This is a genomic window from Lichenibacterium ramalinae (assembly GCF_004137085.1).
Lineage (GTDB): Bacteria > Pseudomonadota > Alphaproteobacteria > Rhizobiales > Beijerinckiaceae > Lichenihabitans > Lichenihabitans ramalinae.
This window is the reverse complement of the sequence record NZ_QYBC01000005.1, coordinates 1-47,860: the sequence shown is the minus strand read 5'-3', so window position 1 is coordinate 47,860 and position 47,860 is coordinate 1. Positions and strand designations below refer to the sequence as shown.

General features: G+C 71.8%; 40 protein-coding genes. 22 read left to right on the top strand and 18 right to left on the bottom strand.

The features are described 5' to 3' along the window. From D3272_RS07060 to D3272_RS07040, 5 genes are all read right to left on the bottom strand, one after another. Window positions 1–258 (bottom strand): flagellin N-terminal helical domain-containing protein (locus tag D3272_RS07060; RefSeq protein WP_487343525.1); only part of this gene is annotated, 258 nt, incomplete at its 3' end. Between the two features lie 188 nt (window positions 259–446). Next, window positions 447–1,271, bottom strand: coding sequence for a flagellar type III secretion system pore protein FliP (locus D3272_RS07055; RefSeq protein ID WP_245496438.1), 825 nt, complete (start codon window positions 1,269–1,271; stop codon window positions 447–449). Window positions 1,272–1,368: 97 nt separating this feature from the next. Continuing rightward, window positions 1,369–1,860 (bottom strand): flagellar basal body-associated FliL family protein, encoded by a 492-nt coding sequence (locus D3272_RS07050; RefSeq protein WP_129218459.1) that lies wholly within the window; start codon window positions 1,858–1,860, stop codon window positions 1,369–1,371. 18 nt (window positions 1,861–1,878) lie between these two features. Continuing rightward, window positions 1,879–2,607, bottom strand: a complete 729-nt coding sequence (gene flgH / locus D3272_RS07045; protein WP_129218458.1) for a flagellar basal body L-ring protein FlgH — start codon at window positions 2,605–2,607, stop codon at window positions 1,879–1,881. Next, window positions 2,604–3,167 carry a MotE family protein gene (locus D3272_RS07040; RefSeq protein ID WP_129218457.1) on the bottom strand — a complete coding sequence of 188 codons (564 nt, stop codon included), beginning with the start codon at window positions 3,165–3,167 and terminating at the stop codon, window positions 2,604–2,606. The genes flgH and D3272_RS07040 overlap by 4 nt, the downstream gene beginning before the upstream one ends. A gap of 233 nt (window positions 3,168–3,400) precedes the next feature. Here D3272_RS07040 and D3272_RS07035 point away from each other — a divergent pair, with 233 nt between their 5' ends. The 6 genes from D3272_RS07035 (at window position 3,401) to D3272_RS07010 (ending at window position 14,525) form a co-directional block, all read left to right on the top strand. Next, a complete protein-coding gene (locus tag D3272_RS07035) occupies window positions 3,401–5,116 on the top strand; it encodes an AMP-binding protein (RefSeq protein WP_129218456.1) in 1,716 nt (571 codons plus the stop codon). A 184-nt stretch (window positions 5,117–5,300) separates the two neighbouring features. Continuing rightward, on the top strand, window positions 5,301–7,802 hold the full coding sequence (locus tag D3272_RS07030) for a glycogen/starch/alpha-glucan phosphorylase (RefSeq protein WP_129218455.1): 2,502 nt from the start codon (window positions 5,301–5,303) through the stop codon (window positions 7,800–7,802). Between the two features lie 11 nt (window positions 7,803–7,813). After that, complete coding sequence (gene glgB / locus D3272_RS07025) at window positions 7,814–10,018, top strand: 1,4-alpha-glucan branching protein GlgB (protein WP_129218454.1); 2,205 nt, start codon at window positions 7,814–7,816, stop codon at window positions 10,016–10,018. Between the two features lie 54 nt (window positions 10,019–10,072). Beyond that, complete coding sequence (gene glgC, locus D3272_RS07020) at window positions 10,073–11,341, top strand: glucose-1-phosphate adenylyltransferase (RefSeq protein ID WP_129218453.1); 1,269 nt, start codon at window positions 10,073–10,075, stop codon at window positions 11,339–11,341. A gap of 8 nt (window positions 11,342–11,349) precedes the next feature. Then, a complete protein-coding gene (gene glgA / locus D3272_RS07015) occupies window positions 11,350–12,909 on the top strand; it encodes a glycogen synthase GlgA (protein WP_245496430.1) in 1,560 nt (519 codons plus the stop codon). Beyond that, a complete protein-coding gene (locus D3272_RS07010) occupies window positions 12,906–14,525 on the top strand; it encodes an alpha-D-glucose phosphate-specific phosphoglucomutase (protein WP_129218452.1) in 1,620 nt (539 codons plus the stop codon). Before glgA ends, D3272_RS07010 begins: the two co-directional genes overlap by 4 nt. A gap of 166 nt (window positions 14,526–14,691) precedes the next feature. Here D3272_RS07010 and D3272_RS07005 read toward each other — a convergent pair whose 3' ends face one another. The 4 genes from D3272_RS07005 to D3272_RS06990 form a co-directional block, all read right to left on the bottom strand. After that, window positions 14,692–15,240, bottom strand: coding sequence for a PepSY domain-containing protein (locus D3272_RS07005; protein ID WP_129218451.1), 549 nt, complete (start codon window positions 15,238–15,240; stop codon window positions 14,692–14,694). A gap of 137 nt (window positions 15,241–15,377) precedes the next feature. Further along, entirely contained in the window at window positions 15,378–15,695 is a 318-nt protein-coding gene (locus D3272_RS07000) for a hypothetical protein (RefSeq protein WP_129218450.1), read from the bottom strand. Window positions 15,696–15,807: 112 nt separating this feature from the next. Then, window positions 15,808–16,176, bottom strand: a complete 369-nt coding sequence (locus tag D3272_RS06995) for a helix-turn-helix domain-containing protein (RefSeq protein WP_129218449.1) — start codon at window positions 16,174–16,176, stop codon at window positions 15,808–15,810. An 18-nt stretch (window positions 16,177–16,194) separates the two neighbouring features. Beyond that, the gene (locus D3272_RS06990; protein WP_207210153.1) at window positions 16,195–16,503 is read right to left on the bottom strand and encodes a type II toxin-antitoxin system HigB family toxin; all 309 of its coding nucleotides are present in this window, start codon (window positions 16,501–16,503) and stop codon (window positions 16,195–16,197) included. A 154-nt stretch (window positions 16,504–16,657) separates the two neighbouring features. Here D3272_RS06990 and glgX point away from each other — a divergent pair, with 154 nt between their 5' ends. Then, window positions 16,658–20,917, top strand: coding sequence for a glycogen debranching protein GlgX (gene glgX / locus D3272_RS06985; protein WP_129218448.1), 4,260 nt, complete (start codon window positions 16,658–16,660; stop codon window positions 20,915–20,917). A 116-nt stretch (window positions 20,918–21,033) separates the two neighbouring features. On the opposite strand, the gene D3272_RS06980 is transcribed toward glgX, so the two are convergent. Continuing rightward, window positions 21,034–22,275, bottom strand: a complete 1,242-nt coding sequence (locus D3272_RS06980; protein WP_129218447.1) for an aromatic ring-hydroxylating oxygenase subunit alpha — start codon at window positions 22,273–22,275, stop codon at window positions 21,034–21,036. A 178-nt stretch (window positions 22,276–22,453) separates the two neighbouring features. Between D3272_RS06980 and D3272_RS06975 the strand changes: the two genes are divergently transcribed. Next, complete coding sequence (locus tag D3272_RS06975) at window positions 22,454–22,957, top strand: GNAT family N-acetyltransferase (RefSeq protein WP_245496429.1); 504 nt, start codon at window positions 22,454–22,456, stop codon at window positions 22,955–22,957. Window positions 22,958–23,047: 90 nt separating this feature from the next. On the opposite strand, the gene D3272_RS06970 is transcribed toward D3272_RS06975, so the two are convergent. Genes D3272_RS06970 through D3272_RS06960 form a run of 3 tightly spaced genes read right to left on the bottom strand, consistent with a single transcriptional unit; the run spans window position 23,048 to window position 26,652 of the window. Beyond that, window positions 23,048–24,307, bottom strand: coding sequence for a cation:proton antiporter (locus D3272_RS06970; RefSeq protein WP_129218446.1), 1,260 nt, complete (start codon window positions 24,305–24,307; stop codon window positions 23,048–23,050). Between the two features lie 51 nt (window positions 24,308–24,358). Continuing rightward, window positions 24,359–25,630 (bottom strand): DUF2254 domain-containing protein, encoded by a 1,272-nt coding sequence (locus D3272_RS06965; protein WP_129218445.1) that lies wholly within the window; start codon window positions 25,628–25,630, stop codon window positions 24,359–24,361. Beyond that, window positions 25,627–26,652 (bottom strand): mechanosensitive ion channel family protein, encoded by a 1,026-nt coding sequence (locus D3272_RS06960; RefSeq protein ID WP_129218444.1) that lies wholly within the window; start codon window positions 26,650–26,652, stop codon window positions 25,627–25,629. Before D3272_RS06960 ends, D3272_RS06965 begins: the two co-directional genes overlap by 4 nt. A gap of 259 nt (window positions 26,653–26,911) precedes the next feature. Here D3272_RS06960 and D3272_RS06955 point away from each other — a divergent pair, with 259 nt between their 5' ends. After that, complete coding sequence (locus tag D3272_RS06955) at window positions 26,912–27,913, top strand: adenosine kinase (RefSeq protein WP_129218443.1); 1,002 nt, start codon at window positions 26,912–26,914, stop codon at window positions 27,911–27,913. 128 nt (window positions 27,914–28,041) lie between these two features. On the opposite strand, the gene D3272_RS06950 is transcribed toward D3272_RS06955, so the two are convergent. Then, window positions 28,042–28,425: a response regulator gene (locus D3272_RS06950; protein WP_129218442.1), complete on the bottom strand. Its 384-nt coding sequence runs from the start codon at window positions 28,423–28,425 to the stop codon at window positions 28,042–28,044. A gap of 178 nt (window positions 28,426–28,603) precedes the next feature. On the opposite strand from D3272_RS06950, the gene D3272_RS06945 reads away from it, so the two are divergent. The 10 genes from D3272_RS06945 to D3272_RS06900 all read left to right on the top strand — a co-directional run bounded on the left by D3272_RS06945 (window position 28,604) and on the right by D3272_RS06900 (window position 39,529). Beyond that, window positions 28,604–29,044 carry a dihydroneopterin aldolase gene (locus D3272_RS06945; protein ID WP_165361262.1) on the top strand — a complete coding sequence of 147 codons (441 nt, stop codon included), beginning with the start codon at window positions 28,604–28,606 and terminating at the stop codon, window positions 29,042–29,044. 293 nt (window positions 29,045–29,337) lie between these two features. Next, window positions 29,338–30,147 (top strand): EAL domain-containing protein, encoded by an 810-nt coding sequence (locus tag D3272_RS06940; protein ID WP_129218440.1) that lies wholly within the window; start codon window positions 29,338–29,340, stop codon window positions 30,145–30,147. Between the two features lie 16 nt (window positions 30,148–30,163). Next, window positions 30,164–30,535 carry a PAS domain-containing protein gene (locus D3272_RS06935; RefSeq protein ID WP_207210152.1) on the top strand — a complete coding sequence of 124 codons (372 nt, stop codon included), beginning with the start codon at window positions 30,164–30,166 and terminating at the stop codon, window positions 30,533–30,535. An 11-nt stretch (window positions 30,536–30,546) separates the two neighbouring features. Then, window positions 30,547–31,830 carry a sensor domain-containing diguanylate cyclase gene (locus D3272_RS06930; protein ID WP_129218438.1) on the top strand — a complete coding sequence of 428 codons (1,284 nt, stop codon included), beginning with the start codon at window positions 30,547–30,549 and terminating at the stop codon, window positions 31,828–31,830. A 17-nt stretch (window positions 31,831–31,847) separates the two neighbouring features. Then, window positions 31,848–33,053 (top strand): AMP-binding protein, encoded by a 1,206-nt coding sequence (locus D3272_RS06925; protein ID WP_165361261.1) that lies wholly within the window; start codon window positions 31,848–31,850, stop codon window positions 33,051–33,053. Between the two features lie 289 nt (window positions 33,054–33,342). After that, the gene (locus D3272_RS06920; protein ID WP_129218436.1) at window positions 33,343–34,281 is read left to right on the top strand and encodes a putative bifunctional diguanylate cyclase/phosphodiesterase; all 939 of its coding nucleotides are present in this window, start codon (window positions 33,343–33,345) and stop codon (window positions 34,279–34,281) included. Next, window positions 34,278–35,525 carry a GGDEF domain-containing protein gene (locus tag D3272_RS06915; protein ID WP_129218435.1) on the top strand — a complete coding sequence of 416 codons (1,248 nt, stop codon included), beginning with the start codon at window positions 34,278–34,280 and terminating at the stop codon, window positions 35,523–35,525. The genes D3272_RS06920 and D3272_RS06915 overlap by 4 nt, the downstream gene beginning before the upstream one ends. A 163-nt stretch (window positions 35,526–35,688) precedes the next feature. After that, on the top strand, window positions 35,689–36,429 hold the full coding sequence (locus D3272_RS06910) for an OmpW/AlkL family protein (protein WP_129218434.1): 741 nt from the start codon (window positions 35,689–35,691) through the stop codon (window positions 36,427–36,429). A 399-nt stretch (window positions 36,430–36,828) separates the two neighbouring features. Continuing rightward, window positions 36,829–38,298 carry an MFS transporter gene (locus D3272_RS06905; protein ID WP_129218433.1) on the top strand — a complete coding sequence of 490 codons (1,470 nt, stop codon included), beginning with the start codon at window positions 36,829–36,831 and terminating at the stop codon, window positions 38,296–38,298. A 7-nt stretch (window positions 38,299–38,305) separates the two neighbouring features. Next, on the top strand, window positions 38,306–39,529 hold the full coding sequence (locus D3272_RS06900) for a cytochrome P450 (RefSeq protein ID WP_129218432.1): 1,224 nt from the start codon (window positions 38,306–38,308) through the stop codon (window positions 39,527–39,529). A gap of 50 nt (window positions 39,530–39,579) precedes the next feature. Here D3272_RS06900 and D3272_RS06895 read toward each other — a convergent pair whose 3' ends face one another. The 4 genes from D3272_RS06895 to D3272_RS06880 all read right to left on the bottom strand — a co-directional run bounded on the left by D3272_RS06895 (window position 39,580) and on the right by D3272_RS06880 (window position 43,512). Beyond that, complete coding sequence (locus tag D3272_RS06895) at window positions 39,580–40,350, bottom strand: L-iditol 2-dehydrogenase (RefSeq protein WP_129218431.1); 771 nt, start codon at window positions 40,348–40,350, stop codon at window positions 39,580–39,582. A gap of 142 nt (window positions 40,351–40,492) precedes the next feature. Continuing rightward, entirely contained in the window at window positions 40,493–41,596 is a 1,104-nt protein-coding gene (locus D3272_RS06890) for a catalase family protein (protein WP_129218430.1), read from the bottom strand. A 34-nt stretch (window positions 41,597–41,630) separates the two neighbouring features. After that, a complete protein-coding gene (locus D3272_RS06885; protein ID WP_129218429.1) occupies window positions 41,631–42,698 on the bottom strand; it encodes a lysozyme inhibitor LprI family protein in 1,068 nt (355 codons plus the stop codon). Window positions 42,699–42,705: 7 nt separating this feature from the next. After that, complete coding sequence (locus tag D3272_RS06880; RefSeq protein ID WP_129218428.1) at window positions 42,706–43,512, bottom strand: FadR/GntR family transcriptional regulator; 807 nt, start codon at window positions 43,510–43,512, stop codon at window positions 42,706–42,708. 150 nt (window positions 43,513–43,662) lie between these two features. On the opposite strand from D3272_RS06880, the gene D3272_RS06875 reads away from it, so the two are divergent. The 3 genes from D3272_RS06875 to D3272_RS06865 all read left to right on the top strand — a co-directional run bounded on the left by D3272_RS06875 (window position 43,663) and on the right by D3272_RS06865 (window position 47,621). Then, entirely contained in the window at window positions 43,663–44,751 is a 1,089-nt protein-coding gene (locus tag D3272_RS06875) for an HD domain-containing protein (RefSeq protein WP_165361260.1), read from the top strand. After that, the gene (locus tag D3272_RS06870) at window positions 44,711–45,646 is read left to right on the top strand and encodes a DUF294 nucleotidyltransferase-like domain-containing protein (protein WP_165361259.1); all 936 of its coding nucleotides are present in this window, start codon (window positions 44,711–44,713) and stop codon (window positions 45,644–45,646) included. The genes D3272_RS06875 and D3272_RS06870 overlap by 41 nt, the downstream gene beginning before the upstream one ends. Before the next feature lie 151 nt (window positions 45,647–45,797). Beyond that, window positions 45,798–47,621, top strand: coding sequence for a methyl-accepting chemotaxis protein (locus tag D3272_RS06865; RefSeq protein ID WP_207210151.1), 1,824 nt, complete (start codon window positions 45,798–45,800; stop codon window positions 47,619–47,621). Window positions 47,622–47,860 lie beyond the last annotated feature (239 nt).

Here is a 47,860-nt window from a genome sequence, read left to right as displayed (position 1 = left end):
GGTCTCGACGCTGTTCATCGCCGAAGTGGCGGTGTTGAGCACCGAAGCGCCGAGGTTCAGCGCGTTCGACACGGCGCCGAGCGCGCTCACGTCGGACTTCATGCTGGTGGAGATCGACCAGTAGGCGGCGTTGTCCGACGCCTGGGCGACGGCGAGGCCGGACGAGATCTGCGCCTGCGTCTTGCCCAGGTCCTTCTGGGTCATCGACAGGTTCTGCAGCGCCGTCATGGCGGAATTGTTGGTCAGCAGGCTCGACATGGCAAAGGTTCCGGCGGGTCAATGGATCGGGGTGGACATCCCGGTTTCGACCGGACACGGGCGCGGCTTCATGCCTTCGAGGGGTGAGGTGCCCGGCACCGCCCTCGATCTCGTGTGACTTCAAGCTAGCCGTTCACCCTTGCGGCAAGGTTAACGCCGGGCGCTCCGTCAACCTTAATTCTCCACCTTCACGAATAGGAGCGGATCAGGCTTCCCACCAGCATGTTCCAGCCGTCGATCAGCACGAAGAACAGCACCTTCAACGGCAGCGAGATGACCGAGGGCGACAGCATCATCATGCCCATCGACATGGTGATGGTCGACACCACGAGGTCGATGACGAGGAACGGCAGGGCGATGAGGAAGCCGATCTCGAAGCCGCGGCGGATCTCCGAGATCATGAAGGCCGGGATCAGCACGCGCAGGTCCACGGCCGCACGGTCACCGGCGGCGGGTGCCCCGGCAGGGGGTGCAGCGGCGGGCGGCGTCGCGCCGGGCGCGGCTGGGGCGGGGCTGGCGGCGCCGGGCGCCGCCGGGGCGGGGGTGGCGGTGCCGGCCGCCGCCGCGTTGTTGGCCCGGATGCTCGGCGGGGCGAGGTCGTCGAAGAGCTTCAGGTCCTTGTCGCGCACCTGGCCGAGCATGAACTCCCGGAAGGGCCCGGTGATGCGCGTATAGGCCTCGCCCTCGGCGATCTTGCCGTCGAGCAGCGGGCGCAGCCCCGTGTCGTAGGCGCGGTCGAAGGTCGGCGCCATGACGTAGAAGGTCATGAACAGCGACAGGCTGACCAGGATGATGTTGGCGGGCGTCGTCTGCAGCCCGAGGCCGGAGCGCAGGAACGAGAAGGCGATGGCGAAGCGGGTGAAGCTCGTCACCATGACGAGCAGCCCGGGCGCGATGGACAGCACCGTCAGCAGCCCAACGAGCTGCACGATGCGGCCGCTCGCGGTGCCGCCGGCCTGCGGCAGCACGTTGCCGAGGTCGATCGACTGGGCGGCGGCCGGCCCCGCCGCCATAGCTGCCAGGATCAGGACCGAGGCCAGGGCCAGGCCGAGGGTCGCGGCGCGGCGCGTCGCCCGGTTCAGCATGGGGCCGAACGCCTGCGGGCCCGTCTCATCGCACCACCAGCATCTCGATCAGGAGCTCCCGCACCTTGCCGTCGGACCGGAGCTGGGCCCGCTCGTTGAGGTCGTCCCGCAGGGCTTCGAGGCCGCTCGCGCCCTGGATCTGCTCCAGTGTCAGCGTGCGGACGAAGGCCAGGATGTCCTCGCCAACCTTCCTGCCGACGAGCTCCATCGCGGGCGCGTCGTTCTTGTCGTAGACGATGGCGGTTTGCAAGCGGATCCACGAGCCGTCCGGCGCCGCGAGGTTGGTGACGACGGGGGCGAGTTCCTTCAGCACGCGCTCGCCCCCCGCCGCCCCCGCGGCGGCCGCGGCGGGCTTGGCGGCCTCGGGGGGGGCCGCGGTCTTGTCGGCGGCGGCGCGCGTCATGGCGACGATCTGCTTGCCGATCAGCGCGCCGCCGCCGCCGGCCGCCAGGGTCAGCACCAGGATCGGCACCAGCGCGCCGATCTTGGAGGGCTTCTTGGGGGCGTCGTCCGCCATGGCGCGTCGGTCCCCGGCTCAGAAGGGTTTCATGGCGTCGTAGAGCTGGTGGCCCCAGCCCGGCTGCTGCACCTCGCTCATGCGCCCGCGCCCGCCGTAGGAGATGCGCGCCTCGGCGATCTTGTCGTACGCGATGGTGTTCTCCTTGGTGATGTCGCGCGGCCGCACCACCCCCGCCACGTTGATGACGCGCAACTCGTCGTTGACCCGCATTTCCTGCGAGCCCGAGATCAGCATGTTGCCGTCCGGCAGCACGCCCGTCACCACCACCGCCACCGCGAAGGTGATCTTCTCCGAGCGGTCGACGTTGCCCACGCCCGACGCCGCCGAGGTCGAGTTGATGTCGAGCTGGGGCGCGATCTTGAAGGGCGTCGAGCCGAGGCCGGGCGTCACGTCGAAGCCGTTGCCGATCTTGGCCGTGGTGGTGCGGTCCGACGAATTGCCGAGCTTGGCCTTGTCGTCCATGGCGATGTTCACCGTCAGCACGTCGCCGACCCGCGCGGCGCGCACGTCGCGGAACAGGTTCGCGCGGTCGTCGTCCCACAGCGATTGCGGGCTCGAGCGCGGCGGCGCCGGAAAGCCGTAGGCGGCGAAGGGCGTCACGTCGGACTGGAGCCCGTGGCCCACGGCGGACATTTCGGGCGCCCGGCCGATGTCGGCCGGCGGTGTCGAGCAGGCGGCGAGCACGGCGCACAGGGGCAGCAGCGCCAGGGGAGCGCGCGACGCGCGGAAGGCGGTCCGCGTCATGATCTCGGCTCCTCGGCAGGCGGTGGTGGCGGCGGCTGCGGTTTGTCGGGCGGCGGCACGAGCCCCGCGATGGTGTTGACGAGCTTCACGGCCCGTTCGGCCGGGATCTCGTTCAGGATGGCGGAGGCCTGCCGGGCGTTGAGGCCGCGCAGCACGGCCGCCGCCGTGGCGTCGTCGAGGGCCGCCACCTGCTGGGCGGCGGCATCGGGGCGCATCTTGCCGTAGATGGCGACGAGCGAGTCCTCGGCGTGCTTGCGGGCCTCCTCGTGCGCCGCCAGCACCGCTTTCACCTCGACCTCCTTGGCTTCGAGCGCGGCGACGCGCTCGGCGATGCCGGCCTGCAGCTCGTTCAGCTTGCGGGTCTGCAGGGCGAAGCGGGCGTCGGCCGCCGCCGCCGCCACGTTCTGGCAGAAGCGCTGCGCGTCGGTCGGGGCCGGCAAGGCGGCGGGCAAGGCGGCCGGCACGGCCGGGCCGGGCGCCGGCCCCGCCGCATGGGCCGCCACGGGGCAGAGGCCGAGCAGCGCGGCGATGAGGCCATGTCGGGCGAAGCTGGGGCGCATGGCGGAGGGTTCGGCCTCGGTGGCGGGATTGCGTGGCCAACCCTGCCGCCCCGAACTTGCCTCGGGCTGTTCCGCGCCGAATCCGCTTCCCAGCCCCCCGCGGCCTTCTGCTATCGTGGCGCGAGGCGCAGGGCGCAGGGCGCAGGGCGCGAGGCGCGAGGCGCGAGGCGCGCGGACCGGCAGCGTCCGGCGCGGCACCGGGACAACCCGGGCCGCGATCACGGGAGGTGTTCATGACGAGCTTCGCCGAGGCCCGGGCCTTCCTGCTCCGCCACCGGGAGGACTACGAGGCCGCCGTGGCGGGCTTCCGCTGGCCCGATGCGACGGACTTCAACTGGGCGCTCGACTGGTTCGACGCCGTGCTCGCCACGGAGCCCGACAGCCGCGACCGGCCGGCCCTGCGCATCGTCGACCTCGCGGCCGGCACCGACCGGTCGATCGGCTTCGCCGACCTGTCGCGCCGCTCGAACCGGGTGGCGAACCTCCTGGCGGGGCGCGGCATCGCCAAGGGCGACCGCGTGGTGCTGCTGGCCGGCAGCGTGCAGCCGCTCTGGGAAGCGATGCTGGCCGCCATGAAGCTCGGCGCCGTGGTGATCCCGGCGACCACGGCCCTCACGGCCTCCGAACTGGGCGACCGGCTGGAGCGCGGCCGCGCCCGCGCCGTTGTGGCGGCGCCCGACCAGGCGGCGAAATGCGAGGCCGTCGCGTCGCCGGGGACGCTGCGCTTCGTCACCGAAGGGCCGGCGGCGCCGGGCTGGACCAGCCTCGACGAGGCCGAGGGCCTGCCCGACGGCTTCGCCCCGGCGCAGCGCGCGTCCGGCGAGGACCCGCTGCTGCTGTATTTCACCTCTGGCACCACCGCCCTGCCGAAGCTCGTGCGCCACAGCCACGCCAGCTACCCCGTCGGGGCGCTCTCGACCCTCTATTGGCTCGGGCTGAAGCCCGGGGACCTCCACCTCAACGTGTCCTCGCCGGGCTGGGCCAAACATGCCTGGAGCTCGGTCTTCGCGCCCTGGGCGGCCGGCGCCACCGTGGTGGCGATCAACCAGCCGCGGTTCGAGGCGGCGCCGCTGCTCGCCGCCATCGCGCGCTGCGGCGTCACCACGCTGTGCGCGCCGCCCACCGCCTGGCGCCTCTTCGTGCAGGAGGACCTCGCGGCCGTGCGGACCAGCCTGCGCGAAGTCTGCGGGGCCGGCGAGCCGCTGAACCCGGAGGTGATCGAGACGGTGCGCCGCGCCTGGGGCCTCACCATCCGGGACGGCTACGGCCAGACCGAGACCACCGCCCAGGTCGGCAATTCCCCCGGCCAGCCCGTCAAGCCCGGCGCCATGGGGCGCCCGCTGCCCGGCTACGTCGTCGACCTCCTCGACCCGGACGGGCGGCCCGCCGCGGAGGGCGAGGTCTGCCTGCGGCTCGGCGCATCGCGGCCCCTCGGCCTCATGCAGGGATACGAGGGCGAGGGCGGGACGGTCGGGGGCGCCGACGGCGCGCTGTTCCGCACGGGCGACGTGGCCTTCCGCGACGCCGACCGCTACCTCACCTTCGTGGGCCGGGCCGACGACGTGTTCAAATCGTCGGACTACCGCATCAGCCCCTTCGAGCTCGAAAGCGTGCTGGTCGAGCATCCGGCCGTGATCGAGGCCGCCGTGGTGCCGAGGCCGGACCCGCTGCGCCTCGCCGTGCCGGTGGCCTACGTGATCCCGGCGGCCGGGGCGGCGCCCGACCGCGCCACGGCGCTGTCGATCTTCCGCCTGCTCGGGGCGCGGCTCGCCCCCTTCAAGCGGGTGCGCCACATCGTCTTCGTGGACGCGCTGCCCAAGACAATCTCGGGCAAGATCCGCCGCGTCGAGCTGCGCCGCCGCGAAAGCGCCGCTCCGGAGGCGGCGCCCTCGACCGGGGCGGCGGTCTTCGACCTCGCCGGCTTCACGGCGGACGACCTCGCGCCCTGAAGCGGCACCGTGGTGGGAATCGTGCAACACTGGCGCGCGGTCGCGCACCGGCGCCGGTGCCGGGACCCGTCGACGCCTTTGCAAATTCTCCCCGGGATGGGAGACGTGGTGCCGGACGCGGACAAGCCGTCGCGGCGCCGGCCTGCCGGGGCGGGATCCGACACAGAATTCCAGGGGGAACACCATGACGACCGAACAGCGTGACGCGGCCGGCCCTGGCACCGCCCTGCCGGAAGATCACCTGCGCTCGGGGAGCAGCGTCGACGACCTGCGCGGCGCCGTGCTGGCGAAGCTCGCCTACGCGGTCGGCAAGACGCAACCCGACGCCAGCCAGCGGGACTGGTTCCTGGCGACCGCCCTCGCGGTGCGCGACCGCATCGTCCAGGGCTGGCAGAACTCCTACCGCGCCACCAACGCGGGCGGAACCAAGCGCGTCTACTACATGTCGCTGGAGTTCCTGATCGGCCGCCTCATGTTCGATGCGCTGACCAACCTCGGCCTCACCGATGCCATGCGCGAAGCGCTGTCCGGCCTCGGCGTCGACCTCGACACCCTGCGCGAGGTCGAGCCCGACGCGGCGCTCGGCAACGGCGGCCTCGGCCGCCTCGCCGCCTGCTTCATGGAAAGCATGGCGACCCTGGCGGTGCCGGCCTACGGCTACGGCATCCGCTACGAGAACGGGCTGTTCCGCCAGGTCGTCAAGGACGGCTGGCAGCAGGAATATCCCGAGAACTGGCTGTCCTTCGGCAACCCGTGGGAATTCGCCCGCCCCGAGATCGCCTACGACATCGGCTTCGGCGGCCACGTCGAGACGCTGCCGACCGAGGCCGGCCCGCCGCGCTACGAGTGGTTCCCCTCCGAGACCGTCGAGGCCGTCGCCTACGACACGCCAGTGGTGGGCTGGCGCGGCCAGCACGTGAACACGCTGCGGCTGTGGTCGGCCCGGGCCGGCGATCCCCTGCGGCTCGACGCCTTCAACCAGGGCGACCATGTCGGCGCCATGGCGGACCGGGTGCGGGCCGAGGCCATCTCGAAGGTGCTCTACCCGTCGGACGCGACGCCCGCCGGACAGGAACTGCGCCTGCGCCAGGAATATTTCTTCGCCGCCGCCTCGCTGCAGGACCTGGTGCGCCGGCACCTGAAGAAATACCCGACGCTGCACAACCTGCCCGACAAGGCCGCCATCCAGCTCAACGACACCCATCCGGCCATCGCCGTGGTGGAGTTGATGCGCATCCTCGTCGACCTGCAGACCATGCCCTGGGCCGAAGCCTGGGAGATCACCCAGGCGACCTTCGGCTACACCAACCACACCCTGCTGCCCGAAGCCCTCGAGACCTGGCCGGTGCCGCTGATGGAGCGGCTGCTGCCGCGCCACATGCAGATCATCTACCTCGTCAACGCCCTCCACCTCGACAAGCTGCGCGCCGCCGGCCAGAGCGACGTCGAGGTGCTGCGCTCCGTGTCGATCATCGCGGAAGGCTGGGGCCAGCAGCGCGTGAAGATGGGGACGCTGGCCTTCATCGGCTCGCACCGCATCAACGGCGTGTCGGCGCTCCACACCGACCTCATGCGCCAGACGGTGTTCCGCGACCTCAACGCCCTCTACCCCGACCGCATCAACAACAAGACCAACGGCATCACCTTCCGCCGCTGGCTCATCGAGGCCAACCCGGCGCTCACCGCCATCCTGGTCGACGTGCTCGGCCCGGCCGTGCTGGACGACCCGTCCCGCCTGGAGGGGCTCGCCGCCCATGCCGGCGACCCGGCCCTGCAGGCCCGCATCCGGGCCGCCAAGCGCGACAACAAGCTGGCGCTCGGCCGCATCATCGCGGCGCGCACCGGCGTCCAGGTCGACCCCGACGCGCTGTTCGACATCCAGATCAAGCGCATCCACGAATACAAGCGCCAGCACCTCAACCTGCTGGAAACGGTGGCGCTCTACAACGCCATCCGGGCCGAGCCCTGGCGCGACTGGGCGCCGCGGGTGAAGATCTTCGCCGGCAAGGCGGCGGCGAGCTACCACACGGCCAAACTCATCATCAAGCTCGCCAACGACGTCGCCCGCACCATCAACGACGACCCGACCGTGCGGGGCCGGCTGAAGGTGGTGTTCCTGCCCAACTACAACGTGAGCCTCGCCGAGCGCATCATCCCGGCCGCCGACCTGTCCGAGCAGATCTCGACGGCCGGCATGGAGGCTTCGGGCACCGGCAACATGAAGCTGGCGCTGAACGGCGCCCTGACGATCGGCACGCTCGACGGCGCCAACGTCGAGATCAAGGAGCGGGTGGGCGACGACAATATCTTCATCTTCGGCCTCACCGCCGAGCAGGTCGCCGAGCGCCACCGCACGGGCCTGTCGGCCCGGGACACGATCGCGGCCTCGCCGCGCCTGGCGGAAGTGCTCGAAGCCGTGTCGTCCGGCGTCTTCTCGCCCGACGACACGGGACGCTACAAGGACTTCGTCCAGGCGTTGTCCGACAACGATCATTTTCTCGTCACCGCGGATTTCGACGCATACTATGCGGCGCAAAGGCAGGTCGACGCGTTGTGGCGTGACGAGGCGGCGTGGTGGCGCTGCAGCATCATGAACACGGCCCGCGTCGGATGGTTCTCGTCCGACCGGACCATCGGCGAATACGCCCGGGACATCTGGAACGTCCCGGTCGCGGCGGCTGAGTAGAGGGAGGCACCATGGTCGAGAGCGGCTGGCAGGCGAGCGACGGGGATGTCGCCGCCATCGTGGCCGCCCGCCACGGGGACCCGTTCTCGGTCCTCGGGCAACACCAGACGCAGGCGGGCCCGGTGGTGCGGGCCTTCGTGCCCTATGCCGAAACGCTGCACGCCGTGGGGCCCGACGGGGCCGTGCACGATCTCGAGGCGCGTCCCGGTGCCGAAGGGTTCTTCGAGGGCCCGGTGCCGGACGGGACCGTCCGTTACCGCCTCAAGGCCGGCAATGCCGGCGGCGGCTGGGACCTCGAGAACCCCTACGCCTTCGGCCCCGTCCTGGGCTCGCTCGACGACCACCTCTTCGTCGAGGGCACCCACCGCGAACTCTACCGGCAGCTCGGCGCCCACGCCCGCACCCACGAGGGCGCGGCGGGCGTGCATTTCGCCGTCTGGGCGCCCAACGCGCAGCGCGTCTCGGTCGTGGGCGATTTCAACGACTGGGACGGGCGCCGGCTCGCCATGCGCAAGCGCATCGAGAGCGGCCTGTGGGAGATCTTCGCCCCCGGCGTGACGCCGGGCACGCGCTACAAATACGAGATCCTGGGCCGCGACGGCCGCCTGCTGCCGTTGAAGGCCGACCCCGTCGGGTTCCAGGGCGAGTTTCGCCCCTCGACGGCCTCGGAGGTCGTCGACCCCACGCCGTTCCGCTGGACGGACGAGGCCTACCTGGCGTCGCGCCAGGAGGGCGACAAGCGGCGCCAGCCCATGTCGACCTACGAGGTCCACCTCGGCTCCTGGAAGCGCAAGGCCGGCAACGCCTTCCTGACCTATGCCGAACTCGCCGACGACCTCATCCCCTACGCGGTCGACATGGGCTTCACCCATCTCGAACTCATGCCGGTGTCGGAGCACCCGCTCGACGCCTCCTGGGGCTACCAGCCGGTCGGCCTCTACGCGCCCACGCGGCGCTTCGGCGAGGCGGCGGACTTCGCCCGCTTCGTCGACCGGGCCCACGCGGCGGGCCTCGGCGTCATCATCGACTGGGTGCCGGCGCATTTCCCCGTGGACGTTCACGGCCTCGCCAAGTTCGACGGCACCTCGCTCTACGACTACGCCGACCCGCGCCGCGGCTTCCATCCGGACTGGAACACCGCCATCTACGACTTCGCCCGGGCGGAAGTGGCGGGCTTCCTCGCCGCCAATGCCGTCTACTGGCTCGACCAGTTCCACATCGACGGGCTGCGCGTCGATGCCGTGGCGTCGATGCTCTACCTCGACTATTCGCGCAAGGCCGGCGAGTGGGTGCCCAACTGGGACGGCGGCAACGACAACCGCGAGGCCGTGGACTTCCTGAAGCGCGTCAACCAGCTCGTCTACGCCACCCATCCCGGCACCATGACGATCGCCGAAGAATCCACCTCCTGGCCCGGCGTGTCGCGCCCCGTCTACGCGGGCGGGCTCGGCTTCGGCTTCAAGTGGAACATGGGCTGGATGCACGACACGCTGGAGTTCATGTCGCAGGACCCGGTGCATCGCCGCTGGCATTACGACCGGATGACCTTCGGCCTGCTCTACGCCTTCTCGGAGAATTTCGTCCTGCCGCTGAGCCACGACGAGGTCGTGCACGGCAAGAAGTCCATCGTGTCCAAGATGCCGGGCGACGACTGGCAGCGCTTCGCCAACGTCCGCGCCTATTACGGCTTCATGTGGGGCCACCCCGGCAAGAAGCTGCTGTTCATGGGCAGCGAGTTCGGCCAGACGGCGGAGTGGAACTTCGACCGCAGCCTCGACTGGCACCTCCTCGAATACGACATCCACCGCGGCGTGCAGGACCTCATCCGCGACCTCAACGCCGCCTACCGGGCGACGCCGGCGCTGCACGTGCGGGACTGCGAGCCCGAGGGCTTCCGCTGGGTCGTGGCCGACGACCATGCCAATTCCGTCCTGGCCTGGCTGCGCTTCGGCGAGCCCGGCGACGCGCCCGTCCTGGTCGTGTCCAACTTCACGCCCGTCCCGCGCGAGCGCTACCGCGTGGGACTGCCCTTCGCGGGCGCGTGGCGGGAGATCGTCAACACCGACGCGGGGCGGTACGGCGGCTCGAACCTCGGCAATCTCGGGGGCGTCACGGCCCGACCGGAGCCGTCGCATGGTCTCCCGGCCTCGGCCGAGGTCGTGCTGCCGCCGCTCGCGACGGTGTATTTCCAATTCACGGGTGCCGGCTCCCATTGAAGGATCCGCGTCCTTGAGCGCAGAATTCGATAAGCGTACCGGGGGGAAGACGACATGTATGACAGACCAGCAGGTCAGGCGCCGATCTCCCGCAACGCGATGGCCTATGTTCTGGCCGGCGGGCGGGGTTCGCGCCTGCTGGAACTGACGGACCGGCGCGCCAAGCCGGCCGTGTATTTTGGCGGCAAGACCCGCATCATCGACTTCGCGCTGTCGAACGCCCTCAATTCCGGCATCCGCCGCATCGCCGTGGCGACGCAGTACAAGGCCCACAGCCTCATCCGCCACCTCGGCCGCGGCTGGAACTTCCTGCGCCCCGAGCGCAACGAGAGCTTCGACGTGCTGCCCGCCAGCCAGCGCGTCGACGAGAACATGTGGTACCTCGGCACCGCCGATGCCGTGTACCAGAACATCGACATCATCGAGTCCTACGGCCCACAATACATGGTCATCCTGGCGGGCGACCACGTCTACAAGATGGACTACGAGAAGATGCTGCAGCAGCACGTCGACTCGGGGGCCGACGTGACGGTGGGCTGCCTCGAGGTGCCGCGGATGGAGGCGGTGGCGTTCGGCGTGATGCACGTCGACGAGCAGAACAGGATCATCTCCTTCCTGGAGAAGCCCAAGGATCCGCCCGCCATGCCGGGCAAGCCCGAGGCGGCCCTGGCCTCGATGGGCATCTACGTCTTCGAGACCAAGTTCCTGATTGAGGCGCTGAAGCGCGACGCCGCCAAGCCGGGCTCCAACCGCGACTTCGGCAAGGACATCATCCCCGACATCGTCGAGCAGGGCAAAGCCGTCGCCCACCACTTCTCCCAGTCCTGCGTGCGCTCGACGCACGAGAACGAGGCCTATTGGCGCGACGTCGGCACGGTGGACGCCTATTGGGAGGCCAACATCGACCTCACCGCCGTGGTGCCGAGCCTCGACCTGTTCGATCAGGACTGGCCGATCTGGACCTACAACGAGCTGACGGCGCCGGCGAAATTCGTCCACGACGCCGAGAACCGCCGCGGCGTCGCGGTGTCGTCGCTGGTGTCGGGCGGCTGCCTGGTGTCGGGCGCCGGCATCCACAATTCGTTGCTGTTCACGGGCGTGCGGGTCAATTCCTACACCCACGTCGACCGGGCCGTGATCCTGCCCTATTCCAACATCGGGCGCGGGGCGCGGCTGCGGAACTGCATCGTGGACAGCGGCGTGCAGATCCCCGACGGGCTGGTGATCGGCGACGACCCGGAGCTCGACGCGTCGCGCTTCCGCCGCACCGACAAGGGCATCTGTCTCGTCACCCAGCCCATGATCGACCGGCTGAACGGCTGAGCCCGGCCATGTCCATGCCGCTCGCCGATGCGCCGCCCGCGACCGACCTCCGCGCCCTCACGGACGACGGGGTCGCCGAACTGACGGCCGCCCGCACCATCTCGGTCCTGTCGGTCGTCTCCGAAGTCTCCCCGCTGGTCAGGACCGGCGGGCTCGCCGACGTCGCCGGCGCCCTGCCGGCCGCCCTCGCGGCGGAAGGCGTGGCGATGCGCACGCTGGTCCCGGGTTACCCCGAGGTGCTGGACAGGCTGCGCGGCGCCGAAACCGTCGCCACCCTGCCGGACCTGTTCGGCGGGCCGGCCCGCCTGCTCGCCGGCGAGGCCGCGGGCCTCGACCTCATCGCCATCGACGCCCCGCACCTCTACCGGCGCGGCGGCGACCCCTATGTGGCGGCGGACGGGTCGGACTGGCCCGACAACGGCGCGCGCTTCGGGGCGCTCGGCCTCGTCGCGGCGCGCATCGGCCAGGGCCTGATCCCCGGCTATCGCCCCGACGTCGTGCACGGCCACGATTGGCAGGCCGGGCTCGCGCCGGCCTTCCTGCACTTCGCGCCCGGGCCCAAGCCTCCCACCGTGATGACCATCCACAACCTGGCCTTCCCGGGCCAGTTCCCGTCCTCGATGATGGACGTGCTGGGGCTGCCCTGGGAGGCCTTCCGCCCCGACGGCGTCGAATATCACGGCACGCTGTCCTACCTGAAGGCCGGGCTCTTCTACGCCGACCGGGTCACCACCGTGTCGCCGAGCTACGCCGGCGAGATCATGACGCACGAGAGCGGCATGGGCTTCGACGGGCTGCTGCGCGGCCGCGCCAGCACCGTGTCGGGCGTGCGCAACGGCATCGACGATGCCGTGTGGGACCCCGCCGGCGACCCCGACATCCCGGCCCGCTACGCGGTGGGCGACATGGCGGGCCGCGCCCTCAACAAGGACGCGCTGCAGGCCCGCCTCGGCCTCACGCAGGCGCCGGACGCGCTGCTGTTCGGCGTCGTCAGCCGCCTGTCCGGCCAGAAGGGGCTCGACCTCGTGCTCGACGCGCTGCCGACCCTGCTGGAGGTCGGCGGGCAGCTGGCGTTGATCGGCGCGGGCGATGCGTGGTTCGAGGATTCCTTCCGCGCCGCGGCGGCGCGCCACCCGGGCCGGGTCGGCGTCCACATCGGCCACGACGAGAGCCTCGCCCACCTGATGCAGGCGGGTGCCGACGCGCTGCTGGTGCCGTCGCGCTTCGAGCCCTGCGGCCTCACCCAGCTCTGCGCGCTGCGCTACGGCGCCGTGCCGGTCGTGTCGCGCGTCGGCGGCCTCACCGACACGGTGGTGGATGCCAACGAGATGGCCCTGGCCTCGGGCAGCGCCACCGGCATCATGTTCTCGCCCGTCACCCTGCCGGCGCTGGAAACCGCGCTGCGCCGCACCGCCGAGATCTTCCGCGACCCGGAGGACTGGGCCGGCATGGTGATGGCCGGCATGGGCACCGACGTGTCCTGGCGCCGCCCCGCCCGCAAGATGGCGGCCCTCTACCGCGACCTCCTCGCCTCCACCCCGACCGCCGACGCCGGAACAGCCCCATGACAACCGTCGCCACCACGCCCTTCCAGGACCAGAAGCCCGGCACCTCCGGCCTGCGCAAGAAGGTGCCGCACTTCCAGCAGCGGCACTACGTCGAGAACTTCGTCCAATCGATCTTCGACAGCCTGGACGGCTTCGCCGGCCGGGACCTCGTGATCGGCGGCGACGGCCGCTTCTTCAACCGCGACACCATCCAGACCGCGATGAAGATGGCGGCCGCCAACGGCTTCGGCCGGGTGATCGTGGGCCGCGGCGGCATCCTGTCGACGCCGGCGGCCTCGAACCTCATCCGCGTGCGCGAGGCCTTCGGCGGCATCATCCTCTCCGCCTCCCACAACCCCGGCGGGCCGGACGGCGATTTCGGCATCAAGTACAACGCCGCGAACGGCGGCCCGGCACCCGAGAAGATCACCGACGCCATCTACGCCAAGACCAGGTCCATCGCGTCCTTCGAGATCGTTGAGGCGCCGGACGTCGACCTCGACAAACTCGGCACGGTGAAGCTCGGCGACATGACGGTCGAGGTCGTCGACCCCGTGGCCGAATACCAGGCGCTGATGGAGCGGCTGTTCGACTTCCCGGCCATCCGGGCGATGTTCGCGGGCGGCTTCCGCATGCGGTTCGACGCCATGTCGGCCGTGACGGGCCCTTACGCCCACGCCATCCTCGAAGGCGCGCTCGGCGCCGCCCCCGGCACCGTGATCAACGGCACCCCCCTGCCCGACTTCGGCGGCCACCACCCGGACCCGAACCTCGTCCACGCCAAGGGCATCTACGACCTCGCCATGGGGCCGGACGCGCCGGACCTCTGCGCCGCCTCGGACGGGGACGGCGACCGCAACCTCATCATCGGCCGCGGCCTCTTCGTCACGCCCTCCGACAGCCTCGCCGCCCTCAGCGCCAACGCCCACCTGGCGCCCGGCTACAAGGCCGGGCTCAAGGGCATCGCCCGCTCCATGCCGACCTCGGCGGCGGCCGACCGGGTGGCCGAGGCCAAGGGCCTCAAGAGCTACGAGACGCCGACGGGCTGGAAGTTCTTCGGCAACCTGCTCGACGCCGGCCTGGCGACGATCTGCGGCGAGGAAAGCGCCGGCACCGGCTCCGACCACGTCCGCGAGAAGGACGGGCTCTGGGCGGTGCTGCTGTGGCTCAACATCCTGGCGGTGCGCCAGGAGAGCGTCCTCGCCATCATGCGGGACCATTGGCGCACCTACGGCCGCAACTACTACGCCCGCCACGACTACGAGGAGGTGGCGAGCGAGGGCGCCAACGCCCTGATGGCGGGGCTGCGCGGCCAGCTCGCATCCCTGCCCGGCCGCAGCTTCGGCGCCCTGACCGTGCAGGCCGCCGACGACTTCAGCTACCACGACCCGGTGGACGGCTCGGACTCGGCCCACCAGGGCATCCGCGTGATGTTCGCCGACGGGTCGCGCATCGTCTACCGCCTGTCGGGCACCGGGACGGCGGGGGCCACGCTGCGGGTCTACATCGAGCGCTTCGAGGGGGAGGTGCTCGACCTGGAGACCGGGGACGCGTTGAGGGACCTCATCGCCCTGTCGCGGGAGCTGGCGGAGATCGAGCGGCACACGGGGCGGACGGAGCCGTCGGTCGTGACGTGAGGGAGGTGGTGGGAGGCCCGGCCCGGGGTCTTGACCGCCCGTTCCCGCAGCTGCGGCAGAGGTGACGGGCATGGTGGGCATGCCGTGACGTGCCCACCGACGCCCGAGGGCCGAGCCATCCGTCGGGGCGGGTCGGGCCGGACGATGCCCGGGCCGCCCGACGGCATCACACGGCCAGGAGCAGGATCGGGATCACCACGCCGGCCACGAGCAGGCCGGCGGCTGCGGCGCGATTGCGGCCCGGCCGCAACCCGATCCAGATCCCCAGGCAGGTCGAGGCGAACAGCCCGACGGCGGCCAGCAGGAAGAAGATCTTCAACGCCAGGACCTGCCACCCCTCGCCCTTGCCGCCGTCCTGAGGCGGGGCCGGCGGACGAGCTGCGGGCGCGGTGTCGCCCCCGGCCGGGGCGGCGGCTGGCGGCGACGCCGGCGGGGGCGCGCGCCGATGCGGCAGGGCGAAGACCTGGTCCTTGTGGACCATGCCGAGTTCCTGGAACAGCGCCGGCGGCACGAAGGAGCGGTTGGGCCTCACCTCGTGCAGGCTGAAGAGTTGCAGCGCGCCCGTCGCGGCGAAGAACAGCAGCGAGGGGGCGAACAGCATCCCGAGGTAGAGGTGGATGTCCCGCAGGCGGCGTTGCAGCATGGCCGGGGAGGTGCGGGAGACAGGCCGGCGCGGCGCCTCGGCCTGGATGCGGGTGGTGACGGTCGGTTCCAAGGTCCCTCCTCAGGCGAAGGCCCGCCCGTCGGCGTTCGACGGGTCGCGTTCGGTCGTGTGGGACGTGCAGGGTCTGGTCGCGCGGCCGACCTCGCTCCGCGTCGATCATCTCGTCCCACCTCCCGCCGGACGGCCGCTCAATGCGCGTCGAGCGGCGGCAGGTCGAGGTGCTGCTCGACGCGGCGGAGGCGGGCCTCCAACTCGCTGATGAGGATGCCATGGCCGATGACGGAGGTGTGGTATTCGACGACGGCGCGGCGCAGCCCGACGATCTGCTCGCCGAGATCCTTGCGGACCCCGGTGATCTCCCGGCGAACCTCGATGAAGTCCGACGCCACGTCGGCCCGCAGCGAATGAATTTCGGATCTCAGGTCGGCGATGTCCGCCTTGGTCGCCATCTCGGCCCGCATGTCGCGGAGCAGTTGGAGGACGAGGTTGTCGGGCTCGGTGCTCATGTGGGTTCCCCTGTGCGGCAGCCTACCCCCGATCGTACCGCCGCGCCATCGCCCCGCAGGGTCGCTTTCCGGCCCGCCGCTGACGATGTCGGCCCGATCTCCGAGGGTGAAGCTAGGCCGCCAGCGCATAGGGCGCGACGAGCAGTTGGATGGGGATGTGCCAGGCCGCGCTGATCTTCTGCGCGACCGCGAGGGAGATGCGGCGTTTGGCCCGCACGAGCTCGGACGCCATGGGACGGGAACCGAGCAGCTCGGCCAGTTCGGCTTGGCTATGGCCCATCTCCGTCACCGCATGGAGCAGGATCTCCGCGGGCGTGCAGTCCCGGCGGGGCCAGCGCTGGGCCTCGTAGACCTCGACGAGCGTCGCCAGCACGTCGAGCTTGTCGTTCTCGGGGCTGTCGTCGGGGTAGGCCCAAAGGCGCTCGATTTCCACCAGGGTGTCTCGGTGGTCGTCGTCGGTGCGGATGGGTCGGATGTCCATCGGTTCGCCTCAAAGGACTCAGAACTGAGAAACGGCCAGCGCATCGATACGGTCGTACTCGGCATGGGTTCCGATGGATTTGACGAAGACGATCCTGTTCTTGAACTTGAAGGAAGCGATCAGACGATAATCTCCACCCGAGACCTCGAAACGCACGCGTTGTCCGTCCAGCACCTTGGCCTTCGAGAACAGCGCTTGCACCTCGGCCGTCGTGCCGCAATCGCCTCCCTTCATCACCGCAGTCCACCTTTCCAGAGATGCCCGCGCGTCCGGATGCTGGGCCCAGAACGCCGACAGATTGGCATGTGCGATGATCCGCATCGCCATTCCTTAGCATGTTCCAATGGTGCGAACAACGCGCGCCCGAATGGGCGTGCTTGCCGGCACGCCTTCATGGCGCGATCGCCCCCCGCCCAAACCTTCCGCTGTGCACCGCAGCGATGCTAAGGGTCACGCTCCCGTGATCCACCCAGGCAGGGCGATGCTGAACGACGGACAGGCCGACATCTCCGCATCCCCCGCGGTCCAGCCCGGCCCCGGCCGACCCGAGCCGCTCGGCGTCACGCCGATGGACGGCGGCGTCAACGTCGCGGTCTTCTCGGCCCACGCCGACGCCATCGTGATCTGCCTCTACGACGCGGAGGGCGGGGCCGAACAGTCGCGCTTCACCCTGCCGGAGCGGACCGGCGACGTTTTCCACGGCTTCATCCCGGGGGTGCAGCCCGGCACCCGCTACGGGTTGCGGGCGCGGGGGCCCTGGGAGCCCTGGAACGGGCACCGGTTCAACGACGCCAAGCTCCTCATCGACCCCTATGCCCGGGCGCTCGACCGCCCGCTCGTGCTCGACGACACGATGTTCGACAGCCCGCCCGGCAGCGCCGAGCCGGACCGCCGCGACAGCGGCCCCGCCATGCCCAAAGGCATCGTGCTCGAAGCCGTGTTGCCCGACGCCAGAGCGGCGACGCCCACCGGCGCCCCGGCCTGGTCCGGCGCCCCGGCCTGGCCGCGCACCAGCATCGCCGAGGTCCATGTCCGCGGCTTCTCGAAGCTCAATCCCGATGTTCCCGAGGAGATCCGCGGCACCTTCGCGGGCCTGGCCTCGCCGGCCGGCATCGCCCATTTCAAGGCGCTCGGCATCACCACGCTGGAGCTGATGCCCGCCATGGCCTGGGCCGACGAGCGCCACCTCGGCCCGCTCGGCCTCACCAACGTCTGGGGCTACAACCCCGTGGCCCTGCTGGCGCCGGACCCGCGCCTCGCCCCCGGCGGCTGGGCCGAAGTGCGCGCGGCCGTGGCGGCGCTGCACGAGGCCGGCATCGAGGTGCTGCTCGACGTCGTCTACAACCATTCGGGCGAAGGCGACGAGCACGGCCCGACCCTGTGCTTCCGCGGCCTCGACAACGCCTCCTACTACCGGCTCGACGCCTCCGACCCGAGCCGCTACGTCAACGACGCCGGCTGCGGCAACGTCCTCGACGCCGAAAGCCCGGCCGTGGTGCGGCTGGTGCTGGATTCGTTGCGCGCCTGGGCGCGGGACGGCGGCATCGACGGTTTCCGCTTCGACCTCATGCCGGTGCTGGGCCGGCGCCGCGGCGGCTTCGACCCCCACGCGCCCATCATCGCCGCCATCGCGCAGGACCCGGTGCTGCGCCGGTCGAAGCTCGTGGCGGAGGCCTGGGACATCGGCCCCGGCGGCTACCAGGTGGGTCGGTTCGACGCGCTGTGGGGCGAGTGGAACGACCGCTACCGCGACGACGTCCGCGCCTTCTGGACGGGCCGGGCCGGGCCGGCCGCCTTGGCGGGCCGGGTCACGGGCTCGGCCGACCTCTTCGCCGCCAAGCGCCACCCGTCGCGCTCGGTGAACTTCGTCACCGCCCACGACGGCTTCACGCTGGCCGACCTCGTCAGCTACGACGGCAAGCACAACGCGGCCAACGGCGAGGGCAACCGCGACGGGCGCGACGAGAACCTGTCGTGGAACCACGGCGTCGAGGGCCCGACGGAGGACCGCGCCATCCTGGCCGCCCGCGCGCGCGACCAGCGCAACCTGCTCGCCACGCTGTTCCTGTCGCGCGGCACGCCGATGATCGGCCCGGGCACCGAGGCCGGCCACACGCAGGGCGGCAACAACAATGCCTATTCGCAGGACAACGCCACCACCTGGCTCGACTGGTCCCGGACCGACAGCCCGCTGCGCGGCTTCATCCGCCGCCTGATCGACCTGCGTGCCGCCCACCCCGCCCTCACGCATGACGCGTTCCCCACCGGTGCGCCCGTGGCGGGGAGCGACCTGCCCGACGTCGCCTGGCGCCTGCCCGACGGCCGCACCCCCGCGGCCGGCGACTGGGAGAACCCCGCCACCGCGACGCTGATCGGCGTGCTGGCGGCCCCCGGCCGCGACGTCGGCGCCCCGCCGGACCGCATCCTGCTGGCCTTCCACGCCGGTTCGGAGGCTCTGTCCGTCGCGCTGCCCGAGCCGCGGCCGGGTTGGCATTGGCTCCGCACGCTCGACACCGCCGCCGAGGGCGCGCCCTCCCAGCCGGGCGAGTTCGGAGAAGCGGCGCTCGAGCCGCGCTCCGTCGTGCTGCTCGTCGAGCGCGAAGGCGCGCCTCCGCGGCGGGTGCGGCGCCTGTCCTCCGAGGACGTGCTCGACACGCTGTCCGAGGCCGCCGGCGTCGCGCCCGAATGGTTCGCCGCCACGGGCCGCCGCCAGCGCGTCTCGCCCGACACGAAGCGGGCGCTGCTGCGCGCCATGGGGCTCGAAGCCGGCACGGACGGGGAAGCGCGCGACAGCCTCGCCCGCCTGTCCGACCGGCGCCTGCGCCCGCTGCCGCCCAGCATCGTGGGCCACACCGGCACCACGGTGGCGGTGGACGTGATGGCGGAGGGCCTCTCGGGTCGGCACGCGCTTCTCGTGCGGCGCGAGGACGGGTCGGAGGAAACCTACAACCTCGACCTCGACGGCGGCGAGCGCGGCGCCTTCGACGCGCCCGACGGGCGGCGCGGGCTGCGGGTGCGGCTGGCGCTGCCGCCCCAGCCCGCCGGCCGGCACCGGCTGCTGCTCGACGGCGACGCGGCCGGCGCCAGCCTGATGACGGTGGCGCCGCGCCGCTGCTTCATCCCGGCCGACTACCGGGACGGCCGGCGCGGCTTCGGCGTCTCGGCGCATCTCTACACGCTGCGCCGGCGCGACGACGGCGGCATCGGCGACTTCACCACGCTGGGGATCTTCGCCGAGGAGACCGCCCGCCACGGCGGCGACTTCGTCGGCCTCAACCCGATGCACGCGCAATTCGCCGCCGACCGCGACCGCGCCAGCCCCTACAACCCCTCCGACCGGCGCTTCCTCGACCCCGCCTATCTCGACGTGACGGCGCCGGCGATCCTCGGCGAGACGCCGGAGGCGGCCCGCATCCTCGACTCCCAGGCCGGCCGGCTCGCCGACCTGCGCGCCGTCGATGCCGTGGACTACACGGGCGTCTGGGCCGCCAAATCCGCCGTGCTGGAGGCCGCCTTCGCGGGCTTCGACGCGCGCCGGGCGGCCGGTGGTGGGGATGTGGCGGACTTCGAGCGGTTCCTCGCCGCGGGCGGCGAGGCTCTGCGCCGCTTCGCCATCTTCGAAAGCATCGCCGAGACCGTGCCGCGCATGCCCTGGCAGCTCTGGGACGCGTCGCTGCGCGAGCCCACCGGGGCCGGCATCGCGGATTTCGCCTCCGTCCACGGCCACCGCGTCCGCTACCACCTCTGGCTCCAGTGGCAGGCTTCGGTGCAGTTCGCCGGCGCGGCGGCGCGGGCCGAGGCGGCGGGCCTCGCGCTCGGCTTCTACCGCGACATCGCGGTCGGCACGGCGCCCGACGGCGCCGAAGCCTGGGCCGAGGCCGGCAATTTCGCCCGCGGCGTCTCGGTCGGCGCCCCGCCCGACCCCTTCTCCGCCACCGGCCAGGTGTGGAGCCTGCCGCCGCCCAACCCCGTCGCCGAAGCCTCGACGATGTTCGCGACCCTGCTGTCGGCCAACATGCGCCATGCCGGCGCCCTGCGCATCGACCACGCCATGGGGCTGCAGCGTCTGTTCTGGGTGCCGGACGGAGCCAGCGGCGCCCAGGGCGCCTATGTGGGCTACGACCTCGAGCGCAACCTCGCCGACGTGGCGCTGGAAAGCCATCGCGCCCGCTGCCTCGTCATCGGCGAGGATCTCGGCACGGTGCCGGACGGCTTCCGCGACCGGCTCGATGCCGCCGACGTGCTGAGCTACCGGGTGATGTTCTTCGAGCGGGACGGGCTCAACTTCCTGCCCGGCACCGCCTATCCCGCCAAGGCGGTGGCCTGCGTGGCGACCCACGACCTGCCGACGCTGGCGGGCTGGTGGGAAGGCGCCGACTATCGCGAGCGCGGCGCCATCGGCCACATGCCGGCGGAGGAGGCCGCCAAGGCCGAGGCCGACCGGGTGGAGGAAAAGCACCGCTTCGCCGAGGCCGTCGGGGTGCAGTCGCTGGAAGGGGCGACGGCGGTGCCGCGCGAGGTCATCGACGCCGCCCACCGCTTCGTCGCCGACACGCCCTGCATCCTGGCCGTGGCCCAGGCCGAGGACCTGGTCGGCGAGACCGTGGCGGTCAACCTGCCCGGCACCAGCCACGAGCGGCCGAACTGGCAGCGCAAGCTCGCACCCGACGTGTCCGAGATCTTCGCCGTCGCCGGCGGGTCACTGCCGAAGCGGCGCCGGGGCGACGGCCTGGAGATGTGACGGCGGGCTGGGCCGCCGCCGGACGCGCCCCCCCCTGGGGTCCACGCCCTTCTCCTCCGCCAGGGGGAGGAGGGCGGGCCTGCCGCCCAGAAGGACGGGTCTGCCGCCCGCCGCCGTCAGGCGACGCGGCGCAGCTTCGGCTCGCCGACAATGGCCCGTTCGGTCGCGCCGACGTACCAGTCGACGAACTGCATGACGCCCGATTCGTGCTCGGCCGAGTAGGGGCCGGGCTCGTAGGCGGGCGACAGGATGCCCCGCTGGTTCTCCTCCACCACCCGCCTGTCCTGGTCGTTGGTGGCCATCCACACCTTGGTGAGCTCGTCGATGTCGTAGTCGACGCCCTCGACCGCGTCCTTGTCGACGAGCCACTTGGTCGTCACCTCGGTGTGGGTCGCGTCGATCGGCATCACCCGGAAGGTCGTGGCGACGTCGCCGAGCACGTGGTTCCACGTCGACGGGTAGTGAAACAGCAGCAGCGTGCCGATCATGGGCTCGGTCACGCGCGGCGTCAGCGGGCGCTTCACGGCCCGGCCGCCCGACATCGTGTAGCTTTCGACGCCCTCGATCAGCGGCGCGCGGGTGATGCGGTACTGGCCGGTCTCGGCGATCTGGAAGGTCGAGGGCAGGCCGACGCCCTCGCAGCGGCCCCAATGCTCCAGCATGGCGGGGTCGCTCATCACGGCGTCGACGCCCGTCGAGGTCGGGGCTTCGGGGAAGCTGCGACAGAGTTCGGGATGGTTGGCGGCGCAGTGGGAGCACTCGCGGTTGTTCTCCCACACGAGCTTCCAATTGCCGTTCTCGACGATGGTGGAGCTGAAGGCCACCTTGGTGTCGGCGAGGTCGTGCGGCGCCAGATAGGGCTCGACGGTGGCGCGGAAGGGCTCCCACGCCGGCGCCTCCTGGGCCACGCAGACGAAGATGTAGCCGCCGGTGCTGTGGCAGTGGACGGGCTTCAGCCCGAGTTCCGACCGGTCGACGGCGGCATCCATGTGGCGGGCGCGCGCCAGGCTGCCGTCGAGGTCGTAGGACCATTGGTGGTAGGGGCAGACCAGGCGCTTGGCGCGGCCGTGGTCGACCGTGCAGACGCGCGAGCCGCGGTGCCGGCAGGAATTGTGGAAGGCCCGGATGGCGCCGTCGTTGCCGCGGACGATCATGATCGGATACTCGCCGATCTGCATCGTGAAGAACTGCCCCGCCTCCTTGATCTCGCAATCGTGGCCGGCGAACAGCCAGTCGCGATAGTAGATGTTCTCGAGGTCGAGCCGGAAGAACTCGGGGTCGCAGTAGAAAGCGCGCGGCAGCGAGAAGCCGGGCCGACGCGCCTTGAGCTGGGCCAGCATGGTCTGGGGGAGGCTCATGGCGGGATCCACGACGGCCCGCGCGGCGGCGGGCTAGATTGACGGTGGCGGCCAGCCTAGCAGCGCGCCGCGGCGCCGCGCGAGCCTCCAGCCGCGCCATTCTGGCCCGGTTGCGACGCCGGGGGGTCCCCTGTCGGCCTCGCCCGCGGGCGGAACGGCCGCGGGATGTCGCTTCGAGTTGCGGACGGTCGCAAGCTTCCCCACAGTGGCCGGCATGCGTTCTCCGCCGTTCTCCGTCGCCGACCTTCGAGAACGGCCAGAATTCGCGCCCGTCGTCGCCGACCGTGTGTGGCGGGCTTGGTGGAAGCCCAAAGGACATGCCCTCGCTCCCATCGCGGCATTCACGCGGACATGTCTCGCCGACGCCCCTATTCCGTCGGCGCTCGTGGCTCATGACGCCACCGGATTCCTCGGAAGCGCGCTGGTGATCGCGTCGGATCTCAGCATCCGGCCGCAGTATACGCCCTGGGTCGCAGCCGTTTGGGTCGATCCCCAGCACCGAAACGCGAACGTCGGTTCGGGGCTCGTGCGAGCCGGAGCGGAAGCGGCCAAACGGTCGGGCTTCGCGACCGCCTATCTCTGCGCCATGCCGCACAACCACGCCTTCTACGAGCGGCTGGGCTGGAGCATCGTCGAGACGGATGTCGACGGCGAAGGGCTCGCGGTGTTTCGGTCGCGGTAGCGAGCGGAATGCCTCGCAAACCGTTGCCGCAACACCGGGTCGGTTACCGCGTCGAAACCAAGCTCCATTCCGGCGCCGGCCTGACCGACGCTAAGCCGGCGGCGACAGGTCGACCGTCCGCCGCGCCATCCAGCCCAGCGTCGAGCCCTGCACCACGATGCTGAACAGCACGACCGCGTAGGTCGACACCAGGATGGCCGATTTCGCCGGATTGTCGGGCACGGCCAGCGCCAGCGCGACCGAGATGCCGCCGCGGACGCCGGCCCAGGTCAGGAACGGGATGTTGCGGACGGCGAACTGGGGGCTCCGGAGGAACAGCACGGGCGGCACGGCGAGGGAGGCGCCCCGTGCCGCGATGACCAGCGGCACCGCCAGCACGGCCAGCACGATGTTGCCGCCGTCGAAGCTCACCAGCAGCACTTCGAGGCCGATCAGCAGGAACAGGATCGAGTTCAGCACCTCGTCGACCAGCGTCCACAGGGCGAAGACGTATTTCTGGGTGTTGTCGCTCATGGCGTAGCGCGGGCCGCGGTCTCCGATGAGCAGGCCCGCCGCCACCATGGCGAGCGGGCCGCTGACGTGGATCGCCTCGGCGGTCGCATAGGTGGCGGTGACGAGGGCGAGCGTGATGAGCACCTCGACGGGATAATCGTCGATGGCCCGCATGGCGCGGTAGGCCAGGTAGCCCGAGACGAGGCCGAGCAGGAGGCCGCCGCCCGCTTCGACGAGCAGCAGTTCCCCGACGGCGAGGGGCGTCGTTTCGGCCGCCGGCGCCCCCGTGGCGAAGCGGAGCAGCACCGTGAACAGCACGATGCCGACACCGTCGTTGAACAGCGACTCGCCCTGCAGCTGCACTTCGAGCCTGTCCGGGATGCTCACGGTCCTCAGCGTGCTCATCACGGCGACCGGATCGGTCGGGCTGATGAGCGCCCCGAACACCAGGGCCCAGACCAGCGGGACCGGATGGCCGGACAGCTGCGCGACCGTCCAGAAGCCGCACCCCACGATGGCGGTCGACACGACCGTGCCCAGGATCGCCAGCACCAGCACCGGCACGGCGTGGTTCCGCAGCTTGCCGACGTCGACGTGGAGGGCGCCGGCGAAGATCAGGAAGGCCAGCATGCCGTCCATCACGACGGCGCTGAAGTCGATCTGCCCCAGGACCTTGCCGAGCGTCGCCGAAGCGCGATGGTCCGGCAGCATCGCGTCGAGGGCGACGAGCACGAGGGACGCCACCACGCCCATGACCAGGAGGCCGATGGCGTGGGGCAGCAGCACGAACTTGCGGTTCAGCCAGCCGAAGACGGCCGACAGGGTGAGGAGGATCGCGCAAAGGTCGAGGATGGACATCGGGAACCGGGTTGGAGCGTCGGGGCGGTGGGTGCGGGAAGCGGTCCGCGGTCAGACGCCGACGCCGAACCTGCGATGGCGCTCCTCGCAATCCGCGAGGCCGGCGGGGTCGCTCACCCCGCCCCGCGCCACCGCGAGGGCGAGGTCGGCGTGGCGGCGGAGCGTCGCCCGGCGGTCCTCGAACCGTTCGACCTCGTCGACGCGCGCCAGCACCTCCAGCAGCCGGATCAGCACGTAGGCCGAGCCGGAGCCGTTCTGCCGGATGGTGTGGAACATGCCGTCGCAAAGGCCGTCGTAGTCCACCACGTCGAGGGTGAGCACGATCTCGCCGTCGCGCGCGACGGCCCCGCGCGGCAGGTGCCGAGGCGCGATGTGGCAGAGCGCGTCGGCGAAGTGGTCGAGGACGCTGCCGGCCGTGAAGGGGTCGTTGATGCCGGGCGACAAGGCCCGCACGGCGATCTCGTTGAGCTGGCGCACCGAATATTCGACGTCCTGCAGGGCGGCCTGCCGGCGACCGAAGGTGAGCGCCTTGGCGAAGACCGCGCCGACGTCGTCGACCGCCGCCGACACCTCGGCGACCGGCGCCCCCTTGGGCACGAAGGTGCCGGGCCTCACCCGCATCCGGATCGCCACGCCGTGGCCCGCCGCCCAGTCGGCCAGCATGGCGTCGTCGACCGCCTGGAGGAAGCCGCTGCCCGGAGCCGGCACCGGCAGTCCCCTCAGGGGCGCCTCGGGCGGCAGGAGCGGGGCCTCGTCCTGCGTCTTGTCGGCGATCGCCGCGACGAGGTCGCGATGGACGAGGTCCACCACCGTCTCGACGTTGATGGAGGTGGCGATGTGATGGACGAACCACACCAGCGTGCCGAGGCACACCAGGGCCAGCCCCATGGCGCCCGTGACGGCGACATGGGGCACGAAGGTGCCCTCGTTCGCCGTGCGGACGGTGCGCAGCACCATCAGCGCATAGGCGAAGGTGCCGAGGAAGATGCCGAGCGCCACCTGGTTGCGGCTGTCGCGCACGAAGTTGCGCAGCAGGCGCGGCCCCATCTGCCCCGAGGCCAGCGACAGGGCCGCGATGGTGATGGAGAAGATCGTGCCGGCGACGCCGATGCTCGACGACGCCACGGCGCCCAGCAGCGACCGCGCGCCCTCCCCGCCGCCGGAATAGCCCCAGGAGGAGGCGCCGGCGTCGGACGCCGATGCCGTGCGGTCGAACGACGTGGCCAGCAGAGCCAGCCCGATGCACAGCATCACGACGAGGGCGGGCCGCAGCCAGAACTGGTCGCCGAGGTCCTCGAGCCAGGCGCGGAGGCGGGCGTTCACCGGGGCTGGCCCGCCGCCGGCGTCCCGACGCCCGGCGTGCCGGCGATCGGCGTCCCGGCTTGGGGCGCGTCGCCCCGGCCGGCGCGTTCGACGCGCAGCGGCGGCAGGCCGACGATGTCGTAGGTGGCCGACGCGATGCCGATGCCGGCCTCGTCGAGCCTGGCGATGACGTGGCGCGTCATGGCGTCCTTGGCGCCGCGGATCTGGTGCGTGCCGACGATGAACCGCACCGTCAGCTCCATCCAATTGTCGGTGATGCGCCAGTAGACGCGCGGCTGGAGCTCGATCGGCTCGACGCCGAAGGTCGCCTGCAGGTGGGCCTTGGCCTCGACCGCCATGGTGTCGGGGTCGGTGGCGTGCAGGCGGGCCGCCTCGACCAGCGTGCGCTCCACATAGGCGCGGTCCGCCTGGTAGGTGATCGGGATCGCCATCTCCTCCCAGATGAAGGGGAAGTCGCGGCTGTAGTTGTAGACCGGCTCGGAGAAGATCTGCGAGTTCGAGACCGTGACGATGCGGCCCGTGAACTGGCGGCTCCTCACCCACATGGCCGGGTCCGAGCCCTGGACGCTCGGGGGCTGGCCCATCTCCATGATGGTGGTCTGGACGAAGCCGAGCCGCATGACGTCGCCGCGCACGCCGCCCATCGAGATGCGGTCGCCGACCGTGAAGGTGTTGCCGCGCAGGATCACGAGGTAGCCGGCGAGCGAGGTGATGACCTGCTGCAGCGCGAAGGCCACGCCCGCCGAAACGAGGCCGAAGGCCGTGGCGAGCCGCGTCGGGTCGTTGAACCAGATCGACAGCAGGCCGAGCACCAGCACGACGGCGGCGACCAGGCTGATGCCCTGGCGCGTCCAGAACCGGAGCTGGGTGGTGGCGTCGAAGCTCTTGCCGGCGAACCGGCCGACCAGGGCGCGCAGACCCACGCGGACCAGCACCACGACGGCGATGAACACGAGCGACAGGACGAGCTTGCGCCCGTTCTCCGCATCGACGCCGACCCAGTCGATGCCCAGGAAATGCATTCACGACCCTCCGCCGGGCCCCGCCCACCAGGATCACCGGCGCGGCGACGGGCTGGGGCGCCTCACGCGTCCAATCGATGGTCGGCGGGAAGGTTCATGGGGTGCGGCACAGGGCGGGACCGATCTTCGGGGCGGGCTCGCCCATCGCCCCCAAGCCCCGAAGGCCCGGGCCGCCCTGCCCCGGCGGGCCGCCCGCGGCTTGACGGGCCCGGCGCCGGGGTGCGAGAGGCGGCGGCCTTCCCTCGCGCCGGATCACCGCATGCCCGCCCAGACCCTCGACCTCCTCTGCCTGGGGAACGCCATCGTCGACGTCCTCACCAGCGTCGACGACGCCTTCCTCGACACGTGGGGCATCGCCAAGGGCGGCATGAACCTCATCGACGAGGCGCGGGCCGAGGCGCTCCATGCCGCCATGGGCACCACCGTCATCGTCTCGGGCGGCTCGGCCGCCAACACGGCCGTCGGGGCGGCGAAGCTCGGCGCGGCCTCCGCCTTCATCGGCAAGGTCCGCGACGACGAGGTGGGCGGCTATTTCTCGGCCGACCTGCGCTCGACCGGCGTCGCCTTCGGGACCCCCGCCGCCGCCGACGGCCCCGTCACGGCGCGCTCCTACATCCTGGTGACGCCCGACGGGCAGCGCACGATGAACACCTTTCTCGGCGCCTGCCAGAACCTCACCGTGGACGACGTGGATCCCGCCCTCGTGGCCGCCGCCGGCGTCACCTACCTCGAAGGCTACCTGTGGGATCCGCCCCACGCCAAGGACGCATTCCGCAAGGCGTCGAGCCTCGCCCACGCGGCCGGCCGCCGGGTGGCGCTGTCCCTGTCGGACAGTTTCTGCGTCGGCCGCTACCGGGACGAGTTCCTGGACCTCGTCCGGTCGAAGCAGGTCGACATCGTCTTCGCCAACGAGGCGGAACTGCTCGCCCTCTACGAGACGGCCGACTTCGACGGCGCCGTGGCGGCCCTGCGGGCGGATTGCGCCCTCGCGGCCGTGACCCGCGGCGCGGCGGGCGCCGTCGTGGCGGAGCCCGGCGGCGTGCGCGGCGTGCCGGCCTTTCCGGTGGCGGCCGTGGTCGACTCGACCGGCGCCGGCGACCTCTTCGCCGCCGGCTTCCTGGCCGGACTGGCCCGGGGGCGCGACGCGCTCGACTGCGCCCGGCTCGGTGCGCTCGCCGCGGCCGAGATCATCGGCCACGTCGGGGCCCGCCCCGTGGCCGACCTCGCCGCCCTGGCCCGGGCCGAGCGGCTGGATGCCTGATATCGTGTGACCGCATGCCCTCCGCGCCGAGAACGGAGGGAGACTTCCGATCGGTTCCAGAGGGCGTTCCGGCACGAGCTCGACGCGTTCGTCACCCGGGGATCCCGCACCCCCTCCCCCAGCCGGCCTCAGCCGCCCGCGCGGGCCTCGGCGATCAGCGCGGGCAGCGCGCCGACGAGCGCGCGCGGGTCGAACGGCTTCTCCCACAGGGAGATGGCGCCATAGGCTTCCGGGATGAAGGCGCGGCCGTAGCCGGTCGCGAAGACGAAGGGCGTGCGGCGCGCGAGCAACTGGTCGGCCAAGCGATAGGCGGTCTCGCCCTGCAGGTTCACGTCGAGCACGGCGGCATCGATCGTCTCGGACGCGAGGAGCGCCAGCGCGGCCTCGCGGCTCGGCGCCGGCCCGACCACGACGGCACCGGCGCGGCGCAGCGCGGCGCCGATGTCGTCGGCGATGAAATACGTGTCCTCGACCACGAGGATCCTGCAATCCTGGAGGTGCTGGTCCGGCATGCGACGCCCTTGAAGCCTGCTTCGCCGCGGGGCGGCGCCGCGTCATCGTAGCGGAAACGGCGGCGTTGTGGGACCCGGGTTTTCATCCCCCAAATGGGCGGGCGCCAGGCCGGGATGGCGCGCGCCGGCCCGATGCTGCACAGTCGTGGCGCGTCCTCCCGGCGACGGAGCCCATCCCGTGTCACCCTTCCCCAGCCTCAGGGCCGCGCTGCTGTCGAACGACGAGGCGGCCCGCGTCATCGTCTTCGAGGACCTCGACCTCACGCTGCGCATCGGCGCCCATGCCGCCGAGCGGCACGGGCCGCAGCGGGTCCGGGTCTCGGCCGAACTCCTCGTGGTGCCGGCGGCCCCACTCGCCTCGGACGACCTCGCCGAGGTGGTCGACTACGATGCGGTGAAGCGCGACATCGCCGCCCTCGCCGAGGCGCCCCACGTCGACCTCCAGGAAACGCTGGCCGAGCGCGTGGCCGGGCTCTGCCTCAAGCCGCGCGACGTCGCCGCCGTCGAAGTCTACCTTCGCAAGCTCGACGTGTACCCGGACTGCCGCAGCGTCGGCATCCGCATCCTGCGCACCCGCCGCAGCCTCGAACCCCACGCCGGCGATCCGCACCGCCCGTGACGCCAGTCTGCCGTCGGGCGTCGTCCGATTCCGGTTTCAGCAACCCTCCCACAGATCGCCGTAGTCTTGGTCACCCGGCGGGCAGCCGTCCGATGCAAAGCCTGTCGAGGGTTCCGCAGGGTCGGTGGAGGCAGCCAGAGATCCGCGCATTGAATGCGGCGATAATTCGCATTTGACACCACCGTCCTTGCTTGCTGTCTAGATGTCGCAGCGCGACGGCGCCGTCTGACGATTTACGTCAATGAAACGATCGCGCAGTTAGTTTATTGGAGCGAGGTCGAGACCTGTAAGCCATGAAAACCGCGTGCCAAGGCTGCCGAGAGGGTGGACCGCTGCCATTCGAGTTCACGATGGCGTTCCATCCCATCATCGACCTTCAGCGACAGGTCGTCTGGGGCTACGAAGCCCTTGTCAGGGGCGTTGCGGGCGAGGGCGCCGGCCAGATCCTGGCGATGGTCGACGACGTCAACCGCTACAAGTTCGACCAGGCCTGCCGCGTCACGGCGATCGAGCTCGCCCGGAGCCTGTTCCCCAACACCGAGGCCCGGCTGTCGATCAACTTCATGCCGAACGCCGTCTACGAACCGGCTGCCTGCATCCGTGCGACGCTGGACGCCGCCCGTCGCGTGGGGTTCTCGCACCGCCGGATCATGTTCGAGTTCACCGAGAACGAGCGGATGACCGACACCGCCCACGTGCAGCGGATCGTCGCCGAATACCGCCGGCAGGGCTTCGCCACCGCCATCGACGATTTCGGCGCCGGCTATGCCGGGCTGAACCTGCTGGCGAGCTTCCAGCCCGACTTCATCAAGCTCGACATGGAGCTGATCCGCGGCATCGCGACGTCGACCGCGCGTCAGGTCATCGTCGGGGGCGTGATCGCCATGGCGCGCCAGTTGGACGTCGTGGTGATCGCCGAGGGGGTGGAGACCGAGGCCGAACTGGCCACCCTCCGCGCGGCCGGCATCGACCTGTTCCAGGGCTTCCTGTTCGCCAAGCCGGCCGTGGCGGCCCTGCCGCCGGTCTGGTGGCCGGCGCGGCAACCCGCGGCGGCGTGCCTCGACGCGCCCGTCGCCGACCGTGTCGCCGATGTTGCCCTCTGACCGTCGGGGATCGACCTTGCAAAGCGCCGCCATGCTCTCGTTCGACGCCATCGCCCTCGACACGCTCGCCGCGCTCGACGAGGAAGCGCTCGACACGTTGCCGTTCGGGGTCGTCGGGCTTTCGTCCGAGGGCAACGTCGAGGTCTACAACGCGACGGAGGCCAAGCTGGCCGGCCTGCCGCGCGACACCGTCGTCGGCACGCATTACTTCTCCGTGACGGCGCAATGCATGAACAACTTCATGGTCGCGCAGCGCCTCGAGGACGAAGCCGAGATCGACGCGACGATCGACTACGTGCTCACCTTGCGCATGCGCCCGACACCCGTGCGCCTGCGGCTGCTGAAGGCACGGCGAATGGAGCGTCGCTTCATTCTCATCGACCGCTGAGGGGGGCAGCCGTGGCGACCGACATCGAGACCGAAAACACAGCTCTGCTGCAGTTCCTCTATGCCTGCCCGGCTGGGCTCGTCGAGTTTTCGGCCGCCGGCGTCATCGGCATGATCAACCCGGCCGCCATGGGCCTCCTCCTGCCCATGGCCGGCCGTCCCTTCGTGGCCAACCTCTTCGATGTCTTCGAGGGCTGCGCCCCCGAGTTGCGCAACATGGTCCAACAGTTCGCGGCCCCGCAGGGCACGATCTGCGAGGGCCACCGCATCATCACGGGACGGGGCGCGCGGTCGAGCGTGCTGGCCTGCAGCGTTTCCAAGCTGACGGAGGACCGCTACGTCGCGACGCTGTCGGACGTGACCGAGCAGGTGGCCCGCGAGCGCCGCCTGAAACAGGCGGAAACCTGGTTCGCCTCGCTCCTCGACGGCATCGACGACGTCGCGGTCCTGTCCATCGACGCGACCGGGTGCATCGACGCCGCCATGCCCTCGGCGACCCGGCAGACCGGCTTCGCCGAAACGGAGCTGGTCGGGCGTTGCTTCGCCGCCTTCGACCGCCCCGACCGCGCTTCCGCGACGCTGCAGCCCGGCGAAGCCATCGCGGTGGCGCGACGGGACGGTTGGCATCTGCACGAGGGCTGGCACGCCCTGGCCGACGGAGGCCGCTACTGGTGCCAGCGGCTGATCGCCCTCCGCCACCCCTCCGACGGGGTCGCGCAAGGGTTCGCCATGATCCTCCGCGCGGTGACGCGCCAGCACCGCGACGCCGCCGACCTCAGGCGGATGCTGACCCGCGACCACCTCACCGGCGCCAGCAACCGCGCGCATTTCTTCGAGACGGCGGAGCGTCAGATCCTGCGATCGCTCCGGGACGGGACTCCGCTGGCGCTCGTGCTCCTCGACGTCGACCTGTTCAAGCGCGTCAACGACGAGCACGGGCATGCGGCCGGCGATGCCGTGCTGCGCGAGGTGGCGCGGCGCTGCGAGGCGGGGCTGCGCCCCGAGGACCTCTTCGCCCGCCTCGGCGGCGAGGAGTTCGTCGCGCTGATGCCGGAAGCGTCCCTCTCGGCGGCCTCCGTCGTCGCGGAACGCCTGCGCGCCTCGCTCGCCGCCCAGCAGATGGAGGCGGGCGGGATCCCGCTGCGCATCACGGCGAGCTTCGGATGCAGCGCCCTCGGCGGCGGCATCACCTCCCTGGCCGACCTGCTGGCGGCGGCCGACGGCGCGCTCTACGTGGCCAAGCGCACGGGCCGCGACCGGGTCGTCGCGTCCGACCCCGGTCAGGCGGCCGCCTGAACCGCCACCGAACCGCGATGCTGTCGCGCCGCGCCCTCTCGGCCGTTCTGCAGAGCCTGCTCGCCGCGGAGCTTCGGGTCGCCCGCGGCCGTGCGGGCTCTGACACGTCCCTGCCGCGCGGCCTGCCGCCCGCCTGGCCCGAGTCCATGCCGATCGGCACGGGGGCGGAGGGGCTCGGGTGCGATTCCTTGGACACGCTCTGGCTCGCCGCGGCGGTGAACGAGATGTTCCACCTCCACGAGGCCGGCTGCGACACCGACCTGCCCGCCGAAGCCACGTTCGGGGGCTGGATGGACCGGATCGAGGCCGGGTGGCGATCCGGCGTCGCCGCCCTCACGCTGACGACGTCGGGCACCACGGGGCAGCCGAAGCGATGCCGGCATGCGGGCGAAGCCCTGCTGACCGAAGCCGCATATCTCGGCCGGCTGTTCCGGGACAGGCGCCGCGTCGTGACCCTCGTGCCGGCCCACCACGCCTTCGGCCTCCTCTTCGCCGCGCTGCTGCCGGACGCGCTCGGCGTGCCGCATGTCGACGCGACCGGCTTCGGCGCCTCCGAGGTGGCCCGCACCCTCGCGCCGGGCGATCTCGTCGTCACGGTCCCCGAACGCTGGCTCTGGCTCGAGCGCTCGCTGCCGGGCTGGCCGGAGGACGTCGAGGGCGCGGTTTCGACCGCGCCCTGCCCGCCACCGCTGATCGCGGCGCTGCACGAGCGCGGGCTGGCGGGGATGACGGAAGTCTACGGCTCGTCCGAGACGGCCGGTGTGGCGGTGCGGCGCTGGCCGGAGGCGGCCTATACGCTCATGCCGCATTGGGATTTCGCCGCGCCGCTGGACGACGCGACGCCCGAGATCCTTCATCGCTCCGGCCGGCGCGCCGGGCTGCCGGACCGGATCCGCTCCCGCGAGGGGCGTCGGTTCTGCCTGGCGGGGCGACGGGACGGCGCCGTGCAGGTCGGCGGCATCAACGTCCACCCCGACCGCGTGGCGGAACGCCTGCGCGGACGCCCCGGCGTCCATGAGGCGGCGGTGAGGCTGATGCGCCCGGACGAGGGCACCCGCCTCAAGGCCTTCGTGGTCCCCGAGGCCGGAGCCGACGTCGCGGTCCTGCGGGACGACCTGTCCGGCTGGATCCGCGCCGAACTGCCGGTCGCCGAACGGCCAGTGGCCATCGCCTTCGGCCCTCGGCTGCCGACCGGCCCGCTGGGCAAGGCCTCGGACTGGTGACGCCGCCCGGCGGCCTCGGCCCCGGAAACGTCGCGTCCCCGACATCGCAAAACCACACATCCCGTTCGAGCGGAAGGCTGGATCCCCAGTGAGCGGGCGCGCGTCGGTCCGACGGGGCGCGACGGTCGGGTCCCACCGCGGCTGCCCGAGCGTCGACATCGATTCACGACGTTGAGTCTTGCCCCGTTCGACGGGCGTATTGCAACGGTCGGTTAAACCCGGGACTCTACAAGATCCGCAGCGGAGGGTTGCGGGTCATGCACAAAGGCCAAGACGTCGGGCGACGTCCATGAGGATCGCCGCACCAGCGCCGGCGCCCGGCGGGACGCGCTCGACGGTCGAGCGCGATGGCCCGACCCGGCGACCGCGGTTTCGCGTCGACGACCTGCGGCTCGCCCTGGATCGCGGCGAACTCATGCTGGCCTACCAACCCTTCGTCGACGCCGCGACGGGTGCCGTCACGGGCTTCGAGGCGCTCCTGCGGTGGCACCACGCGGCCCTGGGACCCGTATCGCCGGCCGACTTCGTGCCGGTGGCGGAACGCCATGGGCTGATCGGCGCCATGGGAACCTGGGTCCTCGACACGGCCTGCCGACAGGCCGCGACATGGCGCGGGGACTGCCGCGTGTCCGTCAACGTTTCGCCCGTCCAGCTGCGGCAACCCGGGCTCTTCGACCGGGTCGCGAGCGCCCTGGAGGCGAGCGGACTGCCGCCGCACCGGCTCGAACTCGAACTGACCGAGTCCGTCATGGTCAGCGACGTGGCCGCCGCGATCAACTGCATCCGCCGCATCCGCGCGCTCGGCGTCAACGTGGCGCTCGACGATTTCGGGACCGGCTATTCGTCGCTCGGCTATCTCCAGCGCTTCGTCTTCGACCGGCTCAAGATCGATCGCTCGTTCATCCAGGGCATCGATGAAAGCCAGGCCAACTGGGTCCTGGTGCGGGCGATGCACGACATCGCACGCGGCCTCGGGATGGCCGTCACGGCCGAGGGGGTCGAGACCGAGGCTGCCGTCGCGCTGCTGCGTGGGATCGGCTGCGATGAGCTGCAAGGCTTCCTCTTCAGCCGGCCCGTCGACGCCGCGGCGGTGCGTCGGCTGCTGGCGGACCCGACATGGGACCGGGGATCGGCCCGGGCCGCGACGGCCTGCGGGCCCGTGACGGCGCCGGTCGAGCGCGAGGCCCGGGCCGGCCGAGCCTGCCTGGCCCTGGGAGGTCAGGGATGACGGCGCTCGACTTCCACACCCTTGGGGTCGCCAGCATCTGCAGCCGCCTCGCCTTCGTCAGCGTGTTCCTGGTGACCCTGCTGCGGCAGCCGAAGGAAACCTATTTCGCGGTGTGGGCCGGCGCGCTCGTCTGCTCGCTGATCGCCTCGGTGCTCATGCTGGGCAGCCCTTCGGCCGTGCCGCTGCGGGTCGGCCTGGGCACGATCGTCTACACGCTCTACGGCTCGAGCCTGGCGCTGTCCTGGTGTGGCCTGCGCATCTTCCACGAAAGGTCCATCGCCGTCCGTGCCATGGCCGGGCTGAGCCTGTGTCCCGGCCTTCTGTACGGCCTGTTGCTGCATCTGAAGTTCTCGGTGGCGTGGGCGCTGTCCGGGGAGTTGGTCATCATGGCCTTCACGGCGGGCCTCTGCGTCTTCGAGATCCTCAAGCCCACGTCCCAGATGCGTCTGTGGACGCAATACCTGGTGGCATTCGGCTTCTGCCTCTATGCGACCGCCTTCGTCGCATCGATCGGCCTGGCCCATGTCGCGGGAGAGCGCCTGGCCTCGCCGGAATCCGCCGTCTACGCGATGCTCTTCGACCAGTGGTGCGGAGTCCTCATCCAGGTCGGCTATCTGGCGATGGTCGGCGAACGGGCGAACGCGAGGGTCGCCGGCCTGGCGGCGACCGACCCGCTCACCGGGCTGGCGAACCGCCGGGGCCTGTTCGCGGCCGTGGCGCGCCGGGCCGGCCCTCCCTGCGGCGCGATCCTGCTGATCGACATCGACCACTTCAAGTCCATCAACGACACCTACGGCCACGACGGCGGCGACGCGGTGCTGGCCGGTTTCCCCGCGCGGCTTCGCGGCATCATGCGCCAGGACGACGTCATGGCGCGCTGGGGCGGCGAAGAGTTCCTGGCCTTGCTGGACCGGGCCGACGTCGACACGGCGGTCGACATCGCCGAACGGCTCTGCCTGGCGGTGAGCGGGAGCCCCTTCGTCCTCGGCGGCGCGGACGTCACCGTCACGGCCAGCATCGGGGTCTCGGTCGTGGCAGAGGGGGATGCCCGGATCGACGCCGCCCTGGCCCGGGCCGATACGGCCCTCTACGCCGCGAAGCGGAACGGCCGCAATCAGGTCAGGGTGGGCTGGCTTCCCGTGCCGCGCAAGCCCGGGTCCGACACGCCGCCGGGCGTTCCGGCGGCCCGCGACGGCGAGGCGGTCGAGACGGCCGCGGCCTCGATCCTGTGGCATCCCACCTGAAGCACCGCGCGCCGCTCAAGCGCTTCCGCCTTCGGCGGATCCGCTCCAGCTCCGGATCGCGAGCGATCGCCACGCCGCGGCACTGACCCCATCGCCGCGCCCGCCCCCCGAGGCAGCGTCTCTTTTCCGTCGGCCCGAAATGGCCATGACCGTCGAGGATCCCATGGTTCACATCGAACGACGCAGCAGAACGCGACGCGGCGACCTGTGCCGGACCGCGCTCATCGCCTGCGCCATCGCCCTGCCCTCGTCCGGGGGGGCGGCCGATCTCCCCGCACCCTCGCCCGCCCGCTCGCCCGCGGCCGTCGCGCCGCAACCCGCGGCGCCGCCGCTCGAGGGCGGGCTGACGGCGGGGAGCTTCCTGGTGCGCGGCAGGATCATCGGCGCCATACCGGTCGACCAGCGGTCCCGGATCGACCTGATCGGAGGGCGGATCGTCACGCCGGCGCGGGCCCTGCCGGACCTCGACGTCTCCTATTTCATGACCGACCATTTCGCCGTCGCGGCGCAGTTCGGCATCGTGCCGACGCGGACGTCCATCCGGAACTCGCTCCTGGGCAACTTCCCGGTCGGGACCGTCTGGAGTGCCTCGACGACGGCTGCGCTGCAGTACCACCTGCTCCCGTTGTCGACCTTCAACCCTTACGTCGGCGTTGGCGTCGGCGCGACGGTGCCGTTGGCCTACCAGCCGGCGCGGCCCCTCGTCACGGCGATCAAATCCGATCCGCAGGTCGGGCCCATGATCCAGGTCGGACTCGACTATCATCTCGGCGGCAACTGGTACGCCAATGCCGAACTGAAGCAGATCTTCCTGCCGGTCCAGGTCGCCCACGTCGGGCCGGTCTCCGCCACGGTGAAGCTCGACATGCTGATCGTGGGCGCGGGCCTGGGCTACCGCTTCTGACGCCTGCCGGCCCGACGTCGGGACGAGGCCACCCGGCGGCGCGGCATCGCTCGCGGCATCGCCAGCCGCCCGCCCGTCGACGCCGCCCCGCTCGGGCTCGGGCGGTTTCGAAGGGGAGCCCTAATTTTCCGTTACGGCAGCCCCGGCCGCAGCGCATGGCCGCCATCGGGAACCGGCACTGTTCGCCGAACATGAGCGACCTATAAGAGTGACAGGACCGCCGAACCACGTCCCTCACCGCAGATCGAGAGACTGCGCCCGCGCGCGGCAAACGGGGAGCCCAGGTCAGACATCGCGACGCGGCATCGCCCGGCCCGGACGGGCGCGCCACGAGCCCGATGTCTGACCTGGGGACCTCATCACGCGGACGAGCCCCCCGGTCGCCGACCGCACGAGTCCATGACCGCTGCCACGCTGCCGGCCTCCCAGCCGCTGAACTTCCGCTTCATCGCCCTGATCGTGGCGAGCGCGATGTTCATGGAACAGCTCGACGCCACGATCCTGGCCACCGCCCTGCCCACCATGGCGCGAGACTTCGGCGTGGCCGCGCCCAGCATGAGCATCGCGCTCACCTCCTACCTCCTGTCCCTGGCGATCTTCATCCCGGCCAGCGGCAAGGTGGCGGACAAATACGGGGCCCGCACGGTCTTCGCCGCCGCCATCGCGGTCTTCATGCTGGGCTCGGCCCTCTGCGCCCAGGCGCCCAACCTGCCGCTCTTCGTCCTGGCCCGGGCCTTCCAGGGGCTCGGCGGCGCCATGATGATGCCGGTGGGCCGGCTGGTCCTGCTGCGCTCCGTCGAGCGGCGGGACCTCGTGTCGGCCATGTCCTGGCTGCTGGTGCCGGCCATGATCGGCCCCATCGTGGGGCCGCCGGTGGGGGGCTTCATCGTCACCTTCCTCGACTGGCGCTGGATCTTCTACATCAACATCCCGATCGGCCTGCTCGGCCTCGGCCTCGTGCTGCGCTTCATCGAGAACACCCACGGCGACGCGGTCGGGCCCTTCGACTGGTCCGGCATGGCGCTGTCGGGGATCGCGCTCGGCTGCCTGTTCTTCGGCTTCGAGCTCGCCAGCCACCCGGACCTCGCGCCGTTGGTCGGGCTGCTGCTGGCGGTCGGCTTCGGCTTCGGCCTGCTCTACGTGCGTCACGCCCGGCGCACCGCCGACCCCATCATGGACCTGTCGCTGATGCGGCTGCCGTCCTTCGGCACCTCGGTCATCGCGGGCTCGCTGACCCGCATCACCCAGGGCGCGCAGCCGTTCCTGCTGCCGCTGATGCTGCAGCTCGACTTCGGCCTCACGGCGGCGCAGAGCGGCGGCGTCGTCGTCGCCACCGCGCTCGGCTCCATGTCGATGAAGGCCTTCGCGCCCGGCCTGCTGCGGCGGTTCGGCTTCCGCTCGAGCCTCATCGTCAACGGCGTCGTGGCGAGCTGCGGCTACGCCTGCTGCGCGGCCTTCCGGCCGGGCCTGCCCTTTCCGGCCATGTTCGCCATCCTGATGCTGTGCGGCTTCTTCATGTCGTTCCAGTTCACCGCCTACAACACGGTGGCGTACGACGCCGTGCCGCCCGCCCGCATGAGTTCGGCCACGAGCTTCTACACGACGTTCCAGCAGCTGATGCTGTCGGTCGGCATCTGCACGGCGGCCCTGGCGCTCGAGGGCTCGATGGTGCTGCGCGACCATGCCCATCCGCAGCTCGGCGACTTCTCGGTCGCCTTCCTGGTCGTGACCGGCATCTCGCTGTCGGCCACGATCTGGAACCTGCGCTTCTCCCCGAAGGCCGGGGCCGAGATCAGCGGCCACCGCCGGCCCCGTCCGGTGACGGCGGCGGCGCTGAACGACGGCTACGACCGTACCGAATCGGCCTGAGACGGGGATGAGCCTCCCGCCGGGCCTCGCCGTCGATGCCGCGCGGCGGCGCGTGCGGCTGTCGCCGACGGATCCCGCCTTCGTGCAGGACCCCTACGGCGCCTATGCCGCCATGCGGGACGTCGGCCCGGTCTTCTTCTGGGAAGACTACGGCCACTGGTGCTGCGCCGACGCCGACGGCGTCGAGGCGCTGTTCCGCGACCGGCGCTTCGGGCGCGAGGCGCCGGGCGGCGCCCCGCCCGTCCCCGCCCACGTGAAGCCGTTCCACGACCTCGACGCCCTGTCGATGCTGGAGCGCGAGCCGCCCGCCCACACGCGGCTGCGGCGGCTCGTCAACCGGGCCTTCGTGTCGCGCGCCATCGCAGGCCTGCGCCCGCGCGTGGCGGCCCTGGCCGGGCAGCTCGCCGACGGCCTCGCCGCCGCCCCGCCCGGGCCCGTCGACCTCCTGCCGGCCTTCGCCGAGCCGATCCCGGTGTCGGTCATCGCCGAGCTCCTGGGCGTGCCGGCCGCGGACGCGCCCCGCCTGCTCGGCTGGTCGCACGCCATGGTGGCGATGTATCGCCCCGCCAGGACGCGCGCCGACGAGGACGCCGCCGTCGCCGCCACGCGGGACTTCTCGGCCTATCTCGGCGCCCATCTGGCGGCGCGGCGACGGGCCCCGCGGGACGACCTCCTGACGCTGCTGGCGACGGCGGGCGACGCCATCTCCGAGGACGAGGCCGTCGCCAATGCCGTGCTGCTGCTCAATGCCGGCCACGAGGCCACGGTCCACGCCATCGGCAACGGGGTCGCCGCCATCCTGGCGAGCGGCCTCGATCCGGCGGCGCTGGTGCGGGTGCCGGAGGCGACGAGCGCCACCGTCGAGGAGGTGCTGCGCTTCGAGCCGCCGCTGCACCTCTTCACGCGTTTCGCGCTGGAGCCCGCCACGGTGGGCGGCGTCGACCTCGCGGCCGGGGACCGCATCGGCCTTCTCATCGGCGCCGCCAACCGCGACCCGGCCCGCTGGCCGGACCCCGACCGCTTCGACCCGGCGCGGCCCGCCGCCCCGCATACCGCCTTCGGCGGCGGGCTGCATTTCTGCCTCGGTGCCCCGCTGGCGCGCCTGGAGCTGGAGATCGCCCTGCCGGTGCTGTTCGGCCGCTTCCCCCGGCTCCGCCTCGCCGGACCGCCCCGCTTCGCCGACCGCTACCACTTCCGCGGCCTCGCGGCGCTGCCCGTGACCCTCACCTGAGAACCCGTGGCCATGCCACCTTCCCGGACGCGGAGAGCGATGTCCCCGCCTCAGCTCAGCACGTTGCCGCCGTCGACGTTGAGCGTCTGGCCCACCACGTATTCGGCGTCGTCCGAGGCGAGGAAGACGGCGGCGCCGGCGATCTCCCGGGCGACGCCCATGCGGCCGTAGGGCACGGCGGCCCCGACCTGTCGCTTCTTCTCGCCGACCGGGAGCCCGTCGAGCTTCGCATGGAGCGCGTCGACGTGGTCCCACATGGGCGTGTCGATGACGCCCGGCGCGATGGCGTTGACCCGCACTCCATCCTTGACCAGCGCGAGCGCGGCCGACTGCGTCAGGCTGATCACGGTCGCCTTGGTGGCGGCATAGACGGCCGACTGCGCTTCGCCGCGCCGTCCGGCCTGGGACGCCATGTTGATGATCGCGCCGCGTCGGCCGGCCGCCACCATCCGGCGCGCCGCGGCCTGCATGGTGAAGAACAGGCCCCTGACGTTGATGGCGAAGAGCCGGTCGAAGCTGTCGGGATCGACCGCCAGCAACGGCTGCAGGTCGTAGACGGCCGCGTTGTTGACCAGGATGTCCAGCGGGCCGACGCGGCTTTCGGCGGCCTCCAGGAGGGCCTCGACCGCCGGGATGGAGGCCACGTCCACGGCGAAGCCGAAGGCCGCGGGACCGAGCCTCGCCGCCACGGCCTCAGCCGCCGCGAGCGACCGGTCCGCCACGATCACCCGCGCCCCTTCGGCGACGTAGCGCTCGGCGATGGCGGCGCCGATGCCTCCGGCCCCGCCCGTCACCAGGGCCACCTTCCCACGCAGTCTCATGACGTCCTCCCGTGTCGCGGCCGTGCGGCCCACGCGGGAAAGCCTATGCGCGAGGCGCTGCGGACGGCAACGGCCGGGACGGCCCGATGGACCGCGAAGCCGGCGCGCATCGGCACGGTGCCGCCCTCCGAACCGATGCGCCTCAGTTCGGGATGTCGGCAAGGCTCTTCGGCTCGACCTGCGGGCTGCCGTTCTGCCGCTGGCGGAAGGCGTAGAGCGCCGGATAGGTGCGCAGGCGCGCCCGCATCAGCGAGCCGAGGGGCCGATGCGCGGCGAGGCTGTGGCCCGGCCGGAACGACAGGACGTCGTCCATGAAGAGGCGCCGGGCGTCGCTCAGGGCGTCCTGGGGCGGCAGTGTCAGGCGGGCGACGGGGCGATACGGGCTCTCGTCCTCCGGCCACGGCACGGAGGCGTCCTCGACCGGCATCGTGCCGAGGTCCGTGCAGAGCTGCACGCGGATCTCGAAGACGGCGGGCCGGTCCCGGAAATACGCCACCGTGGCGTCCCGGAACACGTCGGGGTTGCCGTGGAGGTCCATCGCGTCGCGGCCGAGCGCGTCCTGCTCGGGCGCGACCGGCACTGCAACGATCTTGGCGACGTAGTCGCCGTAGCGCAGCGCCGCCTGCGAGTAGTAGCAGTCGGTCAGGGGATGGCGCGGCGTGTGGCCGAAGAAGTCCATCAGCGGGCTGTCGCTGCCCGTGACGGCTTTCACGACCGTGTTGATGACGCCCGACGTGGCCGAGACCGCGCTCTTCACGGCATCCGGCATGGTCCCGCCGGCACCGGCTTCGAGCCCCCTCATGGCGGTGAGGAAGCTGGCGGCATCGCCGTTGGGGAACACCGGGCCGGTGGCGAGCACGAAGTCCTGCGTGGTGTCCGTGTGGCCCGGCAGCCGGTCCCCGTCGACGCCGAACAGCTTGACGGCCAGGCCGCGATGGGTGTGGACGCTGTCGGGCAGGTGTTCGCCCGGCCCCTGCGCCATCCGCACCGCCACGTCGTAGCTGCGCGGGGTCGCGAAGACGCCCTGTCGCAACTCGGGCGGCAGGCCGTCGAGCACGCGCAATTCGCCCTTGAGGAAGGCCGAGGCCTTGGCGTGCGAGGCCCGCACCGTGTGGTGCTGGCGGGCCGCGACCTTCTCGCTCTCGTGCGTCATGGAGGCGATGATGGCGTCGATCGTGGCGTCCTCCCCGGCGGGCACCTGCTCGATGGCGTCGCTGTAGCGGATGTAGGAGACCGGGCTCGGCATGGGGTCTGCTCCTCGACGGGCATCAGGGGTGGGTTCAGTCGGTCGCCGCCGGGATGTCGGCGAGCTGCGCGGTGCGGTCCCGCGTCAGGCGGGCCAGCAGGGCGTCGGGTGGCAGCGCGGGGTAGCGGAGCCTGGCGAAGGCCAGCCAGGCGTCGCGGTAGCGCAGCCAGGCCCGCTCCGTCGCGGCGAGGCCGGCGGCCGTCAGCGTCGTGTCGCGGGCCAGGGCCGGCGCCTTGGCCAGCAGCGCCCGGTACCCGGCGTTGAGCGCCGCATCGGCGGCCTTGGCGTCGTCGGCCGAGGCCGGGGCGATGCGGCCCGCCTCGGCATCGGCGAGGAGCCGGGCGAAGGCCCCCTCGGCCTTCTCCTCGGCGGCGACCACGAAGGCGCCCCGGCCGGTGCCCGACTGGTCGACCTCGTTCTGGCCGCGCGCGTCGACGAAAGCCGCCGCGGCCTTCTGCAGCGGCACGACGGCGGCCCTTTCGGCCGCCGTCCACCGGACCGAAAGGGCCGCGAAGGCGCGGGCCCGGCCGTCCCGGGCGATCAGCTGGTCGTGGTCGGCGCAGACGCCCTGCAGCAGGCCGCTGGTGGCGTCGTCGCAGAGGCTGAAGTCCGTGCCGGTCCAGCCCTCGGCCTTCAGCTTGGCGAGGTGGAGCACGCGGCCGTCGATCTCGGCCGGCGCGCCGCCGGCGCGGCAGGCGAGCGCGGTGGCGAGGTCGAGGTCGCGCGCGGCGCCGCGGCCGTTGGCGTAGACCGTCATCAGCATGCGGTCGCCCGTGAAGCCGAAGTCGGTCACCTGCGGGTCCGCCGACCGGTTCTCCACGACGGCGCAGAGCCGCGCGGCCTTCGGGTCGGCGGGCCGCCCGATGCCGTAGTAGAGCGCCTGGGACGAGCAATCGGCGAGGCCCGCGGCCTCGGCCGGCGTCGGCAGGTCGCCGGCCGGCAGCGTGGCGGCTCCGAGCTTGCGGCAGATCGCCCGGGACGGCGCGTAGGCGGGGGCCCTGGCATCGGGCACGTCGGCCCAGTTCGTTTCCCGCGCCCCGGCGGCACCGGCGGCGACCGGGCCGAGGAGCACGAGCGGGATCAGGGACAGGGCGAGGCGCATGGGGCGGTCACACGGCGCCGAGGTCTTGCTCGGTGTTGTCGAGCACGGCGTTCATGGCGGCCCGGGCCCCGGCGCCGTCGCGCCGCCGCAGGGCGTCCAGCACGGCGCGATGCGCCGCCACGGAGCGGGCCTGGTCGGTCGTGATGCTGTTGGTGGCCCGCAGCGAAGCCCGCAGCGCCGCCGCGATGGTCGCCACGAGCCCGTCCAGCACCACGTTGCGGGATGCCGCGATGATGCCGCCGTGGAAGGCGAGGTCGGCCTCGCAGCAGGCTTCGAGGTCGCGGGGCGCGGCATCCGCCATGGCGTCGAGCGAGGCCGCGAGGGCGGCGAAATCCTCCGCCGTGGCACGGAGGGCGGCGAGTTCGGCCGCCGCCGGCTCGATGATGCGGCGCGTTTCCAGCAGGCCCGCCATGAGGGGCCGGTCGTGCAGGATGTCGGGGTGCCAGGCCAGCAGGTCCGGGTCGAGCATGTGCCAGTCGGCGCGGGGGCGGATGCGGGCGCCGACGCGCTGGCGGCTTTCGATCAGCCCCTTGGCGGCCAGCGTCTTCACGGCTTCCCGCACGGAGGAGCGGCTCACCGCGAAGCGGGCCGCCAGCAGGTCCTCGTTGGGCAGGGCGTCACCGGGGGCCACGGCGCCGCCCAGGACGTCGCGCGCGAGCGTGCCGACGATCTGGCCGTGGATGCGGGCGCCGGACGGCTTGGACGGGCTGATCGCTCTCTCCCCGGGGTTCGGTGCCGGACGGCCCGGCCTGCGGCGCGGCGGGCCTGTCGACCCACCCGGGACTTTCGACCCACCATGGCGTTCTGGCGCCATCCTCGACGGAGCGCAAGCGCCGGGCGGTGGCGAGGCAGCGGTTGAGGCAGCGGTCGAGGCAGCGGTGGAGGGCGCCCCGCACGGGCTGTCGCGATCCGGCGGCTTCCGCTAAGAGGGGCGACCCATCGGCCAGCGGGAAGGCGGCAGAGCGTGACGTCAGAGGGGAACGGGCGGCCACACTACAACTTCAAGGCGCCGCTCGACGCCGCGGCCGCGGCCAGCACCGATCCGCTCCTGTCCAGCCTGATCGCCACCCCGGCCTTCGCGCGCCTCAGCAACGTGCGCTTCCTCGGCGGCATCGACTATGCCCGCATCCCGGCGCCCAACGGCAGGCCGGGAAGCCGGCGCTACACCCGCTACCAGCACAGCCTGGGCGTGGCCCGGCTGGCGCTGCTCTACGCCGACCTGCGCGGGCTCCCCCCGCAGGACCGCAGGCTGATCGGCGCCGCCGCCCTGCTGCACGACATCGGCCACGCCCCGCTGTCCCACTCGCTCGAACCCGTCTTCAAGGAGCATTTCGGGATCGACCACCACGCCGCCACGGCCGACATCCTCCACGGCCGCGTGCCGCTCGGCCAGGACGTCAACGGGCTGCTGGTACGGGCGGGGCTCGACGTGGGGCGGCTCGCCGCCGTGATCGACGGCGAGGACCCGGGCCACGAGGGGTTCTTCGGCGGCCCCATCAACTTCGACACGATCGAGGGCATCCTGCGCTCCCACACCTACGAGCGGCCGGCGCCCCGCCTCAGCCCCGAGACCGTCATGCTGGCGGCGGTGCGGCGGCGCGACACGGCGGACCGCGACACGGTGGACGAGTTCTGGCGCTGCAAGGACATGGTCTACGGCGTCATCATCAATTCCGAGAAGGGCATGCTGGCCGACGCCGTGTGCCAGGACGCCATGCGCCGCGCCATCGGCCGCTTCTCGCGCGCCGACTACTTCATCACCGAGCGCCGGCTCTTCGCCAAGCTGCCGGAGCTGCGGGCCCTGCTGACGGCGCCCCACTTCGAGCGGGAAGCCCGCCGCGCCCTGACGGCGCCGCTCCGGGCCCGCACCCGGCGTTTCTTCACCGACCCGGACAGCGATTTCTTCGCGCGCCACGACAAGGCCCGCTACCGCCAGCAGCGCTCCGAGCGCATCCTGGAGGTGAGCGACCTGACCGATGAGCGCATCGAGGAGTTGCGACAGGACCTGTTCAATGACGCACGCGGCGATCGCGAAGGCCAGGACCTATTCTGACCGCAAGCTCGGCGAGCTGAAGGTCCTCGTGGAGGGCGCCGTGCCGCGCGATGCCGTGGTGGTGGCCTGCGGGTCCTTCGCCCGGCGGGAAGCCTGCGCGGCCTCGGACCTCGACTATTTCATCATCCGCGGCGAGGACGACGACGCGGCCGATCCCGCCTGGGCGGCGACGCTGCACGCGGTGCTGAAGGGCGCCGTGCCGGTGGAAGCCGCGCGCGGCGGCCCCTTCGCCGCCATCGAGCACCTGCCCGACATGGTGCGCAACATGGGCGGGCAGGACGACACCAACCAGCGGCTGACGCGCCGCATGCTGTTCCTGCTCGAAGGCGAGCCCCTGAGCGAGGCCGCCGGCTTCCATGCGGCACGGCGCATCCTGCTCGAACGCTACATCGCGCCGCGCGTCGGCGACGGCATGCTGCCGCTGTTCCTGCTCAACGACCTCATCCGCTACTACCGCACCATCGCGGTCGACTACGAGTTCAAGACCGGGGAAGCCGACAAGCCCTGGGGCCTGCGCAACCTCAAGCTCGTCTTCTCCCGCAAGCTCCTCTACGCCAGCGGGCTCTTCGCGCTCGGCGCCACGCGCGAGGGCGCCGCGGCCGACAAGGTGGCGCGGCTCCAGGCGCTGCTGGGCCTGACGCCGCTCGACCGCATGGCGGCGATCTGCGGCGCCGCGGCCGTCGGCCCCATCTACGACGCCTACGACCATTTCCTCGCCCGCCTGGCGAAGCCCGGCGTGCGGCGCCACCTGGAACGCCTGACGCGCCGGGACCGCGACGACCCCGTGTTCCGCGACCTCAAGGACGCCGGCTACGGCTTCACCCGCGACCTCGCCGCCCTGTTCGAGACCACCTTCGACCACGACCACCCGATCCGCCGCGCCATCCTGTTCTGACGCGGCCGCCCGCCACGGGACCGCCGCGACGGCGAGGCACCGGCCCCTGTCGGGGACGCCGACCCTTCACGCCAATTTAACCGGAATGGCCCCACTCCATTCAACCATGCATCGTGATGTCGGCGCAGGCCGGCGATGGATGGGCGTTCGGATGAGACTCACGGTTTCGCAGACGATGATCCTGTTCGGAGCGCTCACCTGCGCCAGCATGCTGGCGCTCGTGGGGCTGAGCTGGACGGCGCTGGCGCAGTTGGAGGTGAACGGCCCGCTCTACGACAAGATCGTCTCCGGCAAGGACCTGATCGGCGACATCCTCCCTCCCCCCGAATACATCATCGAGGCCTATCTCGAGGCCAACCTCGCGGCGCGGGACGTCGCCCGGGCGGCCCAGCACAAGGCCCGCATCGACGCCTTGCACGGCGAATACGACGCCCGTCACGACCATTGGGCGAAGGCCGACCTTCCCGCCGACATCGCCCGGGACCTCACGGTGACGTCGCATGCGAAGGTGCAGGCCTTCTGGCGATTGCTCGACGGGCAGCTGTTCCCGGCGATCGCGCGCCGCGACGGGGCCGCCGTGTCGACCGCCTTGGACGAGATGGCGACGACCTACGGCGAGCACCGCGAGATCATCGACAGGATCGTGGCGGCGACGACGGCCGCCAACGCGGCCGACGAGGCCCAGGCCGCCGTCTACGTCGACCGCTACAGGCTGGCCCTGGCCGTCGGCAGCCTCGCGGCGGTCGGCCTCGTCCTGTTCGGGCTCGCCGTCGTGGCCCGCCGCGTCACCCGCCCGCTTCTCGCCATGGCGCGGCACATGGCGGCCATGGCGGCCGGCGACGACGGCGCGCCCACGCCGTCGCTGGAGCGCCGCGACGAACTCGGCGCCATGGCGGGCGCGGTCGAAACCTTCAAGGCGGCGGCCCGCGGCAGGGCCTCGCTGCAGGCCGAGGCGGCACGGGTGCGGGACGATGCCGATGCCGCGCGCACGCGGGCCGAGGCGGATCGCGCGACCGCCGCCGCGGACCTCGCCGAGGTCGTCGAGGGCATCGGCCGGGGCCTCGACCAGCTCGCCACCGGCGCCCTCACGTTCCGGCTCGAGCGCAGCTTCGCGCGGGACTACGAGCGGCTGCGCGTCGACTTCAACGACGCCATGGCGAGACTGGCCGACACGCTGACCGTGGTGGCGACGAACACGTCGGCGATCCGCACCGGCACGGGCGACATCTCCACGGCGGCCGAGAACCTGTCCCGCCGCACCGAGCAGCAGGCGGCGAGCCTGGAAGAAACCGCCGCGGCGCTGGGCGAGGTCACCGCCACGGTCCGCAGGACGAGCCTGAGCGCCGCCCAGGCGCGGGACGTCGTCGGCGTCGCCAAGGCCGACGCGGAATCCTCCGCCCTCGTCGTGCGGCGCGCCGTCGAAGCCATGAGCGGGATCGAACACGCCTCGGACCAGATCACCCGGATCATCGGCGTCATCGACGAGATCGCGTTCCAGACCAACCTGCTCGCCCTCAACGCCGGCGTGGAGGCGGCGCGGGCCGGCGAGGCGGGGCGTGGCTTCGCCGTCGTGGCGTCGGAGGTGCGGGCCCTGGCGCAGCGCTCCGCCGAGGCCGCCAAGGAGATCAAGACCCTCGTTTCGGCCTCGGGCCGCCAGGTCGGGCTGGGCGTCGGCCTCGTCGGCGAAACCGGCCAGGCGCTGGGCCGCATCCTGGTCCAGGTCGCGGACCTCAGCACGATCGTGGGCGAGATCGCGGCCTCGGCGCAGGAACAAACCTCGGCGCTCGAGCAGATCAATACGGCCATCGACCAGATGGACCAGGCGACGCAGCAGAACGCCGCCATGGCGGGCGAGTCGACGGCGGCGAGCCAGGCCCTGGCGCGCGAGACCGAGGAACTCTCGGGCCTGGTGAACCGCTTCCAGCTCGGCAAGGTGCAGGCGCGCCCCGTCGCCCTGCTGAGGAGAGTCGGCTAGAGCAGATCGCGATCAGGTCGCGTCACCTGATCGCGTGAAGATGCTCGCAAAAACATGGCACGAGAGCAGCATCGGCTTTCTCCGAGTCGCCTTGGCGACTCTAAGCCGGTGAAACTGCTCTCGATTCGAAGCTGGAGCGAATTCGCCCAAGGCGAAAGCGCTCTAGAGTCTGTCAGGCACTTTTGGAACCATACCCTGTATGTCTGATGTAGGCGGCACATTCCTCGGGTGAGAACATG

What these genes read in the sequence shown, in the direction of transcription:
- D3272_RS07055 (WP_245496438.1), bottom strand. Translation starts at nt 1,271, where the DNA reads ATGGCGGCGGGGCCGGCCGCCGCCCAGTCGATCGACCTCGGCAACGTG.
- D3272_RS07050 (WP_129218459.1), bottom strand. Translation starts at nt 1,860, where the DNA reads ATGGCGGACGACGCCCCCAAGAAGCCCTCCAAGATCGGCGCGCTGGTG.
- flgH (WP_129218458.1), bottom strand. Translation starts at nt 2,607, where the DNA reads ATGACGCGGACCGCCTTCCGCGCGTCGCGCGCTCCCCTGGCGCTGCTG.
- D3272_RS07040 (WP_129218457.1), bottom strand. Translation starts at nt 3,167, where the DNA reads ATGCGCCCCAGCTTCGCCCGACATGGCCTCATCGCCGCGCTGCTCGGC.
- D3272_RS07035 (WP_129218456.1), top strand. Translation starts at nt 3,401, where the DNA reads ATGACGAGCTTCGCCGAGGCCCGGGCCTTCCTGCTCCGCCACCGGGAG.
- D3272_RS07030 (WP_129218455.1), top strand. Translation starts at nt 5,301, where the DNA reads ATGACGACCGAACAGCGTGACGCGGCCGGCCCTGGCACCGCCCTGCCG.
- glgB (WP_129218454.1), top strand. Translation starts at nt 7,814, where the DNA reads ATGGTCGAGAGCGGCTGGCAGGCGAGCGACGGGGATGTCGCCGCCATC.
- glgC (WP_129218453.1), top strand. Translation starts at nt 10,073, where the DNA reads ATGTATGACAGACCAGCAGGTCAGGCGCCGATCTCCCGCAACGCGATG.
- glgA (WP_245496430.1), top strand. Translation starts at nt 11,350, where the DNA reads ATGTCCATGCCGCTCGCCGATGCGCCGCCCGCGACCGACCTCCGCGCC.
- D3272_RS07010 (WP_129218452.1), top strand. Translation starts at nt 12,906, where the DNA reads ATGACAACCGTCGCCACCACGCCCTTCCAGGACCAGAAGCCCGGCACC.
- D3272_RS07000 (WP_129218450.1), bottom strand. Translation starts at nt 15,695, where the DNA reads ATGAGCACCGAGCCCGACAACCTCGTCCTCCAACTGCTCCGCGACATG.
- D3272_RS06995 (WP_129218449.1), bottom strand. Translation starts at nt 16,176, where the DNA reads ATGGACATCCGACCCATCCGCACCGACGACGACCACCGAGACACCCTG.
- D3272_RS06990 (WP_207210153.1), bottom strand. Translation starts at nt 16,503, where the DNA reads ATGGCGATGCGGATCATCGCACATGCCAATCTGTCGGCGTTCTGGGCC.
- glgX (WP_129218448.1), top strand. Translation starts at nt 16,658, where the DNA reads ATGCTGAACGACGGACAGGCCGACATCTCCGCATCCCCCGCGGTCCAG.
- D3272_RS06980 (WP_129218447.1), bottom strand. Translation starts at nt 22,275, where the DNA reads ATGAGCCTCCCCCAGACCATGCTGGCCCAGCTCAAGGCGCGTCGGCCC.
- D3272_RS06970 (WP_129218446.1), bottom strand. Translation starts at nt 24,307, where the DNA reads ATGTCCATCCTCGACCTTTGCGCGATCCTCCTCACCCTGTCGGCCGTC.
- D3272_RS06960 (WP_129218444.1), bottom strand. Translation starts at nt 26,652, where the DNA reads ATGCATTTCCTGGGCATCGACTGGGTCGGCGTCGATGCGGAGAACGGG.
- D3272_RS06955 (WP_129218443.1), top strand. Translation starts at nt 26,912, where the DNA reads ATGCCCGCCCAGACCCTCGACCTCCTCTGCCTGGGGAACGCCATCGTC.
- D3272_RS06950 (WP_129218442.1), bottom strand. Translation starts at nt 28,425, where the DNA reads ATGCCGGACCAGCACCTCCAGGATTGCAGGATCCTCGTGGTCGAGGAC.
- D3272_RS06940 (WP_129218440.1), top strand. Translation starts at nt 29,338, where the DNA reads ATGAAAACCGCGTGCCAAGGCTGCCGAGAGGGTGGACCGCTGCCATTC.
- D3272_RS06925 (WP_165361261.1), top strand. Translation starts at nt 31,848, where the DNA reads ATGCTGTCGCGCCGCGCCCTCTCGGCCGTTCTGCAGAGCCTGCTCGCC.
- D3272_RS06920 (WP_129218436.1), top strand. Translation starts at nt 33,343, where the DNA reads ATGAGGATCGCCGCACCAGCGCCGGCGCCCGGCGGGACGCGCTCGACG.
- D3272_RS06915 (WP_129218435.1), top strand. Translation starts at nt 34,278, where the DNA reads ATGACGGCGCTCGACTTCCACACCCTTGGGGTCGCCAGCATCTGCAGC.
- D3272_RS06910 (WP_129218434.1), top strand. Translation starts at nt 35,689, where the DNA reads ATGGTTCACATCGAACGACGCAGCAGAACGCGACGCGGCGACCTGTGC.
- D3272_RS06905 (WP_129218433.1), top strand. Translation starts at nt 36,829, where the DNA reads ATGACCGCTGCCACGCTGCCGGCCTCCCAGCCGCTGAACTTCCGCTTC.
- D3272_RS06900 (WP_129218432.1), top strand. Translation starts at nt 38,306, where the DNA reads ATGAGCCTCCCGCCGGGCCTCGCCGTCGATGCCGCGCGGCGGCGCGTG.
- D3272_RS06895 (WP_129218431.1), bottom strand. Translation starts at nt 40,350, where the DNA reads ATGAGACTGCGTGGGAAGGTGGCCCTGGTGACGGGCGGGGCCGGAGGC.
- D3272_RS06890 (WP_129218430.1), bottom strand. Translation starts at nt 41,596, where the DNA reads ATGCCGAGCCCGGTCTCCTACATCCGCTACAGCGACGCCATCGAGCAG.
- D3272_RS06885 (WP_129218429.1), bottom strand. Translation starts at nt 42,698, where the DNA reads ATGCGCCTCGCCCTGTCCCTGATCCCGCTCGTGCTCCTCGGCCCGGTC.
- D3272_RS06880 (WP_129218428.1), bottom strand. Translation starts at nt 43,512, where the DNA reads ATGGCGCCAGAACGCCATGGTGGGTCGAAAGTCCCGGGTGGGTCGACA.
- D3272_RS06870 (WP_165361259.1), top strand. Translation starts at nt 44,711, where the DNA reads ATGACGCACGCGGCGATCGCGAAGGCCAGGACCTATTCTGACCGCAAG.
- D3272_RS06865 (WP_207210151.1), top strand. Translation starts at nt 45,798, where the DNA reads ATGAGACTCACGGTTTCGCAGACGATGATCCTGTTCGGAGCGCTCACC.